Genomic DNA, 56,473 nt, shown 5'->3' with positions numbered 1-56,473 from the left:
GAGTAAATTTTCCAGTCGGCTTCGGGGATAAATTCCGGCACCACCATCGACACGCCCATGGCGGTCAGGATCATTACGCTGTAGGTCCGCGCCGAATCATCATTGTAGGACTGTTCTCCATGCTTGATGCCACCCATCAACGCTGCCAGGCCGAGGATGCCGTTGATATCGAGCATCACCGCCGAATAGATGGTGTCCCGCACCAAGGTGGGTGATGGCTCGTTGCTCATCATGATCGCCAGGATCACCACCTCCACCAGCACTGCGGCGAGAGTCAGGATCATAGTGCCGTAGGGATCGCCGACCTTTTCCGCCAGTTGCTCGGCATGGTGGGCCACGCGCATCGACGCCACGACGATAAAACCGATCAACACTACGCCGGCCAACAGTGCCACGATTTGCCCGCTGTGCAGCATCCAGTGCTCCAGCGGGTAGGCGGCGATGGCGGCAATCAGCGCCAGCAGCATGAATTTTTCTTGCTTGAGGGATGTGAGCATTCCGGGCCTTTTAGTACGGCAAATCAGTCATTGATGGGGTACAGACTGCGCCAAGCCGCTAACGTTTCGTTACACCTTAGTTCACACAGCCCTTGCGTGAATAAATCGAATACTCTCCTGCTGGTCAGGTTTTGCCGATTATTTCAGCCATGGCCTGTAGAATGCCGCCATTGCACCTGATGAGAATTTAGAAAATGTACGATTGGCTCAACGCCCTGCCCAAGGCTGAATTGCACCTGCACCTGGAGGGCTCGCTGGAACCTGAGCTGCTGTTCGCCCTGGCCGAGCGCAACAAGATCGCGCTGCCGTGGAACGACGTGGAAACCCTGCGCAAGGCCTATGCCTTCAACAACCTGCAAGAGTTTCTCGACCTCTATTACAAGGGCGCCGATGTGCTGCGCACCTCCCAGGATTTCTACGACCTGACCTGGGCCTACCTGCTGCGCTGCAAAGCCCAGAACGTGATCCACACCGAGCCCTTCTTCGACCCGCAAACCCACACCGACCGTGGCATACCGTTCGAAGTGGTGCTCAACGGCATCGCCGCGGCGCTCAAAGATGGCGAACAGCAGCTGGGCATCACCAGCGGCTTGATCCTCAGTTTCCTGCGCCACCTGAGCGAAGCCGAAGCCGAGAAAACCCTCGACCAGGCGCTGCCGTTCCGCGATGCGTTTGTGGCCGTGGGCCTGGACAGTTCGGAAATGGGTCATCCGCCGAGCAAGTTCCAGCGAGTGTTCGACCGTGCCCGCCACGAAGGCTTCCTCACCGTCGCCCACGCCGGTGAGGAAGGCCCGCCCGAGTACATCTGGGAAGCGATCGACCTGCTGAAAATCCAGCGTATCGACCATGGCGTACGCGCCATCGAAGACGAGCGCCTGATGCAGCGCATCATCGATGAGCAGATCCCGTTGACCGTCTGCCCGCTGTCCAACACCAAACTTTGCGTGTTCGACGACATGGCCCAGCACAACATCCTCGACATGCTCGAGCGTGGCGTGAAGGTCACGGTGAACTCGGATGACCCGGCGTACTTCGGCGGCTATGTCACCGAAAACTTCCACGCGCTGTACACCTCGCTGGGCATGACCCAGGACCAGGCCAAACGCCTGGCGCAGAACAGCCTGGATGCGCGCCTGGTAAAACCCTGACTGCACGCAAAGTCATCATCGCCAGGTCCATGGAATCAAAAAGGCCAGGGCGATGATGGCAAACCCTCAAGGCTAAGGTTGTTCGGACATGGCCAATCGGGCGATTTCTGCCAGCCCGTTGTCGTTGAGCTGCACCGCCTGGGACTCATTGACCAGGCTGATCCAGTTCGATTGCAGGAACAACTGCAACAGCCCCGCACCCAGCGCGCCGCCCAGATGCGGTTGCCGCTGGCTCCAATCGAAGCAGTCGCATACCAGTGGCGACGCCAGCGCCTGGGTATAAATACCCAGGCCCGCCAGGTGCTGTGCGCCCTTGATCGTCACCTCAATGCGTTGCTCATGACGCTCGATCCACCCCGCCGCCAACATCCGCTCATGCAACTGCGCCGCCACTTCGCCGCCGAGGTGGCCCTGGCACAGCCGCGCATGTCGCAACAATGGCGGCGCCACCAACACCGGCGGTGAAGCATGCGGCGCACTACGTGCGGCGCTGGCCAGGGTCGTACTGGCCAAGGCATCGATGGCGACGCTGACATCGGCAGCCGCCACGCGGAACAGTCGCTTGCCACGCCGGCCCTCGGTACGCAGCAAACCACTCCCCGTCAGCCGTGCCAGATGGGCATTGGCCGAGGCGGGTGACAGCCCGGCAAGCGTTGCCAATTCCTCCGAGGACTTGGCCGAGCCGTCCATCAGGGACCAGAGCATGGCGGTGCGTTTGGGTTCGGCGAGCAAGCTGGCGATCTGACTGATGCATGGTGCCTCTTCCATCGATTCACTCCCTGTCGAATTATTTTTCTGCTGCGGTGGGCGCCAAAGTATAGGTGCGTAAACCAGCGGTTCCGCGGCGTCTGACAGCATGAATAGGGACAGGAGCTGAGTGAAATTTCCTTGTGTGATGGAGGCTGTTACGGCGTACCCAATCGCTCCGGCAATTGAGCGGTCAATGTCGCACAGCGCGACACGAGCATTTCCCGCAACAGGTTGATGGGTTTGCTCAACTGGGCCCGATGGGCGCACAGCAAATTGAGCGGTGTGCGCTCGCCACGCAACTCAGGCAAGACCAGGCGCAAGCGCCCGGCCAGCACATCGGTGCTCACATCCAGCCAGGATTTGTAGGCAATGCCCACGCCCGCCACCGCCCAGCGGCGCACCACATCGGCATCGTCGCTGAAGCGATCACCACCGACCGTGAGGCTGACTTCGCGTTTGCCATCGTGAAAGCTCCAGTGGTCATGCACTCGGCTGCCAAGCATGTAAAGCAAGCAATTGTGCTGGGCCAATTGCTCCAGCTGTCGCGGCTCGCCATAACGCGCGAGATAGCTGGGGGCTGCGCACAACACGCGAACGTTGTGCGGCGCGACGGGCAGGGCGACCAGGCTGGAGTCTTCGGGCTCGCCATAGCGCAGGGCAATGTCCACCGGCTGGCGGAACAGGTCGGCAATCCGATCGCCCAGCAGCAGGCGCACGGTGAGTTGCGGGTACTCGTGCTGAAATTCGTCCAGCCAGGGCAGTAATTGGTTGCGGCCGAAATCCGAAGGGGCCGAGAGTTGCAACACCCCGCTGACATGGTCCTGGCCACTGGCCAACAATCGCCGTCCTTCGTCCAGGGCGCTCAACGCAGTCCGGGCATATTCCAGGAAGCCTTCACCTTCGGCGGTCAGGCGCAGGCTGCGGGTGGAGCGCGCCAGCAAACGCGTGCCCAGCTGCTGTTCGATACGCTTGAGCGCCGCGCTGGCCACGGCGGGCGACAGGTCCATCACCCGCGCCGCCGCCGACAAACTGCCCAGGTCCGCGGCGCGTACAAACAACTGCAAATCATCAAAACGCAGCATTCAACCACCCATTATCAAAATATTATTGAAACAGAGTGCTGTTTTAGCCGCTTTTATCTTGCAGGGAAATGGCCAATCATCTGCCCATCCCGTTATCACGTGTCTGGAGTTGAATATGCCCACAGCCTTTAACGTCATCGCCACGCTGATCGCCAAACCTGGCCAACAGGCCACCTTGGAGCCGCTGCTGCGCGACCTGCTGGAACCTACCCGTCTTGAAGCCGGCTGCGAGCAATACGACCTGCACCAGGACCTGCAACACCCTGAGACCTTCTACATGCTCGAACGCTGGAGCGATGACGCCGCACTGGCCGACCACGACCAGAGCGCGCATATCCAATATTTTCGCGCTAAAGCCGCTGATGTCATCGAACACTTCGAACTCAAGCGCCTGAAGTTTCTCGCCTGATCACCGCCTTTTTCCGGAGCCCCCATGAAAGCCATTGCCTACTACGCATCACTGCCGATCAACGATGAAAAATCCCTGCAAGACATCCAGCTGCCGGAGCCCGTCGCCGGCCCCCGCGACCTGCTGGTAGAAGTCAAAGCCATCTCGGTCAACCCGGTGGACACCAAGGTGCGCCAGAACGTCGCCCCTGAGAACGGCGCGGCCAAAGTGCTGGGCTGGGACGTGGCCGGTGTGGTCAAGGCCGTCGGCAGTGAAGTGAGCCTGTTCAAAGTCGGCGACAAGGTGTTCTACGCCGGTTCCCTGGTCCGCCCGGGCGCTAACAGCGAACTGCATACCGTGGATGAACGCATCGTCGGCCATATGCCCAAGAGCCTGGGCTTTGCCGAAGCCGCCGCGCTGCCGCTGACCGCCATCACCGCCTGGGAGCTGCTGTTCGAACGCCTGCAAGTGCGTGAAGGTAAAGAGGCTGAAGGCCAGAGCCTGCTCATCGTCGGTGCCGCCGGTGGCGTGGGTTCGATCCTGACCCAACTGGCCAGCCAGCTCACCGCCTTGACGGTGATCGGCACCGCGTCGCGCCCGGAAACCCAGGAATGGACCAAGGCACTCGGCGCCGACCTGGTGATCGACCACAGCCAACCGCTGAGCGAAGCGCTGAAACAAGCCGGCCACCCGCAGGTGACCCACGTCGCCAGCCTGACCCAGACCGAGCATCACCTGGACCAACTGGTCGAAGCGCTGCAACCCCAAGGCAAGCTGGCGCTGATCGACGACCCCAAGGCGCTGGACGTGAGCAAACTCAAGCGCAAGAGCCTGTCGCTGCATTGGGAGTTCATGTACACGCGCTCGATGTTCGAGACTCCGGACATGATCGAGCAGCACAACCTGCTCAATCGCGTGGCCGAACTGATCGACGCCGGCATCTTGAAAACGACGGTGGGCGAACACTTCGGTGTAATCAATGCGGCGAACCTGCGCCGTGCCCATGCACTGCTGGAAAGCGGCAAGGCCAAGGGCAAGATCGTGCTGGAAGGGTTCTGAAGATAACGTCTGTCAGTGTCGTCCGTTATTCGTGTGAGTGATGGACGACACCGCTAGTCAGAGAGTTGATCTTTGTCATATTTGTGAGCGTATTCGGGTTTATATTGGCCGCCTTTGCCACGATTCTTTTACGTGAGGAAGTCAGCAATGAAAATCCTGATAAAAGCGTTAGCAAAATCCCCCGGCAATAAATGGCAGGTTCGCCTCGACGGCGATGCGTTCACCTTCCGCAGCGAGGCCGAGGCCCGCGCCTTCGCCGATACCCTGCAAGCCCGTATCCAGGCTCCTCACCGTTTTCCACTCAGCCAGCAACGCTCCGCCGCTGGCTGACCTGCATTTCAGCCCTGCGCCTGCGTGGCCCTTGCCCGTTGCAGGCGCTGGGTCGACATCGCAATCGTCACCGCCAACACCCCGCACAAGCTGATGACCATCGCCATCGGCATCGCCGTGCCGTCGTGCAGCACGCCCACCAACGAAGCCGCCCCTGCCGCCACGCCAAACTGAATGCAACCAAGCAAGGCCGACGCGCTGCCGGCCCGGGCGCCCTGCCCGCTCATGGCGCAGGCCGAGGTGTTGGGCAGAATGCAGCCCAGGCTGGCGATACAGATGAACAGCGGTACCAGCAACGGCCATAACGCTTCGGTGCGCAAGGCCGCGATGCCCAACAGCGACAGCGCCGCCAGCAGATAGACCCACACCGTGCGCGACAGCAGAAACGCCGGGCCACGCTTGGCCAGCAGCCGCGCGTTAACCTGTGCAACCAGGATGAACCCGGCGGCGTTGGAGCCGAACAGCCAGCCGTAATGCTCGGCGGGCACGCCATAGAGTTTGATAAATACGAACGGGGAGCCGGCGATGTAGGCAAACATCCCGGCAATCGAAATGCCCCCGGTCAGGGCGTAACCGAGGTAGACCCGGTCTGACAACAGCGCGCCGTAGCGGCGCAGCGACCCGGACAAGGGTTGACGCGGCTGATGGGCCGGAAAGGTTTCCGGCAAACCGACCGCCACGGCAATCGCCGCCATCACGCTGAAGATCGACAGTGCCAGGAAAATCGACTGCCAGCCCCACAACCCGACCATCACACCACCCGCCAATGGCGCAAGGATCGGCGCCAGGCCGGTCACCAGCATCAGTTGCGAATACACCTTGGCCGAGCCCACCGCATCACATTTGTCACTGACCACGGCGCGGGAAATCACCATGCCCGCGCAACCGCCGAGGGCCTGCACGAAACGTGCGCCAATCAGCCATTCCAGGGACGGCGCATACGCGCAGGCAAAGGACGCCAGGGTAAACAGGGTTACGCCGCTGAGCAGCGGGCCGCGTCGACCAAAGCGGTCTGCCAGTGGGCCGTAGATCAGTTGGCCGATGGCCAGGCCGGCGAAATACACCGCCAAGGTCAACTGGATATGTTTTTCGTCGGTCCCGAAGGCCGTCGCCATGGCAGGAAAGCCCGGCAGGTAGAAATCGATCGCCAGCGGCGCGAAGGCGCTCAAGGCGCCCAGAATCAGGATTATGCGAAGGTTCATCAGGCACCCAAGTGTGTCGGCAGCCCGACAGTTTAGCCGCGCTTGGGTGCATTGAATACGATAGCTCGCTAACTATTTGAATGGGTCAGGCGAGCTTGGCGCTGTAGCCCTCTTCGCTGATCAGGCTGATCACTTCCTCGGCAGACAGGCGGCTTTCGACGCCCACCTCTTTAGCCGCCAGGTCGACCTTCACGCTGGCCGCCGGATCCTGGCTCTGCACCGCCTGGGTCACGGCCCGAACGCAATGGCCACAGGTCATTCCTTCAACGCTGAATATTTGCATGACATGACTCCTTTGATGAGGTTGAACCCAGTCTTGACCTTGCCACGATGGCAAGGTCAAGTTCTGAAACTTTCGGCCGGGCTGGTATTACACCGCGGCGTCGGCCAAGCTTCACCCATCTTCGATTCAAACCACGGAGCATTCGCCATGCGCTGGTCGTTTTTTGGCCTTGTCGGCCTGATGAGCTTGTCCGCCGCTGCGCCCCAGGCTCTCGCCGCAGAAGACTATGCGGTGCTGATCATTTCCCGCGAACGCCTGGAAGTACCGACCAATTGCGAGATCGGCCTGTACATCCAGGACCAGTTGGCCGGGCGCCTGTTCCAGGAACAGTCCACCTCGTTCAACCTGCCCGCCGGCAATGTGTCGCTGCGCCTGAAACTGCTGCCGGGCCAATCACCAGGTTGCTTGCCGGGCCTGCTCGCGCCGCCGGCGCAGAACATCACGCTCAAGGCCGGTGACGTACGCAAGTTGCGCATTGCCCAGGGCCCGGAAGGCATGTACCTCAAACCCGCCGCACTGGAATACTGAAGACGCTTGACCTTCCCCACAGGTCAAGGTTGATCCTGGGGGCAACTTCTCTGGAGGACTGCCCCATGAATGGATCCACCACCTTTGACCTGCCCATCGGCGGCATGACCTGCGCCAGTTGCGCCGGGCGTGTCGAGCGCGCGCTGGGCAAAGTGCCGGGGGTGCAAAGCGTCAGCGTCAACCTGGCCAACGAGCGCGCCCACGTCGAAGTGCAGGGCCAGATCGACCCGGCCGTGCTGATCGCCGCCGTCGACAAAGCCGGCTACACCGCCAGCCTGCCGCAAAGCGAAACCAGGACAGAGGCCGATCAGGCCCAACGCCTGCACCGCGAGCGCTGGTCGCTGCTGCTGGCGATTGTGCTGGCATTGCCCCTGGTTCTGCCGATGCTGGTGCAGCCCTTCGGCCTGCACTGGATGCTGCCGGCCTGGGTGCAGTTCCTCCTGGCGACCCCGGTGCAATTCATCTTCGGTGCACGCTTCTATATCGCAGCCTGGAAGGCCGTACGGGCCGGCGCCGGCAATATGGACCTGCTGGTGGCCATCGGCACCAGCGCCGGTTACGGCCTGAGCCTCTATGAATGGCTGACCGCGCCCTCGGGCACCATGCCCCATCTGTACTTCGAAGCGTCGGCCGTGGTGATCGCCCTGGTGCTGCTCGGTAAATACCTGGAGAGCCGCGCCAAACGCCAGACCGCCAGCGCCATCCGCGCCCTGGAAGCCCTGCGCCCTGAACGCGCGATACGTGTACAGGCTGGCCGCGAGGAGGATGTGGCCATCAGTGCGCTCAAGCTTAATGACCTGGTGCTGGTCAAACCCGGCGAGCGCTTCCCGGTGGACGGTGAAGTGGTAGAAGGCCAGAGCCATGCCGATGAGGCATTGATCAGCGGCGAAAGCCTGCCGGTGCCGAAGCAACCTGGCGACGCCGTCACCGGCGGTGCCATCAATGGCGAAGGCCGCCTGCTGGTGCGCACCACCGCGCTTGGTGCCGAAAGCGCACTGGCGCGCATCATCCGCCTGGTGGAAGACGCCCAGGCCGCCAAGGCACCGATCCAGAAGCTGGTGGATAAGGTCAGCCAGGTATTCGTGCCGACCGTGCTGGTCCTGGCGTTGATCACGCTGGTGGGCTGGTGGCTGTACGGTGCGCCGCTGGAGACCGCGATCATCAACGCCGTGGCGGTGCTGGTGATCGCCTGCCCGTGCGCACTCGGGCTGGCCACACCGACCGCCATCATGGCCGGCACCGGCGTCGCCGCACGCTACGGCATCCTGATCAAGGACGCCGAAGCGCTGGAACGCGCCCATGAAGTGAGCACCGTGGTGTTCGACAAAACCGGCACCTTAACTTCCGGCACCCCGAAAATTGCCCATTTGGCGGCAGTGGATGGCGATGAAGCCACATTGCTGCAACAGGCCGGTGCGCTGCAACGCGGCAGCGAACACCCGTTGGCCAAGGCGGTGCTGGATGCGTGCAGCGAGCAAGGCCTGACGGTGGCGGACGTAAGCACCAGCCAATCCCTGACCGGACGTGGCATTGCCGGCACCCTCGACGGGCGCCAACTGGCATTGGGGAATCGGCGCCTGCTGGAAGAGAGCGGCCTGGACGCGGGTGGGCTGGCCGACTATGCCACGGCCTGGGAGGCCGAGGGCCGCACCTTGTCCTGGCTGATCGAGCAAGGCGCACAACCCCGTGTGCTCGGGCTGTTTGCCTTTGGTGACACGCTCAAGCCTGGCGCGCTGGAAGCGGTGGCACAACTCAAGGCCCGACACATCAGCAGCCATTTGCTCACCGGCGACAATCGCGGCAGCGCCCGCGTCGTTGCCGAAGCGCTGGGCATCGATGACGTACACGCCGAAGTCCTGCCCGCCGATAAAGCCGCCACCGTCGCCGAACTGAAAAAAACCGGCGTGGTGGCCATGGTCGGCGACGGCATCAACGACGCCCCGGCCCTGGCTGCCGCCGACATCGGTATCGCCATGGGCGGTGGCACGGACGTGGCCATGCATGCCGCCGGTATCACCCTGATGCGCGGCGACCCACGTCTGGTCCCGGCCGCCCTGGAGATCAGCCGCAAGACCTACGCCAAAATCCGCCAGAACCTGTTCTGGGCCTTTGTGTATAACTTGATCGGCATTCCCCTGGCCGCATTCGGCCTGCTCAATCCGGTGCTTGCAGGTGCGGCCATGGCCTTGTCCAGCGTCAGTGTCGTGAGCAATGCCTTGCTGTTGAAAACCTGGAAACCAAGCACTTGGAAACAGTCGCACTTGGAGGATCAACGCCCATGAACATCGGCCAAGCCGCCCGGCAAAGCGGGCTGAGCGCGAAGATGATTCGCTACTACGAATCCATCGGCCTGCTCAAGGCGGCCCATCGCACCGACAGCGGCTACCGCATCTACGGCACCGACGACCTGCACACCCTGGCGTTTATCAAACGCTCGCGGGACCTGGGGTTTTCATTGGAAGAGGTGGGCAAACTGCTGACCCTGTGGCAGGACCGGCAACGGGCCAGCGCCGATGTGAAAGCCCTGGCGCGCCAACATATCGATGAGCTGAACCAGAAGATCCTGGAGTTGGGGCAACTGCGCGATACGTTGCAGGACCTGGTGGAACACTGCCACGGGGATGACCGGCCGGATTGTCCGATTCTCAAGGAGTTGGCGTCGGGAAGCTGCTGCGCGTGAGGCTCTAACTGACTAACTACAAAACCAATGTGGGAGGGGGCTTGCCCCCTCCCACATTTTGATCCTCATCCAGCCACGGATCACTGCATCCAGGGCGGCGGCGGCGGTTCTTCCGACGCTTTGCTCGGTGGCGCATCATCCGCCGCCCGAATGGCCTGGCGCCGTTCTTCATCCAGCCGCGCCGCTTCGATCTCGCGGATCACACCGCCCACGTCCGCCAGCTCTTCCGGCTCGTCGAACTCGCCGGTCAATACGCTGGCCGGGTGCAAGGTGCCGGCTTCATAGAGCGCCCACATTTCCTTGGCGTACTTGGTCTTCTTCAACTCCGGGGCAAAACGCCCGAAGTAGGAAGCCATGTTGCCCACATCCCGCTCCAGCATGTTGAACGCGTGGTTGTTGCCCGCCGCATCCACTGCCTGGGGCAGGTCGATAATGACCGGGCCGGTCGGCGTGAGCAGTACGTTGAACTCGGACAGGTCACCGTGCACCAGGCCGGTACACAGCATCAGCACGATCTGGGAAATCAGGAAGGCGTGGTATTCACGCGCCTGGTCCGGCTCCAAGGTCACGTCATTCAGGCGTGGCGCGGCATCGCCGTACTCGTCGGCCACCAGTTCCATCAACAGCACGCCTTCGAGGAAGTCGTATGGCTTGGGCACGCGAACGCCCGCACCGGCCAGGCGGAACAACGCCGCTACTTCGGCGTTCTGCCAGGCATCTTCGGTTTCTTTCTTGCCGAATTTCGAGCCCTTGGCCATGGCCCGGGCCTGCCGGCTGTTACGGACCTTACGGCCTTCCTGGTATTCGGACGCTTGACGAAAACTTCGTTTGTTCGCCTCCTTGTAAACCTTGGCGCAACGCAATTCATTGCCGCAGCGCACCACATAAACAGCTGCTTCTTTACCACTCATGAGTGGGCGCAGCACTTCGTCGACCAGACCGTCTTCGATCAGGGGTTCAATGCGTTTAGGAGTCTTCATCAGCTTTTATTGTGGGTCCTTTATTACCAAATACGCGTATGGCACTCGTTATACGGCAATCGGCTCGCCGGTGGGAGGGGCTACCGACCTCTGACCACTCAAGAATGCATCCAATATGCCAATTTCGGCGAATTCACCGTTCGATGATCGCCGTCACGCCCTGGCCGCCGGCGGCGCAGATCGAAATCAGCCCGCGCCCCTTGCCCGCCGCGTCGAGCAACTTGGCTAGGTTGGCGACAATGCGCCCACCGGTGGCGGCAAACGGATGCCCGGCGGCCAGAGAACTGCCCTTGACGTTCAGGCGGCTGCGATCGATGGCCCCTAACGGTGCGTCCAGCCCGAGGCGCGTCTTGCAATAATCCGCATCCTCCCAGGCCTTGAGCGTGCACAACACCTGGGCCGCGAAGGCTTCGTGGATCTCGTAGTAATCAAAGTCCTGCAGCGTCAGGCCGTTGCGCGCCAGCAAGCGGGGCACCGCATACACCGGCGCCATCAGCAGGCCTTCGGCGCCGTTGACGAAATCCACCGCCGCCGCTTCGCCATCGCGCAGGTACGCCAGGATCGGCAAACCACGCGCCTGGGCCCACGCCTCGCTGCCCAACAGCACCAGGGATGCACCGTCGGTGAGCGGTGTGGAATTGCCGGCCGTGAGCGTGCCTTTTTCGCTGCGTTCGAACGCGGGCTTGAGCGCGGCGAGTTTCTCCAGGCTCAGGTCGGGACGCAGGTTGTTGTCGCGGGTCAGGCCCAGAAACGGCGTGAGCAGATCGTTATGCCAGCCTTCGGCATAGGCAGCGGCCATTTTCTGGTGACTCTCGAGGGCGAGTTGGTCCTGCTCGGCACGGGGAATCTGCCAGGTCTGTGCCATCAATTCGCAATGCTGGCCCATGGACAAACCGGTGCGCGGCTCGCCGTTACGCGGCAGCTCAGGCCTGAGGTGCTGGGGACGAAGTTGTAACAGGACTTTTAATTTATCCGCCATGGACTTGCTGCGATTGGCTTGCAGCAGGATCTTGCGCAGCCCTTCATTCACGCCGATAGGCGCGTCGGAGGTGGTATCCACCCCCCCGGCAATCCCGCATTCGATCTGGCCCAGGGCGATCTTGTTGGCCACCAGCAACGCCGCCTCGAGCCCCGTGCCGCACGCCTGCTGAATGTCATAGGCCGGGGTTTGCGGCGACAGGCGTGAACCCAGCACGCATTCACGGGTGAGGTTGAAGTCGCGGGAATGCTTGAGCACCGCGCCGGCGGCCACCTCACCCATGCGCAGGCCGTGCAGGTTGTAGCGTTCGATCAGGCCCTCCAGGGCCGCGGTCAGCATCGCCTGGTTGCTCGCCGTGGCGTAAGGGCCATTGGAGCGGGCGAAAGGAATGCGGTTACCGCCAATGATCGCTACACGGCGCAATTGAGTCATGGAAAGCTCCCTGTCGGTTGTGGTCTGGATAACTGAGCCTAGTCGAACGACTGCTACCCTGGGATGGTCAACCCTTTGAACCCCAGCCTTCGGAGAGCGTTCCATGTCTGACCGTTATATCGACTTCGCCAACTCAAGCCTCGGCCATCGCCTGGTCGCCGCCCTTGGCCTGCCGTCACCGGTACGCCTGGAACGCTGGCAAGCCGGGCGCCTGCGCCCGGTGGAAGGTGCGCTGTTACTGGGTGGTGGCGCGCTGGCAACGAACGTGAAAGCATTTGCCAACCGGCTCACCGACGCCATTTACACGTACGGCGCCGACACTTCGACCTGGATTCCCGGCCACGGCCCCAAGCTCAAGGCCGTGGTGTTCGATGCCAGCGACCTGCAACACACCGACCAGCTCAAGCAACTGCGTGAGTTTTTCCAACCGTTGCTGAAAAACCTGGATCACAGTGCACACCTGGTGATCCTCGGCCGCGCGCCGGAAAGCCTCAGCGACCCGTTCGCCGCCAGCGCCCAGCGCGCCCTCGAAGGTTTCAGCCGTTCTCTGGCCAAGGAACTGCGCAACGGCGGCGTGCTGCAATTGCTCTACGTCGGCGACGGTGCCGAAGACCAACTGGAAGGCGCGCTGCGCTTCTTCCTCTCACCGAAAAGCGCCTATATCTCCGGCCAGGTGATTCGCCTGAAGGCCTGTGCCACGCCCGTCGAAGACTGGACTCGCCCCCTCGCCGGGCGCAAGGCATTGGTCACCGGCGCAGCCCGTGGCATTGGCGCGTCCATCGCCGAAACCCTGGCCCGCGACGGCGCCGAAGTCATCCTGCTCGACGTGCCCCAGGCCAAGGCCGACCTCGAGGCCCTGGCCGCACGCCTGGGTGCGCGCACCGTGGTGCTGGATATCTGCGCCGAAGACGCCGCCGGCCAGTTGATCGAACACCTGCCCGACGGCCTCGACATCCTGGTGCACAACGCCGGGATCACCCGTGACAAGACCCTGGCCAACATGACCCCGGAATACTGGGACGCGGTGCTGGCGGTCAACCTCAATGCCCCGCAAGTGCTGACCAAGGCACTGCTGGACAGCGGTACCCTGCGCGACAATGCCCGTGTGGTGGTGCTGGCCTCCATCAGCGGCATCGCCGGCAACCGTGGGCAGACCAACTATGCCGCGAGCAAGGCCGGCTTGATCGGCCTGGTACAGGCATGGGCGCCGTTATTGGAAGAACGCGGGATCAGTATCAACGCCGTAGCCCCAGGCTTTATCGAAACCCAGATGACCGCGCATATTCCCTTTGCCCTGCGTGAAGCCGGGCGGCGCATGAGTTCCCTGGGCCAGGGCGGTTTGCCGCAGGACGTCGCCGAAGCCGTGGCCTGGCTGAGCCAGCCGGGTTCCGGTGCGGTCAGCGGGCAAGCGCTGCGGGTGTGTGGACAAAGTCTATTGGGAGCGTAAGCATGGATTGGCAAACCTTAGGCAGTACGCCGTTTCTGCCACCGTTGTATTGGCGGGCAGCGCTCAAGCGCAAGATCACCGGCAACACGCTGCCCGAACAAGGCCTGCGCTGTCGGGTAAGCGTCGACCCCAAGCAGGTGGCGGCGTACCGCCAGGTCTGCGGGTTTACCGAGAGCCCCATGCTGCCGGCGACCTATCCGCACATCCTGGCATTCGGTCTTCAGATGCAGTTGCTCACCGATAAGAAGTTTCCCTTCCCTCTGCTGGGATTGATTCACCTGAGTAACCGTATCCGCATCCATCGCCCACTGGGCGGAGTCAGCGAATTGTCCATCGGCGTGCACACGCAGAACCTCAGGCCCCACCCCAAGGGCGCAACCTTTGAAGTAGTCACCACGGTCGAAGATTCCCTCGGCCTGCTCTGGGAAGCCGAGAGCCGCATGCTGTGCCGGGGTGTAAAACTGCAAGGCGAAACGACGGACAATGCGCCACAGAGTCCCACCCAGGTCAACGACCTGACCCGCTGGAAAGCCCCCGCCGACATCGGTCGCCGCTACGCACGGGTGTCAGGAGACTACAACCCGATCCACCTCAGTGCGCTGACCGCCAAACTGTTCGGTTTCCCCCAGGCCATCGCCCACGGGCTATGGAACAAGGCGCACACCCTCGCCGCCTTGGGCGAGCACCTGCCTGCCGCCAATATCGAAATAGACGTGGAGTTCAGGAAGCCCGTGCGCCTGCCCAGTGACGTCAGGCTACTGGCCAGCGCCGCCGGTTCCAGCGGCGAATTCTTATTGAAAGGCGCGGGTGACATCGAGCATATGCTGGGCAAATGGCAGCCCATTGCATAAAAGCGACTGATAAATTGTATATATACACCCTAAGTGATAGCGGGCCTTTTCAGGCTCGCTTTTTATATGCAGGTTTTTGATTTTAAACATATATACAGCCAGAAACATCATGTCCTATACCTTTGGCATTAGTCGCTTAAACGGTACAACCCAGCCGTATATAAATCATTAATACCAAGTTGAGCATTGAGAGAAAGAGCGCCCGGGCCTGTTATAGCCACACGGACAAACGCATCGCTATCCGCAGAAATAGCCAGCGTTTGAGACAACTCAGGTTGTACAGGTGCAAGGAACTCAATCATGAAGACTCAAGTCATGTTCTGGAAAGCAAGTACCACACTGGCACTGGCAATCGCACTCACACTCGGCGGTTGCAGCAGCGGTGGCGGCGGACATCACAGTGGGGGCTCTGCTTCCTCGGATACTGCCGCTGGCGGTGGCGGCAGCGGTGGTGGCGGTACAGACGGTGGCGGTACCGGCACAACCAGCACCCTGGTAACGGCCAGCGTGGCCGACACCCTCGGCGATACCGTGACCGACCTCGGCGGCACCGTCAGCAGCCTGGGCACAACCCTCGGCAGCCTGCCTATCGTGGGTGCAACTACGCGCAGCCTGGTGCGTGCCACCGGCAACGCCGTCAGCAGCATCGGCGACGGCCTGTCGGATGGCCTCGGTTCACTGGGTACCGACAGCAATGCACTGGGCAACACCGTCGCGGGCGTGGCCGACGGCGTCTCCGACCTCGGTGCAGGCGTGACCGCCACCGGCCAGAACGTCGCCACCTTGCTGGGGCACGTGCCGGTGGTCAGCGGCGCGGCACCGGTGGCAGGCAACGTCGTCGGCAAGCTCGGCAATGCCGTGACCATGCTCGGCGACACCCTCAGCACCGCCAGCACCACCGGCCCGCTGGGTTCGGCCACCCATACGCTTGGCGCAAACGTATTGGTCCCTGTGGTGTCGCTGGTGGAAAGCACCACCGGTAAAATCGGCAGCACGACCGGCCTGGACAGCCCCGTGGGCGGCCTGCTGCAAAAGCTCGGCGATACCGTCGATAGCCTGGGCAATCAAGTCGCCGACACCGGTGGCAGCGGCAACCCGGCGACCGGCGCCGTGGGCGGCGTGCTCAATGGCGTGGGTACCGTGGTCGGCAAGGCCAGCGGCTATGTCGACGCCACGGGTAACAGTGGCGGCAGCAACCGCAGACCGGGCCTGGCGGAACTCATCGGCGGCGTGATAGCGGGTGCCGGCAGCGGCCTCAATGCCGGCAGTAGCAGCGGCCTGGTCAGCGCCACCGGCGTCACCGGCGTGAAGGCGGGCACTACCGTGGCATCCCTGGGCACCCTTCTGGGCGGCAGTGGCGTCCCCAACACCGCCGCAGGTGCCCCCATTGCCACGTTGACCAGCCAGGTCGGCGGCGCGTTGAACCCCGTCACCAGTGGCGTCACCCGCCTCACTCAAAACGTCGGCAATGCCACCGCCCTGGGCACTCCAATCAACGGCCTGGCCACCAACGCCGGCGGCGCCGTCAGCAGGCTGGGCAGCCAAATCACCGGCACCAACGCCAACCCGGTCATCAACGCCTTGGGTGGTACCGTCAACGCAGTGGGTGGCACCGTGGCCTCGGTCGGAGGATTGGTCAGCGGCGGCCCCAACACCGGTGGTGGTTTGCTCGGCGGCGGCCTGGCGGTGACGAGCTCCGCGGGTGCCAGCACCAGCACGAATGGCGGTGCCCTGGGCGGGCTGCTGGGTGGCCTGACCGGCAGAAAATGATTGCACCTGGCCGATTAGACGGCCTCACCTACAGCGCCTACGCTTGGTTGAGACGAGAGACCAGCTAAGTCTCTCGTCTTTTTTTCATGGGTCAATGATCGCCCCCTGAAAACACCCAGACCGCGCTCCTCGAGCCCGACGGGAACCTGCAAAACGCTGCAGCAGTTTTGACCATGGAGTGTCCTATGCGCGCTTTGACACCATTGTTACTGCTCACCCTCAGTGCTTCCGTCCACGCCGGCCCCCTGCCCAGTTTCCTGAATAGCAACGACACCGTCCGCAACCTGCCCGTGCCTAACCTGCCCGCCGACGCCTATCGACCGGCGCTCCCGCAGACCCGACTGCCCGCCCCTGCTGCCAGCGCGGAGCAGCCGTTGCTGATGGACACCAAGGTGACCATTCGAAAGCTGCAGATCGACGGCGGCACGGTCTACCCGCTCAAGGACGTCGCCCAGGCATTCGAACCGCTGATCGGCCATGAGACCAACCTGGCGCAATTGATCGAAGCCACCCGCAGCATCACCCGCCGCTACCAGGAAGATGGCTACCTGCTGTCCTACGCGTTCCTGCCGGAACAGCGCTTCGACGGCGGTCTGGTGCATGTGGTGCTGGTCGAAGGCTATATCCGCGATTACCAGCTGCAAGGCGACATCGGCCCGGTTTCGTCCTACGTCGACAAACTCGCCGAAAAACTCAAGGCCGAACGTCCACTCACCCGTAAGACGTTCGAGCGTTACACGACACTGATGAGCGCCATCCCGGGCGTAACCTTGCAGGCCCAGGTACCGCCGCCCGCCACCACCGACGGCGGCACGCCGATGCACATCACCGCCAGCCGCAAACCCTTCACCACCAGCATGAGCCTCAACGAGGCCAGCCGAGGCGGTACGCAGGCGCTGCTCACCGGCACCGGCAACTCCTGGACCTCCATGGGCGAACAACTGAGCCTCAGCGGCCTTTTCCCGCCCGGCGACGACAAAGAACATTACTACCGCGCAGCCTACAGCCAATTCATCAATGCCGAGGGCACCCAGCTCACGCTGGCGGGTGAACGCTACCGCGCCGACCCACGCACCAGCCTGCAACTGGGCGAAGGCCTGGAGCTCAAGCCACACCAGGAAATCGACCGCTACGCCATCGGCTTCAGCCACCCGCTGATCGCGTCGCCCAACGAGTCATTGAACCTGGGCGCGCGCTACTATGCCGTCGACCAGACTACGCGCTACAAGCTCGAAGGTTTCCCGCAACGCCTGGCGCTGCAAACAGACCTGCGCGCACTGGCGTTCGAAGGCGATTGGCGCAAGGCCGACACGACCCAGTTGCGCATCCTCAGCGCCGGTGTGTACCAAGGCATCAACGGCATGGGCGCCAAGACCCGCACAGACTTCGGCGGGCTCAAGCCGGACCTCGACTTCTTCCGCCTGCGCCTCTCCGGCGTGCAGAGCAACAGGCTCTTCGATAACTGGCAAGGTGTACTCTCCGGCGCACTCTACTGGAGCCACCACGACCTGCCCGACAGCGAGCGTGCCACCTTCGGCGGGCAGAATTTCGGCCGTGGCTACCCCGATGACCAGGGCTCCGGCGACAAAGGCTGGGGCGTGGCGTATGAGATCAACTACAGCTACAACCGTGCTGGCGAGTGGGTGCGGATCCTGCAGCCCTATATGGTGCTCGACCGCGCCAGGGCCTGGTTCAACGACCTGCCGGTCAAGGGCAGCGATATGTCATCGGCGGCCCTGGGCCTGCGTTTTGGCGACGCCAGGTACTACAACATTTCCGTGGAAGCGGCCAAGCCGATGGCAGATGTGGCGCGGGATAACTTCGACCGACGGCCGCGGTATACGCTGAGCTTCACTTATCAGCTGTGAATGAGCGCTTAATACCTGGAGTGAGAGAGAGGAAACAGGTTGTTGAGCGTATCGATCAGGCGCACCAGATAGATCGGCTTGCGGAACAGGTCCAGCACCTGCAGGCGCAGCATGTCGCTGACGTCATCCATCTCGGCATGGCCGGACATCACGATCACCGGCAGGTGCGAGCGCGAGGTGTGTTCGCGCAGGCGCTTGATCAAGGAAATGCCGCTTTCCTCAGGCATGCGCAGGTCGGTAATGACCAGGGCGATATCCGGATGCAGTGTCAATTCTTGCAAGGCGAAGGTCACGGAGGTGGCGGTAAAACAGACAAAGCCCTCGTGTTCGAGGGATTCGGCCAGCTCAACCAGAGCATCCTCTTCGTCGTCCACCAATAGTATTTGTTGGCGAGACAAAGAAGATGTGCTCATGGCCGTACCTGGAAGAATGGGGTAATTGAAGAATAGCTGCTGCAACTTGGCAGTCAGGTCGCCGTTGGCAGCTTGGTAGCGATCGAAGTGAAAATTCCACTTATCTTGGTGCCCAGGCCGGTTCCGGCACCCACAATGACAAGGGCCACCAGCGCCACGATAATGGCGTATTCAATACCTGAAGCAGCCTCTTTGCGTTTGAAGAACAGTTGTGTTTGAACATATAACTTCAACATCAGGTCAAGGAACATACGACTTCTCCCTAATACGCCACTAAAAGCCAGTACGGCTCTAGCACGATGTTTGCGACGTGCAATTAGAGCATTGCCAACAAACCTCAGCCTCACAACTGTAAGAACTCATTAATCACAAAGTATTAGTCGTCGGCCCATGCCTGACTACCCGGCTGCAAATAGCGTTCAAATAAAATTTTATCCGTGACAAATGGCGTTTCGTCCTGGCTGAGCTACCTTCAAATAGCCAAATCGTTAGATGTTCATCACAGCCAGGTTGCGAATTAGTTCGTTTGGATTGACGAACAGGTAGTGCAACGGGAAAGGGAGAGCCGTCATGAACAGTCGCATCAGCATGGCCCTGGCCGCTGTGCTGCTAATCGGGGCATTGATTGCAGGGTACTGGGGGCTGGTGTTGAGCCGCCAACCGGAGCCCGTCGCAACACCTGTCATTTCTGCCGAAAAGCCCACTGCTGTCGTCGAAGACCAGACCCGCCAACCAGTGGTCGTACTGGCGCATGACGTCCCTGCCTTCGTTGCACTTACCGCTGCCGACCTGGTCGTGGAAAAACTCCGCACGGTGCCGGCCGGCAGCCTGACGCGGCTGGACCAGGCTATCGGCCGCCAACCACTGCGCGCACTGGGAGCAGGTACCTGGCTCAGCGAAGAAAGCTTCAGCGCCGGCGGCCCGCTTGCCCGCATGATTCGTCCCGATGAGCGCGCATTGGCCGTGGCCGTCGACGAGGTGATCGGCGCGGCAGGCCAACTGAGCCCCGGCGACTATGTGGATGTGCTGCTGTTCCTGCGCCAGGATGCTGGCAACGCGGAGCAGTCGGCACAAATCGTCCTTCCGGCCCTGCGCCTGCTCAGCGTCGGTGACCAATTGGGCCTGGCCAACGATGGCTTGCCGGCCGTGCCGCCCGCCACCACGCCCGAGGAGCGCGCCCAGGCTGCCCAGCGTCGCGCTGCTGCACGCACCGTGGTGCTAGCCGTGCCGGAGCCTCTATTGAGCCGCCTGATGCTGGCGTCGCAAGCCGGTACCTTGCGCCTGGCCGTGCGCAGTGCCGAGGAGCAACTGCTCAGCCAGTACTGGGCCGGGGAAAACGACGCTTCGGACAAACTGGCCAATGCCAATCGTGACCTCTACCAATTCACCCAGCTTGCCCTTGTGGGACCGCCCAAAAGCGTCGCGCAAATCAGCGGCGCACCTGCTGTACGCCGGGGCGTCGAGGTGATTCGCGGCGCGCAGGCCACTGAACAAACCCCGTGATTGAGCAAGGATGCCTTGAATGAGCCATCGCTACGCCCTCATGTTCACGCCAATTGCCTGGGCCTTGATGCTGACAAGCCTGCCAGCCGCCATGACCATGGCGGCACCCGGCAATTGCAGCGCCATGGGCCAGTTACCTGCAGTGGTCGAGGTAGGCGAAGGCTTACAACAGGAGCTGCAATCGCCGGTGCCAATCACCCGCCTGGCGATTGGCGACCCGAAGATCGCGGATGTGCGCGTCAATGGCGACCGTCAATTCCTGCTGACCGGCGTCGCCAGCGGCGCTACCAGCCTGATGGTGTGGACTGCCTGTACCAAGGCGCCGCGCCAGAGCATGGTGTTCGTCAGGGGCAAGGCCACGTCGGCACTGAGCAGTTTGTCGCGGCCACCCTCCGAAGACCCATTGCTGCCCAGCCAGGTGCAGACGGATATACGCTTTGTAGAAGTCAGCCGCACCAAGCTCAAGGAAGCCAGCACCCAGTTCCTGGGGCTGGGCAACAATTTTTTCCTCGGCAGCCCCAACCTTCTCTCCCCGGCAGAAGGCGTGTTCAAACTGCCGGTGAGTGCCGAGTCTTTCAATGTCGGTTTTGGCGGCGGTCGGGTCAAAGCGATGATCAACGCCCTCGAGAGCAGCGGTTTTGCCTACACCCTGGCGCGTCCCAGCCTGGTAGCGCTGAGCGGCCAGAGCGCGACCTTCCTGGCCGGCGGTGAAGTACCTATACCCGTACCCAGCGCCGGCAGTGACACCATCTCCATCGAATACAAGGAATTCGGCATTCGCCTGACCCTCACGCCGACGGTGATTGATCGCAACCGCATCACCCTCAAGGTAGCGCCGGAGGTCAGCGAGCTGGACTACAGCAACGCCGTACAGATCCAGGGCATCCAGGTGCCGGCCCTGACCGTACGCCGCACCGACACCAGCGTGTCCCTGGCCGATGGCGAAAGCTTTGTGATCAGCGGCCTGATCAGCACCAACAACCGCTCCAGCATCAGCAAGTTTCCGGGGTTGGGCGATATCCCGGTCCTGGGTGCGTTTTTCCGCGACACCAATATCCGCCGCGAAGAAAAGGAGCTGCTGATGATCGTCACGCCGCACCTGGTGCAACCGCTGGCGGCCAACGCTCAGCTGCCTTCCTTGCCCGGCGAAAAACTGCGCAACTATGACCCCAACTGGTACCGCCTGTTTTTCCTCGAAAACGGTAATTTCGACCGCCGCAGTGGACTTTCCCAATGAGCGATAGCTTGAGCCAGACGTTCCTCGCCATCACTCGCAACACCATCGACCTGGAGTGGCTGCAGGGTGCCCTGGCACCCCTTGGCCAAGTCGTGAGCGCTGGCACCGGCAGCCTGGACGAGCTGCTGGCGCTGGTCGACGTGACCTTTGCCAACCTGGTGTTCATCGGCCTGGACCGTGAAAACCTGGTGGCCCAGAGTGCGCTGATCGAAGGCGCCCTGGAGGCCAAGCCGATGCTCGCCGTGGTCGCCCTGGGCGACGGCATGGACAACCAGTTGGTACTCAACGCCATGCGGGCCGGCGCCCGGGATTTCGTCGCCTACGGCTCACGCTCCAGCGAAGTGGCCGGCCTGGTGCGCCGCTTGAGCAAGCGCCTGCCGACCGTCATCCCCAGTGCGCATTTGGGTGGCCTGACCGTTCTGTTTGGCACCCAAAGCAACGCCGACGGCGCGATGCTGGCGACCCACCTGGCCCTGGTGGTGCAAAAAAGCGGCCAGCAGACCCTGCTGCTGGATCTGGGCCTGCCACGCAGCGACAGCCTGGCGCTGCTGGGGCTGGAGAGCACCTTCAACTTCGGTGACGCGTTGCGGCATTTGCGCCGCCTCGATACCACGCTGATCAACAGCGCCTTTACCACAACCGTGGATGGCCTGCGCATCCTGGCGTATGCCACCGGCGACGAACCGCTGAAACTGACCAGCGCCGCCGAGCTGTACATGCTGCTCAGTGCATTGCGCCAGCACTTCCAGCACATCGTCGTGAACCTTACCGGGCAACCGGACAGCGACGCACTGCGCACCTTTGTCGGCCACTGCGACAAACTGCTGTGGTGCACCGACCAGAACGTACTGGACTGTCGCCGCAACCTCGCGGTGCTCAATCGCTGGCGCGACAAAGGCATGAAACTCGACCACGCCAGGCTGGTGGTCGACCGTTACATCAAGTCCTGCGTACCAGACACCGACACCCTGGAAAAAAGCTACGGCCTTGAGTGCATCGCCGTGCTGCCGCTGAGCGCCGAACTGCGCCTGAACGTAAAGAACCAGGGCCAGACCCTGTTTGCCCTGGCCCCACGTGAAGCGTTGAGCCAGGCCGTGCGCACCTTGGGCGAACGCCTGGCGAAACGCTCCGAGGGCTTGGAAAAACCATCAATGCGTTGGTTCGAACGCATCCTGGGGACAGTGCGATGAACGGCGAGAAACTCTTCGGCGGCCCGGCCCGCAGCGGCGGCAACACGGATCACGATGGCTTGAAGCTGGTGTTGCATCGCTACATCATCGACGCTATCGAGGAGTCGGGTAAGAACCTGCTTGAAGACACGCGCCAATCCCTGGCGCAATTTGTCGTCGACAAGGTGTCCGAGTACATCACGCGCATGCGCCTGGCGATCTCGCGCTATGAGATGGAACGCCTGGCCGAAGAGATCGTCGATGAACTTACCGGTTTCGGCCCGCTGGAGGTGCTGCTACGCGACCCATCGGTCACCGAAATCCTGGTCAATGGGCCGCACCGGGTGTTTATCGAACGTGAGGGCCTGCTGCATCAGAGTGACCTGCGTTTTATCGACGACCACCACGTGGAGCGCGTGATGCAACGCATCCTCGCGCCATTGGGCCGGCGCCTGGACGAGTCCTCGCCGATGGTCGATGCACGCTTGCCTGACGGTAGCCGGGTCAACGCGATCATCCCGCCGATTGCCCTGGATGGGCCATGCCTGTCAATCCGCAAGTTCCGCAAGGACATGCTCAAGAGCAGCGACCTGGTTGCCATGCAGACCATCGACCAGAGTATCTTCGAGTTTTTCCAGGAAGCCGTCGGCAGGCGCTGCAATATCCTCATCAGCGGCGGCACCGGCACCGGCAAGACCACGTTGCTCAATATCCTCAGCCAGTTGATCAATCCCCACGAGCGTCTGGTGACCATCGAAGACGTTGCCGAATTGCAACTGGGGCATCCCCATGTGGTGCGCCTGGAAACCCGCCCGCCCAATGCCGAGGGCCACGGTGAGGTCAGGTCCAGCGACCTGATTCGCAACGCCCTGCGGATGCGCCCGGACCGTATCATCCTGGGGGAAATCCGTGGCGTGGAAGTGCTCGACGTAATGACGGCCATGAACACCGGCCACGACGGTTCCATGAGCACCGTGCACGCCAACAATGCCCAGGATGCGTTGCTGCGCCTGGAAACCCTGGTGGGCCTGACCGGCCGCGTGATCGCGGAAAAAACCCTGCGCCAGATGATCTGCGCCGCGCTGGATGTGGTGATCCAGCTGACGCGCATGCCCGATGGCCGTCGTTGCGTGAGCGAGGTGGTGGAAGTGGTCGGTGTGCGCGATGACGTGTATGTCACCAATACCCTGTTCCGGCTGGACCGGCGCACCGGTGTCGGTTTCCTGCGCGAAGCCATCAACCCGGCCGGCGATAAGTTGCGCCGCGAATCGGCCTTGCCGCTATAGGGAGCGCCTGATGACCGGACCTGTATTGCTGCTGGTTTGCCTGTTGCTGATCGGTCTGTCGTTCTGGCTGTTTCAGCATGGCCTGCGCAAGGCCCGGACCATTCGCGTGCTGGAGCGCCTCGGCGATGGCCAACCCGAGGCCCAGGAGCAGCCCGGCACCTGGACCGGCCTTGAGCGCATGTTTCTGCGCGCCGGGCTGGGCAAACCCAAGGAGCGCCTCGGCCTGTGGCTGAGCGCGTGGGTGGTCGGCGCCCTGCTGGGCTACTTGGTCGCCGACTGGCTGGGCCTGGTGTTGATGGCCCTGGGCCCGCCCCTGGCATTGCGTGCGTATATCGCCTGGCGTTACCAGCAGCGGGTGCAACGCATGGTCGAGCAACTGCCGCAGCTGTTGGACCATAGCGTACGCAGCCTCAAATCCGGCCGCACCCTGGCCGACGCGGTATTGGGCGGTATCGAGAGCGTGGAAAACCCGCTCAAGCACGCCATGGGCCGCATGCAGCGCAACGTGCGCCTGGGGGTGAGCCTGCCGGATTCGGCCAGCGACTTCGCTGAATTCTACGAACAGGACGAGTTCCGCCTGTTCGCCCTTGGCCTGAAGGTCAACCACCGCTACGGCGGCAACGCCAGCGAACTGCTGGAAAACCTGATCAAGATGATCCGCGAGCGGGACCAGGGCGCCCGGCAACTCAAGGCGATGACGGGCGAGACCCGCATGACGGCCTACGTGCTGGGCGGTTTGCCGATCCTGATCGTGGGCTACTTCATCCTGGTCAACCCTGGCTACTTGATGACCATGTGGAACGACGACACGGGGCGCTCCCTGCTGTTCGGCGCACTGGCGATGGACCTGGCGGGCACCTTTGCCATGTGGCGCATGCTGAGGAGTGTGTGAGATGGCCCTGATGGTCAGCCTGTTGCTGGCGCTCGCCGCCATGGTACTGGTGGGCGGGCAATGGCTCGAACATCGCCGTCGTGATCGCCGGGTCGTTGAGCGCTTGCAAGGGCGCAGCGCCAGCGATGACAAACTTGGCACGTTCATGCGCCAACTGGGCGCAAGCACGCTGGCCCAGCGCTCAGTCAGCCTGGACAACGAGACCCAGGTCCTGCTCAACCGGGTCGGTTGGCGCAAGGCCAGCCAGCGCTCGCTGTTTGCCGCTTTCCAGATCGGCGTGCCTGTCGCGGCGATGGGCCTGACCCTGCTCGGCCAGCAACTACTTTTCCCTCACGCCAGTCCCGCCTGGATTGCCCCGGCGGTCGCCCTGGGCATCGGCTACCTGCTGCCAAAACGCGTGCTCGCCGCTGCCGCCAAATTCCGCCAGCAGCGCATCGCCAAGGAAATCTCAACCTTCATTCCGCTGCTGCGCATCCTGTTCGAGTCGGGCATGGCGATTGAACAATCCTTGCGCGTGATGGCCAACGAAGCCCAGCGCTTGCTTCCAGACCTGACCCACGAATTGCGCCTGATCCTGGCGCGAGTCGACTCCGGCCTGGAACTGAGCGAAGAACTGGGCAAGACCGCGCGCATATTGGAGGTGGATGAGTTCACCGACACCTGCATCATCCTCCAGCAATTGATCCAGCAGGGGGGTGGCGCGATGAAATCCCTGCTGACGCTCAAGCAATTGCTCGACGACCGGCGCCTGACCCGCATGCAGGAATACATCTCGAAAATGTCGGCCAAAATGTCGGTGGTGATGATGGTGTTCCTGTTTCCCGCCTTGCTGATCGTGCTCGGCGGCCCCGCCTTTATCGGCATCGCCCGCGCCTTGAGCCAATTCTGAGGACCACCTTGATGAAACCACTGATTGCCGGCCTGACCCTGCTGATGCTCGGCGGATGCGCCACCGACGGCCACACCCCATGGGCCGCTCTGACCTCGCCGGGCAGTTGCGCCAAACCCAGTGCGGAGCAGGAACTGACGCTGAACCTGTCCGATGACCTGGCCAACGAGGGCAAGCTGCACGCCAGCCTGGCCAACCTGCAGAACCTGCCCGACAGCTTGCCCCAGGTGCGCCAGCGCCAGGCCCGTAACTTTCGCTTGCTGGGCCGCAGTGAGGCCGAACCCTTGTATCGCAGCCTGCTGGGTACTTGCATGACCGCCGAAGGCGAACATGGGCTGGGGCAACTGGCAGCGGCCAAGGGCGACCACCCACAGGCGATGGCTCACCTGCAAAGGGCCGCGCGCCTGGCGCCCACCGATGAAAAAATCCGCAATGACCTGGGCGTGGTGTACCTCAACCAATTGCGCCTGGAAGACGCACGCTTTGAGTTCATGACGGCTATCGAGCTCAAACAGGGCGACACGTTGGCTGCGGTCAACCTGGTGACCTTGCTGATTTATCAGGATGACTGGGGGCAAGCGGCCAGAGTGGTCAGCCAGCTGGGTTTGAACCCCGGCCAGGTCACCGAGGCACAGGCCCGCGCGGCCCGGCTCAAGCACTCAGCGAGGACCGCGCGCAACGTCGCGACGGCCGCCGATGCCCTGCCGGTGAGTATCAAGTAAGGAGTCGATGATGAAAGCCCATTACGTTGTGTGTCTGGCGCTGCTGCCATTGAGCGCCTCGGCTATTCCACCGGGGCCTTCGTCCCCGCAGCAGGCCGAAACGGAAAACTGGATGGCGTTGCAGGTCGATGGGCGGGCAGCCTCGCCGACACCGCAGAGCACCACCCCGGCGGAAAAGGAGCAGGCCTTGCAGCGTTGGCTGGACAGTCACAAGCACCCGATTCCGGAGTTCTTTGAAACCAAGTCGGAGGCGGGCGGCAAGAGCCAATGAACCCCGTGCGTCAGTGCGCACTCATCTGCTGGCGCATCGGCGAGTGGCTTGGCGACAACGCCAGCGCCAGCTGGGTGCGGTTGTGCATATGGGTCAGGCGCAACACCTGGGACACATACAGCTTGACGGTGTTTTCGGTGATGCCCAATTCGCAGGCGATCTGGTAATTGGTCTGGCCCTTGCCTACCAGCCACGCAACCTCCATCTGACGCGGTGACAACTGGTTGAAGATGGATGGAATCTGCGCCGGCCTGGCGTCTTGCCCGCCCTCGGCGTCAGCGTCCTGCGGCGGGCCGCGCCGTACCTTGTCGAGGTCCTGGTACAAGTCATTGATGGATTCGGAAAGGTACTGCAGTTTCTGGTTCAAGTGCCCCAGTTGCAGCTCCTTTTGCCGCTCTTCCAGCGCCGCTTCCTGGCGCTGCAGGCCCTCGAGCAATTCATCGAGGTTGATCGGCTTCTGGTAGTAATCCGAGATGCCCGCGCGCAGGGCCTTGATCACGTCCTGTTTGTCGGCACGCCCGGTGAGCATGATGGCCTCGAACGCACGCTGCTTGCCGGCGATCTTCTGCATCGACTGCACCAGCTCGATTCCATCCATGTCCGGCATGTGCAGGTCACACAGCACCAGGCCGACCTCGACGTCCTCGCTGAAACGCTGCAAGGCCTGGCGGCTGGATTCGCACGGGACGCAGTGGTAGCCACTGCTTTCGAGAAATTCGCAGAGTTCCTCCACGATCAGCGGTTGGTCATCGACCACCAGCACTTTTACAGCCGATTTCAGCTTGTTCACACGCGACTCCATGCCTGGCAAGCCAAAAGACTGACCTATCCGTTTGGACGAAGAATCCTATACATCCGTTCCATAAACGTAGACCTACTTTCCGACTCTGTACATAGCAATAGAGGCATTGTGCGACTAAAGGGTCCACACCCCATACAGCACAAAACCCGCGAATAAAAACGCGGCGAAAGGCTGCTTGGCAGGCGGGCCTTGTACCCGATCAGCAGCGCGCGGACCGAGCTGTTGACGAACGACCAACCAGCCGACCAGGGTGATGGCGGCACCGATCAGCGACCACAACACATGATCCACCGTGGTGGCCAGGCCCAGCGCCGCGAGCAGCTTCACGTCGCCCGCACCGAAGCGGTCCAGCGCATAGCCCGGCAGGGTCAACAGCAGTGCCAGGGCAAACGCCAAGAGACCGGCGCTCGCTGGCGCGCCCAGCCAGGTGGCGCCTGTGCACAACAGGTATAACAGCGCCAGCAACGCCACGCCCAGGGTCAAGCCATTGGCGATCTGTCGCCGGCGAATATCCTGCACCGCACAGACTCCCAGCCAGATCACTATCACTACGCCATGAATCACGTAAAAAACGTTCCTTTTCGCTGAATGATTCTATGCTGATATCGAGTCGTAGACGTCAGGGTAGACGCAGTCATGAAAACAGGCCTGCCGGCAAAGCAAAAAGGGGCTGCGGCGATCGAATTCGCCTTGGTCTTCGGGATCTTTTTTGCGGTGTTCTATGGCTTGATCAGCTTCAGCCTGCCGCTGCTGTTGATGCAGTCGTTCAACCAGGCAGCGGCCGAGGCCGTGCGCCAGGCCATGGCGGTAGACCCGGTTGCGGCAGGATCGGCCTACCCCAACCTTGTCACCCAGCGTGCGAAAGATGCGGTAGCGGCGCAATTGAGCTGGATCCCCGCCAACTTCCAGTTCCAGCCGTCCTTCATCAGCGCCACCTACACCGGCACCACGCTGACTGTCACGATCAAATACCCCTCCTCCAACCTCTACTCCGTATTCCCGGCGCTGGTGGTGCCAGGCATTGGCACTGTGCCGAACCTGCCGACCAACCTGTCGGCCAGCTCGAGTCTTCAGTTTTGACTGCGGGGAATAATTTCTTCGAGCGCCTGCGGGGCCGTGTCGGCACCCAGGCCTTCGAGGCACCCACTGTCCCTGCAGCAGGGCTGCGCGTGTTATTGGATCATCAAGGCCATGTGGTGGACATCCGCGGCACACTGCGTTCGCAACTCGCCATGCCCGTCGGGGGTGAAGCACGGCCGCTGCTGCGGGAGTTGCTGTGCGCCAGCAGCGCCTTGAGTATCGAAGGCAGCCCTGCCGACTGGCAACGCCATACCCTGGACCTGGACTTCAAGGGCTCTGCCGGCCAGGTCCTGCCCACCCGCGGCTGGGTCGAGCCGGAGGGCGACCGCTGGGTGCTGCACCTGCTGGACATCAGCGACTTGCTCGCCGGCCGCCACCTGGCTGAACAGCGCGAGCAGAACCACCAACTCGCCTGCAGGATGAGCGAACAGTTGCGAGTGTGCAGCCTGAGTCGCCTGCCCGAGACGTTCAACGAGCAACTGCGCAGCCTGGCCCAACGCTGGCGTATCCCCTGTGTGGCCCTGGCATTGCTCGATGAAACCAACCAGGGTTGGCGGATCTACAGCCAATACACCGCTCACGACGCCCCGGGCTTGTGGCAAACCGGCCAACATCTGGGGGCCAGCCTGGACAGTGTCAACGGCAACGCGCTCCTGAGCCTGGCCCACGGGCGCATTGACAACCCCCGCCTGCAGAGCATTTTCGGCGATATCGACGGTTTTCTGGTGCCCTACCGTGACAGCCAGGGCGTGGCGGCCTGGCTGCTCTGCGGTTTCTACGGCGGCGAACCGCACACCCGCGAACGTGACTGGCTGGACCTCACCGCCGCACTCGCCGCCCCGCTGCTGAGCCGCCTGCGCGAACAACGCAGCCATCAGCAACTGGAGCGCATGGAGGCCCTGCAAGAACTGCTCGGCACCGGCTGGTGGGAACTGCTGCCCGCCACCCAGGAGATCCAGCTCGCTCCCCAGTTGTTGCATAGCCTGGGCCAGGAACACGGCGCCACGCGCCAGGCACTGGCCCTGTGGCTGGAGCTGATCCACCCCGCTGATCGCCAGGAACTGCTCAGCCACCTGCAAGACCTGCAGGCACTGGACAAACCCCTGCTGACCAACGTGCGCCTGCCAGGCAGTGACGCGGACCACACGCCCCTCTGGTATCGCGTGCAGGGCCAGGTACTGGGCGTGGGCGACAACCGGCGCTGGGTCGGTTTCATGCTCAACATCAGCGACATCAAGAACCAGCAACTGCAAGCCGCCGCCGCCCATGCACGCCTGGATAACCTGATCGCCAGTTCACCGGCGGTGATCTACGTGCAGCGCTACGTCGGCGGCGCGCTGCACCCGGCGTTTTTCAGCGACAGCCTGTTGCCGCTGCTGGGCTGGAGCCTGGCCGATTGCAGCCACGACGGCCTGGCCTCGTTGATCCATCCCGAAGACCGTGAGTTGTACTTCCAACGCACCCGTCAATTACTACGCGAAGGGAATGTACGCAGCCGCTACCGGGTGCGCGACACCCGCGGCGACTACCATTGGCTGCTCGACGAGGCCAAGCTGCTGCGCGATGACCTGGGCCTGCCGGTGGAGGCCGTGGGGCTATGGCTCGATGTGACCGACGCGACCCTGGCCGCCGAACAGGTCAGGCAGAGCGAAGAGCGCTACCGCATCCTGGTGGAAGACTCGCCGGCAATGATCTGCCGTTATCGCCCGGACCTGACCCTGACGTTTGGCAACAAGCCGCTGGCCAACTACCTGGAGTGCTTGCCCGCGCAACTGCCGGGGCGGCAATTGGACGCGTGGTTGTCGGATGAACAGCGCCAGGCATTTATCCAACGCATCCGCCGACTGACCCCCGAGTTTCCGGTGAGCACCGCCGAAATCAACCTGCAGCTGCCCGGGCGCGAACATGCCTGGTGGGTATGGTCCGACCGTGGTGTGTTTGATGAACAAGGTCAACTGGTGGAAGTGCAGGCCGTGGGCCGCGACAACACCGAAGTGCGTCGCTCCCAGCAGCAACTGACCCAGAGCGCCAAGATGGCGACCCTCGGCGAAATGGCCACGGGCCTGGCCCATGAGATCAACCAGCCGCTGAACGTGATGCGCATGGCGATCGTCAATGTGCTCAAGCGCCTGGCCAACGGCGACGCGCAGATCGACTACCTCACCGAAAAACTCAAGCGCATCGACACCCAAGTGCAACGCGCGGCGAGGGTGGTGGACCATATGCGCGTGTTTGGCCGCCGTTCGGAAATCGAACAGCAACCGTTCGACCCAGTGCAAGCCGTGGAAGGGACCTTGTCGCTGCTGGGTGAAGGCCTGCGCGGCAAAGGCGTGGACCTGCGCATCACACCTGCGGACTTCAGGGTGCAGGTCAAAGGTCATGTCGACCAGCTTGAGCAGGTGTTGATCAACCTGATGGTCAACGCCCGCGATGCGCTATTGAGCCAGCGCGAAACAGCCGCGCAATCGCGCCCCTGGATTGCGCTGCACTGCGAGCACGACAGCCGGCATGTGCGCATCTGGGTCGAGGACAACGGGGGCGGCATCGACCCACGATTATTGGAGAGGATTTTCGAGCCGTTTTTTACCACCAAGCCGATTGGGGTGGGGACCGGCCTGGGGCTGTCGGTGAGCTACGGGATCGTGGAAAACATGGGTGGGCGCTTGAGCGTGATCAATGGCGAGGACGGCGCACGGTTTTGTGTGGAACTGCCGGTGGTTCAGATCACCAGGTAAGCGCGGCCCATCTGACACGTCAGGTTGGCGCCGACTTCGGCGTTGCCCAGGTTGATGCCCAGGGCCGAGAGCAGCGTGTTGACAATGGGGTCGAGCAGCGGTGACAGGACGTCCTGGACAAGGGTGACCACCGCGCTGGTGATGGTAGCCAGGGCCGTCGTAACCGTGCCGTTCGCCGCACCGGGTGTGCTGCCGCTGGGCGGTACGTAGGTAGCCTGCAGGCCGCTCAGGGTTGCTCCCAGGCTATTGACGATATTGGCGGTGCCGGGTGGACTTTTGTAGGTCGGCACGGCATTCATATCGGCGACCGGTAAGAACAGCAACGAGCTGGTCTGCGCCGCCACGGTAGACAACGCCTTCACATTCAAACCACCGCCTACACCCGCTGTACGCGTGCCACATATCAGCGACAGCACAATGCAGTAGCGCTGGCCAAAATCGATCAGCCTGACCGGCTGCACGGTGACTGGCGCCGATGACGAAAACGCGGTGGCAGGGTCGACATAGCCCACGCCCAGGGTGGCCATGGCGGTGGTGGCCTGCACCGTTAGCGACTTTGTGGCCGGCGTGGCACAGCTGTAGTCCGTGACTTGACTCTGCGCACTGGCCGCTTCGATGTAGATGGACAGTGATTGTGTGATATCCACGTCAGTGACGTTACACGCCACCAGGCACAACACGCCGCCCACCACTGCCGGGATATTCAGGTTCAACAGGCCACCGACCACCTTCGACACCGGTGTCGCCAACCCGGTCAGGATTGATGAAACCCCCGACACCAGCTTGATAATCGGCGCATCCACCGTAACCAATGTGCGCACTTGCGCGGTTCGGACAACAATCTGATCCGTCTGCGGGTTATTCAGAAGCCCCGCCTTGGCCTTCGCCGGATTACCGATCGCCGACAATTGCGGCGGCTCGATGACTTTGGTCTGGATCGAGACATTGCCCACCAGGGGAATATTCACCTGAGCGGCCGCACTCACCGCACCCTTGCTATTGGACAGCTGCGCCACGGCCTCCAGCAATTGAAACAACTGCACGTTGGTATTCAGCGCCGCGGCCGGTGTTCCGCTGGCAACCTTCAGCAGGTCTGCGACTTTCAGCAGCTGGGTATTGGGCGCGATGGCTTTCAATGAAATCACATCGTTGATGACCGCCGTCGCCACCGCTCCGTTTTTTTGCAGCACCTTTACCGCGGCATCGATCAGCTGGTTGGCGGATACGGCGGTGTTGAGCAGCGCATCGTAGTCACCCGCCGTCACGTTCAGCTCAATCGCCAACTGGTCCAGGTAGCCGAGCAGGTTGAGGTTCGTCGCCAGCAAGCCATTCCAGCCCGCCGCCGTCAGCGACAGGCTGCCGCCCAACAGGTTGCCAATGACCATGTTCAATAGCGGGGACTTCGCCGAATCCACCGTCGCCAGGCTGCTGCGAATCGTCAGTTGCGCCACTGGCGGCGCGTACGCGGCCACGGCGCTGGCAGCCAGGGTCATCTGGGTGGACGCCGGCGTACCGCTGAACATATTCCAGATACCCGTGGCGACGCTGGTTACTACGCTGCGCGTCGCCACTACCCGAATGGCCTCGTTTTTGCTGGCGTCGGCGCTGAATACGCGGATGTTGCCGGCATTGGTCGTCAATGTGCCGCAGGTCACGGCCAGGCCACGACTGCTGTCGCCGGCAACCACGGTGAAGCCATTGCGCGCGGCGTTCTGCACGGCATAGTCGTTGGCGCTGGTGGTCGGGCTGCACAGGCCACCACGCCCGGCGGCCTCCAGGGCGGCGGTGTCGGCAATGGACTGCAGCTTGCGCTTTTCCAGGTAGAGGCGGCCGCTGTCCACCGCCAGCAGCAGGAACACCAGCGCTAACGCCAGGGTGCCCGCTGCCATCAAGCCAATCGCACCACGCTGCCTGCAACCGAGTCGGGGAGACATCAGGCACTCCTTAGCGCTTACTCTCCGTGTTGCGGTGGAGTGTAGACAAGGCTTGGCAGGTGCGCAGGCCGGTCGCTACAAACGGTCAGTGCGGTGGGTAGCTGGAGAGGATCCGGGTCACCGTCGTGCGAATCGCGTTATTACGATCCTGGGGGTTGGGCGTGCTGCTCATCATCTGTTCATCACTGCCGCGCCACACCAGCTTGCCGTCCTTGCCGTCGAGCAGGTCGATCTGGATGGTCGCCACCTTGTAGGTGATGTTGCGTGTTTCGTTGTACATCGGCCCGCCCCAATAGCCGTTCCACGGGCCACCCCAGGCGCCGCCATAGTTGGTGGTGACTTGTTGCTGGCGGTCTTCGACGATCAGGTAGGCCTGCACGTTCAGGTCAGCCCGGGTGCCTGCGGCTGCCGGGCGCAGGCCGCGCTGGTCAAGCTGTTCACCCACGGCCTGGCGGATGCGTTGTTCGGTGAGGTCGCTCTTGATCCGCGGATCATCGGGGCGGTATTGCAGCGCCGGGTCTTTCCAGGCCCAGTTGCGGTAGGCGCCGAAGTCGCGGCTGGCATCAAAATCGTGGTTGACCTGGCTGGTCTGGCAACCGCCCAGCAGCACAACAAAAGCTAGCGTAGCGATACGACGAAACATGGTTGATCTCCAACAAGGGACCGGGCTTTAGATGAGAATAGCGGTTAACTCGGAGGATAGGCGGTCATCGCCTTTTGCACGGCCTGGCGCAACGCATCCGCGCGCTCGCTGAGGCTGCCCTGGCTGCCGGTTTCCGCGCTGGCACTCCACACCGGCTGGCCGCTGCGGGCGTCGAACAGATTAACCCGCACCACCACCACTTGAACTTCATAGGTGCGCACGATCGGCACCGAGTTGTACATGCCGTAGCCCGGGCCGTAGCGGTTATAGCCGCCGTATCCGTAGCCGTAATCGTCCTGGACCTGCTTGAGACGCTTCTCCAGGCGTACATCGGCGCTTACCAGCAGGTCCGCCGGGCGGTTGTCGTGCAAGGGCCGCAGGCCGCGCTGGTCGAGGGCACCGCTGACCGCTTCGGCGACCTGCGCCGAGTCCGCCCAGGCCGTGCCGGCCGGGAGCTGGCCGTTGCGCCAGGCCCAATTGCGGTAGGCGCCATAGTCGCGCACCGGTGCCGGGTAGGCGCTGGCGTCGAAGGTAGTGGCCGCCTGCGCGGGCGCAGGCGGCATCGGCGCAGAAGCCGCCACATAAGGGTTGGGGCTGGAGCAGGCGCCCAGCCCGAGGGATAACAGGATCAAACAGAGACGACGCATTTCGACCTCCGCAGACTGGGCCGCTTATACCGGACGGCAGATCCAGTGCAAATAACGCCCAAGTCCGGCAAAGCTTGGGTGACGACGGTGAGCGAGCTCCATCTCTACAAGGTCCTTCAAGTCGGCGCGGGCCTGGAATTCCACCGGCATATAGTCGTGGAATACCCGCACGCCACTTTGGCTTTCGACCTGCCAAAGCCCTTCGAGTTGCGCCGCCAGCTCGCGCGGGTCGAGGGGCTGTTGCGGGGTCAGGCTCTGCTTTTCGCCGGCCATGTCATTCTTGCGCATCTTGCGGAAATGGCCTTTGAGCAGGTTGCGATAAATCAGCGCATCGCGGTTGTAGAACGCCAGCGACAGCCAGCCACCGGGCAGCGTCAGCTGATGCAGCACCGGCAGGATCCCGTGGGGTTCGGCCAGCCATTCCAGCACGGCGTGGCAAAGCACCAGGTCGTAGGGCTCGGTGAGCTGGCCGAGCAAGTCTTGCCACGGCGCGTGGATAAAGGTGGCGTCCTGCCCGGCCTCGGCGAAGCGTTGGCGCGCGCCCTCGAGCATCGGCTCGGCGGGTTCGGCCAGGGTCACCTGATGGCCGCGTTCGGCCAGCCACAGCGACATATGCCCCAGGCCCGCGCCGATATCCAGCACGCGTAACGGGCGCTCCGGCAGGGCCTCAGCCAGGTCGGCCTGGAGCACTGCCAGGCGAATCGCGCCTTTTGCGCCACCGTAGATTTTCTCGGCGAAGCGCGTGGCCAACTGGTCGAAATGCCGGTCACTCATGGGCAAACCGCCGCTCGCTGTCGGCCAGTTTGGCGCGCACCACCTCGTTCATGTCCAGGCCCAGCTCGCTGCACAGCAACAGCAGGTACAGCACGATATCGCCCACTTCCTGGCCGGCGTGGGCAAGTTTGTCGGCGGGTAACTGGCGGGACTGGTCTTCGCTGAGCCACTGGAAGATTTCCACCAGTTCGGCCATTTCCACGCTGGCGGCCATGGCCAGGTTCTTCGGGCTGTGGAATGGCTTCCAGTCGTTGGTGTCGCGAATGCGGTGCAGGCGTTCGGTGAGGTGTTCGAGGTTCATGGGGGGCTCCTGAATGGGTATAGCTTCAGGGGGATGGAGAGTGAAGGCAAGTGAATAGCGGTGGTGCGACGATTCGACTTGCCCCTGATGAGGCCCTAATCCACCACGCTGAATTCGAGCCGGGCGGTCTGGCCGGCTTCGTCGAGGACGCTGAGTTGGTAGCGGCCCAGGCGCTCGAAACTGGCATTGATGCTGTCCTGGTTGGCGCTGTCGCCCAGGGGGGCGCCGTTGAGAAACCACCAGCGCCGGCCGCTGCCGCCCAGGGCGGAAAGCTTGAGGCGCAGGGTTTGCTGGCTGGCGGCGGGCAGGCGCAGTTGGTCGCCTTCGCGCACGCCGACAATCGACAGCGGCGAAGACGCCGCCAGCGCCGGTGGCGGGCAATCGGGGTCGGCGGCGGGAATCCGCGCTTCACGGCGCTCGATCCTGGGCAACCATGGCTCCAGGGGCGCGGGCCACAAGGCGATATTTTTAGACACCGCGCCAGGGCAATGGGCATCCACCCTCAAGCCCTTGGCGTTGACCCAGACGCTTTCCATCAAGCCCACGCTCAACGGCTGATCCAGCGCCTGCAAGGTCGGCGGCGTGGTGTTGTCCAGGGTCCAGGCAAAGCGTTGGCGGCGGCAATTCGGATCGCTGCGGTTCATGGGCTGGCCCAGCGGCCAACAAATCGCCGCCACGCCGACATTGGTCGGCACCGCCACCACCTGCGCGCTGATGCCGCGCTGGCTGTCGCGATTGGTCAGCACGTCATGCACCTGCAACATCAGCGGCGCCGCCGAGGCCAAACCGAACTGCCCCGGCACCGGCGTGCCGTCCGGGCGACCGATCCACACACCGATCAAATAGCGCGGCCCCACGCCAATCGCCCAGGCATCGCGAAAACCGTAGCTGGTCCCGGTTTTCCAGGCCAGGACCGGGCGCTGCACCAGCTCGGCACGCGGGTCGCGATCAGGCCGCGCCTGGCCACTGAGGATGCGCCGAACAATCCAGGCGGACCCTGGCGACAGCAAGGGCCGTTCTCTCAGCGTATCGTCCGGCTGCAATCGAAGGGTGGCGCTCCTGCCGTTGCGGGCGAAGGCGCTGTAGCCGCTGACCAGATCCTCCAGGCGGCTGCCCGCGCCGCCGAGGATCAGCGCCAGGTTGGGCTCGGCCAACGCCGGCAGGGCCAATGGCACGCCGCCGATGCGCATCTGCGCGGCAAACCGCTTGGGCCCGTACGCTTCCAGCAACTGCACCGCCGGCAGGTTCAGCGAACTGGACAGCGCCGTGCTCGCCGGCACTGCGCCGGTAAAGCCCATGGAAAAGTTGCCCGGGCGATAATCGCCATAACGCCGGGGCACATCCTGCAGCAGCGATTCGGAGTGAATCAGGCCCTCGTCCAGGGCCATGCCATACAGGAACGGCTTCAAGGTAGAGCCCGGCGAACGCAGCGCGCTGATCATGTCCACATGGCCAAAGCGCTTGGCGTCGTTGATGTCCACTGACCCCAGGTAAGCGCGCACGGCCATGTTTTCTTCTTCCACCACCAGGATCGCGGCCGAGGTGTATTCCGGCAACCGCGCACGCCAGCCCAGCAACAGGTCTTCAAGACGGCGCTGCAGGGTGGCATCCAGCGTGGTGCGAATCAGCGGCGGGCTGTCCGGACGGTTCAGGCGGCGGGCAAGCAGCGGCGCCAGGCTCGGCTCCAGGCGCGGGGCGAGCAGCAACGGCTCTTCCAGCGCTTCGTCGACAGCCGCCTGTGGCCACACCTGGAACTCGGCGAGGCGGCGCAGCACTTTGTCGCGGGCCTCCTGGGCGCGCTGCGGGTGGCGATCCGGGCGCAGGCGGCTCGGCGCCTGGGGCAATACCGCGAGCAAAGCGGCTTCGGCGTGGGTCAGTTGCGCCGGGGATTTACCCAGGTACGCCCAACTGGCGGCCGCCACGCCCTGCAACGTGCCGCCGAACGGTGCGCGGTTCAGGTACAGGTTGAGAATCTGTTCCTTGGACAGGTGCCACTCCAACTGCGCCGTGCGCCACAGTTGGCGCAACTTGCCGTGGAAGGTCCGCGAGTGAGGATCCAGCAGGCGCGCCACCTGCATCGACAACGTACTGCCACCCGACACCACCCGCGCGCCCGTCAGGTTCTGCCACGTCGCCCGCACCAGCGCCAACGGGTTAACACCGGGATGCTGATAGAACCAGCGGTCTTCGTAGGTGAGCAGTGCATCGAGGTAATACGGCGACACTTCGCTGGTTTGCACCGGATAACGCCACACGCCGTTGGCATCGGCAAACCGCCATAACGGCGTGCCATCCTCGGCCAGCACCACCCGCGCCAGGTCGTCCCTGGGCAACGGCAACGGCCAGATACGATCGGCCAGCCACAGCAGGGCAATCATCAAGACCAGGCTCGCCAGGGTCCAGCGGACAAGTAAACGCAAATTCAAGCGGGCAAACCTCTATGCTTGTAGGGAACTAGCCTGTTGCAATAACAACCAAAGGCACAGATACGCCCACCTTCTTATCAGGACACACATATGCAGGTAGAAAGCTTTTTCGAATGGTTGGGCCAGGCGCTCGGTTCCGTCATCCGCTTTATCGTCGACGGGCTCAGCGGATTGTTCGGAGCCTTGACCCACGCCGGCGGCAACTTTGTCGAAGGCCTGTCACGCACATTGGGCATGGACACCTCGATCATCAGCATCCTCACCCTGATCGTCGGCCTGCTGTTTCTGTACTCAGCCGTACGCGCCTTCATGCGCGCTTCGATTATCTTCGGGGTGATCTGGCTGATACTTGGCCTGTGGCTGCTCAGTTGGGTCGTGCACTAAACCCAAGAACACCCAGCCACTGTAGGAGCGAGCTTGCTCGCGGGCAAGCCCGCTCCTACAGTGATCAACCGTCAAATTTCAGCGTCCCTTGATCACCAGGTCCGCCGGCGTCTCCCCCACTGCCTGCCAGTTCGGCCGGTACATCGACTCCACCTGCGGCGGCGGCACGCGGTAAGTGCCCGGTGTCACGGCACGGGCCAGGTACAGCAAGTGCGTGGTGCCATCGCCGTCAAGGTTGATGGCCGCCACGTAACGGTCATCACGAAACTCCTGATGCTTGAGCGCCGCGTTCTGCATCGACCCGCGCCATTCCTTCACCTGGCTGCTGGCGTTTTCCAGGCTGGCGGCACTTTGGGCCAGGTTCTGGTTTTCCAGCTCCAGGCCCGCCGGCAACAGGTCGACCACCAAGGCATCCGGCACGCGCTGCCTGGCGCTCACCGCCAGGTGCACCAGCACCAGGTCGCCGCTATTGAGGTTGCGCAGGTTCAGCGGTTGGCCATTCATGCCCAGGTATTCCCGGCGGATGCTCAGGTTGTCGCCACCCGGTGCCGGTGGCACCTGGGGATAACCCGAGATCGTCAGTTGCTGGTAGACCGGCACATCGCCCTGATTGGTCAGGTTCAGATCGCCAGAAAGCAGCTTGCCTTCCAGGTCCAGCGTCGACTGTTGATTGTTCAGCTCATGTTCCCCACCGCTGCCATTGAGCAGGACCTTCCAGGCCGACTCGGGCTGGGCAAACCCCAGGCGCCCGGCCAGGAACAGCGAGTTGCGCTCCTGGGTCGACAGGTACGGGCTGGCCGCCAATTGGTCCGACAGGCTAAACAAACGCTCCTCACGCTTGCCCTTGGCCAAGTCGTTTTCTTCCAGCAACGCCAGGATCATCGCCTGATCGCGCAGCGGGCTGCCGTAGTCAGCCAGCCATTCCTTGGCGCTGCGTTGCGCCGCCAGGCCGGCCAGCAAGGCTTGATCCGCACGGGGCTGGTCACCCATCTTCTGTAATGCGATGGACAACTGCACCAACGGCAACCCGGAACGCGCGTCGCTGCGCCGCTCGAAAATACTGCGCAGCGCCCCCAACGGCGCCTGCTGACTGCGCGCCAGTACCATGCCGGCGTAGGCCTGCACGGCAAAGCGCGTGTGGTCAGCGTTGTCGCTGTAGTCGACTTCGATCAGGTTGCGCTCCTGCACATAGCGCAGCAGGCGCTCGCTGGCTTTTTTCAGCGCTTCAGGCGGTACCGCGAAGCCCTGGTCACGGGCACGCAACAGGAAGTCGGTGACATAAGCCGTCAGCCAATATTCCTCTTCGCCATCGGCGCCCCACAAACCGAAGCTGCCGTTGTAGCGCTGCATGCCCAGCAGGCGTTCGATGCCCAGCTCGATCTTGCGTTTGCGCTCGGCATCCGGCTCGCCCTTGATGCTCAAGCGCTTGAGCAGCGCGTCGTCGGCGTACAGCGACGGGTACAGACCACTGGCGGTCTGCTCCAGGCAACCATAAGGGTAGGCCTTGAGCGCCGAGATCTGCGCACCCAGGTTCAGCGGCGGCCGGCTCGACAGGCTCAGCAGCGCCTCACGCCCAGAGGCATCGAATTGATCCAATGCGCCGGCGGGCAGGCTCCACGGCTCGCCCTTGAGCACCGCGCGGTAATGCCTGAGCAACGCCGGGTAGGCCGGGCGCACACCCAGGGTCCATTCGCGGCTGAACGGCGGCAGGTTCTCACCGGGCAGGTCCAGGCCATTGACCGTGACCTTCACCTTGCCTTGACCCAAGCCACCCCAGGCTTTCACCGGGATACGCAGGGTAGTGCGCTGGCCTTGCTTGAGCTCGACGGCTTGAGCGCCCGTGTTGACCAGCTCCAACTGCCCTTCGGCACTCAGTTGCACATCGAGTTTCTGCGCCTTGCCCGACAGGTTGGACAGGTCCAGGGCCAACGTCGTCTGGTCACCGCCGGCGAGGAAGCGCGGGGCCGACAGCTCGGCGATCAGCGGCGCGGCGATCACGGTCTTGCCTTCGGCCATGCCGTAGCGGTCGTCGCTCCAGGCCTGGGCCATCAGGCGCAGTTCGCCGTTGAAGTCGGGGATGTTGACGCTGACTTCACCCTCGCCCTGCTCATTCAAGGTCACCGGCGCGCTTTGCAGGGCGACGATGGTCACACTGGTGTCCGGACGCTTGCCGCCCTTGGCCAGCGCGGCGTCGCCGCCAAAGGCCAGGCTGGCCAGGCGGCCCTGCCCGGCTTCGATCAACTGGCCGTAGATATCGAACTGGTCCACGCCATAGGCCTTGCGGCCGAACAGGCTGGAGTACGGGTCCGGCGTCGGGTATTCGGTGATATTGAGGATGCCCACGTCCACCGCCGCCACCAGCACGTGCACCTGTTTCGGCACGCTGCCATCGGCGTTTTTGGCGGCGATGTTCACCGTCAGCGGTTGTTTGGGGCGCATTTTTTCCGGCGCGGTCAGGGTCACGCCAAGCTTGCGCTGGGTGCGATCCAGCGGCAGATGCAGCAGGCCTACCGCGCGTTTGGGGGTGATATTGGCTTTGCGCTCGCCGGGACGAATCACCAGGGCGCTGACGTACAGGTCATGGCGCGACCATTTCGGATCAAGCTTCACGGCAAAGCTTTTACCTTCGGCCGGCACGTCGATTTCCTGCCACCACAGCGGCCCTTCGGCGGACTCCACCAACAGGTAGCCTTTACCGGCCGCCGGCGGCGTGACCGTGACGTTGGCGGTATCGCCGTCGCCATAGGCGGGTTTATCCAGCGCCAGCTTGACCTGATCGGGGCGTACGGCGCCGCCTTCGGTGTTGTCCTGGGCCTGGTAGCCGGCCCAGAAGCGCAGGCTGCTGACCAGGCCGGTCTGCGGGTCTTCGACCTCGACGCGGTACGGGCCCCACTCCACCTGGAAGCTGACCTTGGCGGTATCGCCGGCCTTGATGTTCAGGGTCTGTTCGTCGAGGTTGAGGAATTTTTCGTTGTAGTGATAGCTCCAGCCATCGCTGTCGGAGTAGTTCCAGTAGTAGTCACGACGCTCGCGTACCAGGCGGACCTTGAGGTCTTGCGCGGCGAGTTTCTGCCCGTCCTGGTTGGCCAGCAGCACTTCGAATTCCGCCGGGCCGTCGCCATTGGTTTCCTTGCCGTCAAACAGGCCACGCAGGCCCGGCAGTTGCTCGGCGGGCCAGATCGGCTGCACCAGGCGCCGGGTGATCGGCCGCCCGCCCGACTCGTGCAGGCTGGCCTGCACGATCAGTTGCAGGGGGGATTTGGCCTCGGCCCATTTGCTTTCCAGGGTCAGTTCTTCCTGGCCCTTGGCGTCGAGCACGCTTTCGTCCAGCTCGAAGTCCTGGCTCAGTTCCTCTTCGGTGACGGATCCGAATTGATAGCCCGGCAGCGACTTGACCGCTTCGCGCAACGGTCGCACATAGACTTGCCCGCTGACGCGGTTGCCCGACGCCGGCGCACCATAGAGGTAGCGACCGTTGACCTTGATCACCGGGTTATCCGCCGGGCTCAATGCCGTGTCGCTGCCCTTGAGTTCCAGCGCCAGGCGCTCGGGCAGGAAGTCTTCGACGAGGAATTCATACAGCTGCGGCTTGCCATCACCCAGGTCGAACACCAACTGCCAGCGCCCGGTCGGCGCTTCGCCGGCCAGCTGCAGTTGATATTGATAGAGGCCAGAGGCATCGGCATCCCAGACGAACTTGCGGCTCACCTGTTCATCCGGGCGACGCACTTCGACGCTCACCGGCTGCGGCTTGACCGCGTTGCCGTCCTTGTCCCGCAGCAGGGCGTTGAGCAGCACGGTTTCGCCGGGGCGATACAGGTCGCGCGGGCCGAACACAAAGAACTGCAACGGATGGGAAGGTTGGCCGCCGATATCGAACTCGGCCAGATCCAGCGCGGCACTGTCCAGGCGCAGCAGACTGGTCTGCTCGCCCTGTTTGGCCAGCAGCACCTGGGCCTTTTTCGGCAACGGCAACTCAGCGTGGCCGCCCTTTTCGGTCTTGCCCTGGCCCAGCACACGGCCGTCGGCATCGAGCACTTCAAGGTCGACGCCATCCAACGCCTTGCCACCTTCCAGCGCCTGGGTAAACACATCCAGGCGATTGGCGTAGCGGTGCACCGACAGGCCGATATCGCTCAAGGTAAACAGCGTGGCCGGTTGCGAATAGTTGTAGGTGCCCGAAGCGCGCATCACCGCCAGGTACACGCCCGGTTGCTGCAATTGCTTGAGGCCGGCGATCGGCAGCAGCAGGGTTTCACGGGTATTGCGCGCCGGGTTCAGGTCGAAACGGCCGCCGTAGACCAGGTCGGCCAGCGGCAGCAGTTCGCGGGATTCATAACTTTGCAGGCTGGTATTGCGCCCCCACTGCGCCAGGAACGACGGCAGGGATTCGGGTTTGATACGGAAGAATTCAACGTCGATCTTGTCGACGTTCAATGCGATCACCGGCAGGCCTTCGGCCAGGCGCGTCGGCAACAATGTGCCACGGCTGGCGAAGCCGACGGTGGCTTGCAGGTCACGGGTTTCCAGGCGCGCGATGTACTCGGCGGCGAGCGTGTTGGCGTTGACCGCCTTCACCCCGGCATCCACCGTCAGCACCAGTTTGCGCTGGGGTTCCAGGTGACGCAGGCGCAGCTCCATGAGGTTATCGGACAGCTCCCAGGCGCCATCGACCTTGCCGGACTTGCTGTCGACCAGATGGAGTTTGTCGGCAAACTTCTGCTCCGGATCCAACGGAATGGAAAAACTCACCGACAAGGTGCTGGCGCCGTCCAACTGCACCTCGGATACGTCCACCACACTCAACTCACGCCCGGCATAACGCTGCTTGAGCGCCGCCACATCCACCGCGGCCTTGGCCGGTTTCGGCGCCGTCGCCACGGTGGGCGCAGGCGGTGCTGCCGGTTTATCGGAAGAATCGCAGGCGCTCAGCAGGGCCAGCGCGCAGGCCAGGAACAATCCTTTGTTAAGCATGGGGCACTCGTAGTCAGAGGGAACCGAGGGGTGAACTATATATCAGCGCCGGCCAAGCCGATGTGGCGCTGGTCACATTGACCGACGGAGGGTGAGTTGGTTCTCAACGGTCTCAAGTCCCAGCCAAATCCCACAGGCATAGGGCTCCATTCCACATTGGCCCTGTTGCGCTGCCAATGGACGGTTACAATGCCGCTCCCCCAAGGAGCCTGCATGTCCACCTTACTGACCGACTGGCGCGACCGCCCTACCCATCGCCGCGTATGGGCTTTGGCCGCGCCGATGATTCTTTCGAACATCTCCGTGCCGATGGTGGCACTGGTCGACAGCATGGTCATCGGCCACCTGCCCCACGCTCACCAGCTGGGCGCCGTGGCCGTCGGTGCCAGCTTGTATACCTTCCTCGCCTGGGCCATGGGTTTTCTGCGCATGGGTTCCACCGGTTTCGCCGCCCAGGCCGCCGGGCGCAAGGATGGTGCGGCACTGCGACAGATCCTGCTGCAAGGTTTGCTGCTGGCGCTGGGGTTGGCGATGTTGCTGGGGACCGTCGGCATTCCGCTGAGCCATCTGGCCCTGGAATGGATGCAACCGTCCCCCGAACTCAACCAATTGACCCGCGAGTTCTTCCACACCCGCCTGTTCGGCCTGCCCGCCGCCCTGGCCAGCTACGCGCTGGTGGGTTGGTTTCTCGGCACGCAAAACGCCCGGGCGCCATTGGCAATCCTGTTGACCACCAACCTGGTGAACATCGCCCTGAACCTGTGGTTCGTATTGGGCCTGGACTGGGGCGTGGTCGGCTCGGCCCGCGCATCGGTGATCGCCGAATGGACCGGCGCCCTCCTCGGCCTTGCTCTCACGCAAAAAGCCCTGCGCGCCTACCCCGGGCATATCGCCTGGGCTGCGTTGAAACGGTGGCAAAGCTGGCGCCCGTTGCTGGCGGTGAACCGCGACATCTTTATCCGCAGCCTGGCGCTGCAGTCGGTGTTTTTCATGATCACGGTACAAGGCGCACGCCTGGGCGATGCCACCGTGGCGGCCAACGCGCTGTTGCTCAACGGCCTGCTGCTGACCGCTCATGCGCTGGACGGCTTGGCCCACGCCGTCGAGGCGCTGTGCGGACACGCCATTGGCGCCCGTGACCGCCCGGCCCTGCGCCGTTCGCTGGTGGTTGCCGGCGGTTGGTCGCTGATCGCCAGTCTGGGGTTTGCCCTACTGTTCACCCTCGCCGGCCACCTGTTTATTGCCATGCAGACCGATATCCCCAGCGTGCGCGAAACCGCCGATCTCTACCTGCCGTACCTGGCGGTACTGCCGTTGATTGCGGTGTGGAGTTATCTGTTGGATGGGTTGTTTATCGGCGCTACGCGCGCCAAGGAAATGCGCAATGGCATGTTGCTGACGGTGCTGATGGTGTTGCCCTTTGCCTGGGCACTGCAAGGCCTGGGCAACCACGGGCTGTGGATGACATTCCTGCTGTTCATGGCCTTGCGCAGCCTGACCCTGGGGGTCATTGCCTGGCGGCTCAAGCAGCGGGGAGAGTGGTTCGGTGCCCGTGCCGACTGAACCTACCTGTTAGTTCTGACAGGTTACAGACCGACATTCCGGGCGTTGAATGGCCATGGGTAAAACCCATCCCATAGATTCAAGGAGAGTCGGATATGAACATCACGAAAGCACTGTGGATCGCTACGGCTTGCACACTGGCGAGCATCGCGGGATGCAGCAATGGGCAAGGGCCGAACACTACCGAGGACAGACTGCGAGTTACAAACAGTAGCCAGTCCAATCTGACACTCATCCAGGGAACCGAGCGACACGCCCTCGCTCCAGGTGCAAATATTGAACTGCCCTTTAACAGCCAAAATGTCACGGTGGCGCCCACCACCACCGGTGCCGACAAACTTGACCGGGTTGTCTTTCAGTTCAACCCAGGCCAATGCTCGGTCAAGCTCTGCCTGGTCACGTACTGAACCACCCACCGATACGACGCGCGGGTATCCCCGCGCATCGTTCAACCCAGCATCAGGACGACAGGTAGGACGAACGCGTCAGGCCCAGACGCAAGGCGTCGAGGAACTGCGTACGCTCACTGGCACTGATCTTCGCGCTGGCGCACTTGTCACGGTAGTGAGTCATCAACTCCTCCGGCGACAAGTGCACGTAGCGCAGCATGTCTTCGATGGTGTCGTGGGTCTCGATGCCGGCGCTGTACACCGAACCGTCTTCACGCTGGTAGATGTTCACCGAGTCGGTGTCACCGAACAGGTTGTGCATGTCGCCAAGGATTTCCTGGTAGGCGCCCACCAGAAAGATGCCCAGCAGGTAGTCTTCGCCTTCATTCAAGGCGTGCACCGGCAGGCTGGTCTCGATGCTCTGCTCGTCGACGTACTGCTTGATCTTGCCGTCGGAGTCGCAGGTCAGGTCTTGCAGCACAGCACGGCGCAGCGGCTCTTCGTCGAGACGGTGCAGCGGCAGGATCGGCAGGACCTGGCCGATGGCCCAGGTGTCCGGCAGGCTCTGGAACACCGAGAAGTTGCAGATGTACTTGTCGGCCAGCTTGTCGTTGAGTTCGTCCAGCACCTGGCGATGCGAGCGCTGGCGGGCTTTGAGCGAGTTGTGCAGGCGGCGGCACACGGCGAAATAGCACTGTTCGGCAAGGGCTTTCTCGGCCAGGGTCAGTTTGCCGTCGGCGTACTGGGTGGCCACATCGCTCATGTAGTGGGTGGCGCGCCAGTAGGTTTCGGTGACCATTTCGATATCGGTCGGGCCGAGCAGGTCCACCAGCCATTGCACGGTCTCGGGCAGGCTTTCCTTGTTTTCGATGACCGGGATTTCGTCGTTATGCTTCTCGACGTCGGTGACCTGCACCACCAGCATGGCGTGGTGGGCGGTCAGGGAGCGGCCGCTTTCGGAGAAGATATTCGGGTGCGGCAGGCTCTGGGCGTCGCAGAATTCCTTGAGCATGCCCACGACCACACCGGCGTAGTCGTCCATGTCGTAGTTGATCGAGCTGGCGTTACGCGAGTGGGTACCGTCGTAGTCCACGCCCAGGCCGCCGCCCACGTCGATGTGGTCCACCGGCAGGCCGAGGTTGCGCAGTTCGCCGTAGTAACGAATGGCTTCCTTGAACCCATGCTGGTAGTCGGCCAGGTTGGCGATCTGCGAACCCATGTGGAAGTGCAGCAGGCGGATGCCCTGGTCCAGGCCCGCCGCGCGGAAGCGCTCGACCACCGACAGCAGCTGCGCCGCCGACAACCCGAACTTGGACTTCTCGCCACCGGTGTCCGCCCACTTGCTTGACGCCAGGGACGACAGGCGCACGCGCAGGCCCACCTGTGGCTTGACCTTGAGGCTGGCGGCCTCTTCGATCACCAGTTCAACCTCGGATTCTTTCTCGATCACGATAAATACGTTGTGGCCGAGCTTCTGGCCCATCAGTGCCAGGCGGATGAACTCGCGGTCCTTGTAACCGTTGCAGACGATGGTGCCGCCCTTCGGCGCCAGGGCCAGCACGGCCAGCAGCTCAGGCTTGGAGCCGGCTTCGAGGCCGATGGAAACGTTCTGGGTGGCGATGATGTTCTCGATCACCGCCTCCTGCTGGTTCACCTTGATCGGGTACAGCGCGGTGTACTTGCTCTGGTACTCCAGGCGCTCGATGTTGGCATCGAAAGCGCCGGTCAGCTGGCGTACACGGTCTTGCAGGATGTCGGGAAAACGCACCAGCAGCGGCAGGGAAAGGCCGCTCTTGCGCAGCTCGTCCACTTGCTCGTAGAGGTCGACGGGTGTGCTGTTCGGGCCGTTCGGACGGACTTCAACGCGACCGGCATCATTGATCGCGAAATACCCGGCCCCCCAATGGCGAATCCCGTAAACACTGCGGCTGTCCGCAACTGTCCATTGGCTGCCATCGTCTTTGCGTGTGCGTCGTACGGACATCGAAGTCCCCTATAAATGAAGGCGAAGGCGCCGCCTCGCGTTCGAGGCTGGCGCAGTCTAAAGAATGAAAATGACGATTTGCCTGTAAGCAAGGTAGACCCCACTCGCAGGACAGAGTTTAGACACAGGTTGGGAAGAGGCTCTCAGCCGCCGGACTTCTTGGCCTTGTAACCCAGCCTGATCAGCTCGGCCAACAGCAGTTCGACGTGATCGCCCTGGATCTCGATGACACCGTCTTTCAACGCGCCACCGGTGCCACAGCGCTTTTTCAGCGTGGTGGCCAGTGCCTTGAGCGGCTCTTCGGCCAACGGCACGCCGGTGATGGTGGTCACCGTCTTGCCGCCACGGCCTTTGCTTTCGCGGCGCACGCGGGCAATACCGTCGCCTTCGGGGATCAGGGTCTGTTTGCAGGTACACGAATCCACGGGCTGACGACAGTCCGGGCAGTGTCGACCTGCGTCGGTGGAAAATACCAGGCCGCCGAGGGCGGCGAAGGATGCGGCTTTTTTGGCCACCGGCAATCCTCTCGGGAGGACAAAGACTGATCGGCCTCCGCTAATGGACGACCGACCGCGAAGCCCCACTCAGGCAGGGGCAGCGCTACCGACCCGCCAAGGCGGTTCGGGTGAAAAGTCGCGCAGTGTAACGGCAAAAAGCCCACTTGCTAAGAGCCAAATGGCGCCAATTTATGCAGCTTTAGCGACGTGAGGCCAGATAGCGCCGCAAGCCCTCCTGGGCGTCCGGGCAGTAAGGCTTGTGCTCGGCTTCCTGCAGGACCGTTTCCACGGGCAAAAAGCGCGCTTCCATGACTTCTTCAGGCTGCAGGCGCAATGGCCCATCCCAGGTCGCCGAGTAGGATTTGCACCAGAGCCGGCTGTTGCCATCCTCAAAGTAGAAATGGTCATGCTCGGTCAGTTCCACCCCGCCGACACCCAGTTCCTCTTCCAGCTCGCGGGCCGCCGATAACGCGTAGGACTCGCCCGCCGCGACCATCCCGCCCGCCGCCGTGTCCCAGAAACCCGGGTACAGGGCCTTGCTCAGGGTGCGCCGATGCACGCACAGCTCACCCTTGGAATTGAACAGGAAGATAAAGGTGCAACGGCCGATCAGGCCGCGCTGGCGCAAATCGGACCTGACGAGGTGGCCGAGCAGGTTGTCCCGCTCGTCGACCCAGCAGATCAGTTCGGCATCAGAGGCCGCACGGTGCGCGGCCTCGTTTTGAGCTGTGTCCATCATCAACCCTGGTTGAGCAGTTGACGCAAATCGATCACCGCCGCGTTGGCCCGGGAAATGTAGTTGGCCATGACCAGCGAATGGTTAGCCAACACGCCGAAACCGCTGCCGTTGAGGATCATCGGGCTCCAGACCGGCTCTTGCGAAGCCTCCAGCTCACGAATGATCTGGCGCACGCTGACGGTGGCGTTTTTCTTGGCCAGCACGTCGGCAAAGTCGACTTCGATGGCACGCAACAGGTGGGACAGCGCCCAGGCCTGGCCACGGGCCTCGTAGAACACGTTATCGATCTGCATCCATGGGGTTTCCACCACTTCTTCGTCGACCTGCGGCACTTCACCTGGCGCCAGGGCCTCGGTTTTCAGTGCGGTGTTCAATTTGACCCGTCCCACGCTGGCCGACAGGCGTTGCGACAGCGAGCCCAGGCGGGTGGCCACATCGCCCAGCCAGTTGTTCAGGTTGTCGGCACGGGCATAGAACAAGGCGCCACGCTGGTTCGGGTCGGACAGGCGCGCTTCATAGCGGTTCAGGGAGTTGATGCCTTCCTGGTACTCCGACTCACTGGACGGCAGCACCCAGCTCTTGTTGTCGAAGTTGAAACGCGGCTCGGCCTTGGCCAGATCGGCGTCTTCGGCCGACTGCGACTGGGAGCGGGCGAAGTCTTTACGCAAGGCGCGGGTCAGGTCGCGCACCTGCACCAGCACGCCGTATTCCCAGCTGGGCATGTTGTCCATCCACAGGCCCGGCGGGAAACGGTCGTTGGAAATATAGCCACCGGGCTTGTTCAGCAACGTGCCGACTACGGTCTTGAGGGTTTCGACGGTGGTATAGCCCACCACCATCTGCTTGCCTTCCTTCTCGGCGGCAAGCTGCGCATTCTGCTGGACCGGGAACAGCGCCGGCTCTTCGCTCCAGTACCAGCCCAGGGCGCCGGTGACCAACAGATACAGGCCGAGCACGCTGAGCACGGCTCGGCTCATCAGCAGGGTATGAAAATAGCTGCGGTTGGCCGACTTGGGCTCAGGGGCAGGGCCTTTGGCACTGCCCGCACGGTTTTTCCAGTCCAGCATGGCGATATCCTTTCAATCACTTGAGTTCATGCACTTGAATTGAGGGCGTGCGTTCAAACACTCCGACCACAACCCTACCCCATCGTGCCCGCCCATGCGGGGCTTTTCACCAAACGTGCATACGGCAGGCATTCGACTATAAAGGATGCACGCTTTTTAAGCTGCGCGACCGTCAGGTCACCAACTGAATATCAGGGACACGCAGTTAATTGACATATGACACTCATCCCATTGGAAAGAGGTGCTAGCATAGAGCCATCAGTTCGACCTCAGCATGCACCCTCACTAGTAGTCAGGATATGACCGAGCCAGAAGACCCCAGCCGTGAGCGTCTCAAGCAGCATTTTGCCCAGCGGGTAATTCATCAGGCACGTCAAATTCTTGAGATCTGGCAGCGCCTGCAACGCAGCGAATGGTCAGGCGCCGACCTCTCCGAACTCAGCGAGGCCAACCTGCGCCTGCAGCGCTTTGCCGAGCGCTTCGAACAACCCGAACACGGCCAACTGGCCCGGCACATCGGCGAATCGCTCAAGGCCGTCGACGAAAACCGCGGGCGCCTGAGCAGCCACCTGATCACCGAACTCAACCGCTTGATGCAGCGCCTGTCCCGCACCGGCCTGCGCCAGGGCGACCAGCTGGAACAAACCTTCCTGCCGCCGATGCGCAAGCCGATCTACGTGATGCTGGCCGATCACGACCGCGCCGAGCGCCTGGCCAAGCAGCTGGAATTCTTTGGCATGAGCGCCCAATCCCTGGACAGCGTCGCGGCGTTTCGCGCGTCCCTGGCCGAGCGCCTGCCGTCAGCGATCGTGATGGACGTGGATTTCTGCGGCACCGGCCTGGGCCTCAAGCTCGCCGCCGAAGCCCAGGAAGGCCTGGAGCATAAGCTGCCGCTGTTGTTTTTCAGCCTGCACGAAACCGACACCCCCACTCGCCTCGCCGCCGTGCGCGCCGGCGGCCAGGAATTCCTCACCGGCACGCTGGAAGCCTCCAGCCTGCTGGAAAAGATCGAAGTGCTGACCTGCGTCGCCCAGTACGAACCGTACAAAGTGCTGATCATCGATGACTCGCGGGCCCAGGCGCTGCACACCGAGCGTCTGCTCAACAGTGCCGGCATCGTCACCCGTACCTTGATCGAACCGATCCAGGCCATGGCCGAACTGGCAGACTTCCAGCCCGACCTGATCATCCTCGACATGTACATGCCGGCCTGTACCGGCACCGAACTGGCCAAGGTCATTCGCCACAATGACCGTTACGTCAGTGTGCCGATCATCTACCTGTCGGCCGAAGACGACCTGGACAAGCAGCTGGACGCCATGAGCGAAGGCGGCGACGACTTCCTCACCAAACCGATCAAGCCGCGCCACCTGATCACCACGGTGCGCAACCGCGCCGCCCGTGCGCGCAACCTCAAGGCGCGGATGGTGCGCGACAGCCTGACCGGGTTGTACAACCACACCCATATCCTGCAATTGCTTGAAGACTGCAGTTTCCGCGCGCGCCGCGAGAACAAACCGTTGAGCTTTGCCATGCTCGACATCGATCACTTCAAGCGGGTCAATGACAGCCATGGCCACCCCATGGGCGACCGCGTGATCAAGAGCCTGGCGCTGTTTCTCAAGCAACGCCTGCGCAAGACCGATTACATCGGCCGCTACGGCGGTGAAGAATTCGCCATCGTGATGCCCGACACCGACCTGGACTCGGCCTGCAAGGTACTGGATGAAATTCGTGGGCGCTTTGCCGAGATTCACTACCCGGCGCAGCCGCAGGATTTGTGGTGCACCTTCAGCGCCGGGGTGGTGGAGCTGTGTGACGGCTCCGACAGCCTGATGATGGCCGCCCAGGCCGACGAGGCGCTGTACCGCGCCAAGGACGCCGGGCGTAACCGCGTGCAAGCGGCACGCACGTCAAAGCAAAGTGCCACCTTTTCACCAGAATCCACTGATTCCGTCATAACCCTGTAATGAAAACGCAATAACTTCAGGCACTTACCTTTTGCTGTCGGTTGATACCCCGCATGCGCCTGAAGCTGCTGACCAATCTCAATACCCTCCTGCTGGTGGCCGTGTGCCTGGCACTTGGAGCGACGCTGTGGTGGTCGCAACGAGCGCTGGAACGGCCTTATTTGCTGATGGAACGCTACCTCGGTCTGTCACAGGCCTTCCAGAACCAGGCCGCGCGCAATATCGACGACTACCTGGGCAGCGGTGATGCATTGCGCTTGAGCAGCGCCAGCCAGAGCCTGGAAAGCCTGTTGCAGCACCTGGATGAACTGCCCGCCGACCTCGCACAGAACCTGCGCCCCAGCCTTGTGGACCTGGACACCTTCAGCAAGACCGACCTGCTGGCGGCCGGTAAGTTGGCCGGCGACCCGCAAGCCTTGTTGCTGCAAGCCGAGCGGGAGCTGGGCGCCAACCTGGAGCAGTTGAGCCAATACGCCATGGGCGTCAACAGCGCCGAAGCCGCGCGCTACCTGCCACCGCTGCTGGCGGCCTCACTGCACCTGGACAAGCTGTCCCTGGCCCGCGACAAACTGGTGAGCAGCGGCCGCGCGGAACTGGCGGACGATGTGGAACGCGAAGTCGGCAATATGCGCAGCCAGGCCGACCTGCTGGAGCAACTGCCATTACTCGGGGTAAAGGCCAGCGCAGAATCCAACACCGATGACTTTTCGGCCTTGATGGGCCTGGAAAACAGCGCAAAAGCCGAAGCCCAGGACACCGGCGTCGACCTCAAGCGCGAACTCAACGGCCTGCTGGCCCGCTACCCCGCCGAACTCCAGCGCACCCGCACGCAGATCCAGCAGCGTGCCGACCTGGCCGCCGCCACCCACTTGAAAATCGCCGCCGTTCAGCAGGCCATCGCCGGCCTCGAGCCGGTGGTACGTGCGCAACATGGCAAGATCCAGGGCGAAGTGCGCCTGATGCAAGGCGTGATGATCGGCCTGATTCTGCTGATCGCCCTGCTGATCGACACCCTGCAGCGGCGCCTGGCGCGGGTGCTGACCAACCTGGCCCCGGCCTTGTCGATCTGGGGCGAGGGCAACTTCAGCCAACCGATCACCTTGGGCAAGACCAACCGCGAACTGCGCGACATCGAAGCGTCCCTCAACCGTTTACGCGCCTACCTGGTGGATCTGGTGGGTACCATCCGTGGCAATGCCGAAGAAGTGGCCGGCAGCAGCCGCGCCCTGGCCGAGCTGAGCAGTGGCCTGCACGACGGCGCCGAACGCCAGGCCGGGGATACTGCGCAGATTCGTGATTCCCTGGGCGAACTGGAAGCCACCATCCAGCAAGTCGCCGGTGATGCCAGCCAGGCGGCCGGCGCCAGTCGCAGCGCGGGCCAGGCGGTCGAGCAAGGCCAGCGCGTGATCGGCCTGAGCCTGACCGGCCTGCACGCGCTGGTGGGTGAAGTGCAGCAAAATGCGCAGATGATCGAGAAACTTGCCGAGGAGTCCGCCACCATTGGCGGCGTATTGACCGTGATTCGCTCGATTGCCGACCAGACCAACCTGCTGGCGCTCAACGCCGCCATCGAAGCCGCACGCGCCGGTGAAGCCGGACGCGGTTTTGCCGTGGTCGCCGACGAAGTGCGCACCCTGGCCCAACGCACCGCTGGCGCCACCGCCGAAATCCAGGGCCTGATCACCGGCCTGCAAACCGCTGCGCACCAATCGGTGCAGGGCATGCGCGCCCAGGTTGAACACGCCGAGGCTACCGCCCAGCAAGCCCAGGCGGCGGATGGCGCGCTGGATGAAATCGTCGGCGCGATCCAGACCATTTCCGACACCGCCGTGCGGATTGCCGATGTAACGGCGCAGCAAAGTGGCGCCGTGAGTGAGATTCGCGACAACAGCGAGCGGATTCATCAGTTGGGTGAGGATAATTTGCTGCGCATCGGCCAGGGCCGCAGCCAGGGTGAGCATTTGCTGGTGCTGGGTGGGCAGCTCAATACGGCTGTGCAGGCGTTCCGTGTCTGACCCGCCCCATGAAGATCCAAAATCAAATGAAGATCAAAATGTGGGAGGGGGCTTGCCCCCGATAGCGGTGGATCAGTTACAGATGTCGATACTGACACACTGCAATCGGGAGCAAGCCCCCTCCCACATTTGATCTCCACAGTATTCAAGGGCGTATTACCAATGACCGGATCCCAGCCACCAGTCACAAATTTTGCGCAATCCTCGCTAATCGTGCCGCCTACTGCATAGAACTGGACAGTCACAAAGGCTTTGCGGCATAGTCGCCGGGTTCTGCCTTGCCCACATCAATAACAAGGAACAGCCGATGGCGACCTTACTGGTTCTTCACGGACCCAACCTGAACCTGCTCGGCACCCGTGAACCGGGCGTCTACGGGGCAGTGACCCTCGATCAGATCAACCTTGACCTGGAACGACGGGCACGTGAAGCCGGCCACCATTTGCTCTACCTGCAAAGCAATGCCGAGTATGAATTGATTGATCGCATCCATGCTGCCCGTGGCGAAGGCGTGGACTTTATCCTGATCAATCCCGCCGCTTTTACGCACACAAGTGTTGCATTACGTGACGCGCTGCTGGCGGTGAGCATCCCATTCATCGAAGTGCATTTATCGAACGTGCACAAACGCGAACCTTTCCGCCATCACTCCTACTTCTCCGACGTTGCGGTAGGAGTGATCTGCGGCCTTGGCGCCAGCGGTTACCGACTGGCCCTGGAGGCCGCCCTGGAACAGCTTGAAGAACAGGCCAAGCGCCCCTGACCGACCCTTGGGAGTTGATGATTCATGGATATCCGTAAAGTTAAGAAACTGATCGAACTGCTGGAAGAATCCGGTATCGACGAGCTGGAAATCAAGGAAGGCGAAGAGTCCGTACGGATCAGCCGCCACAGCAAGACCCCGGCCCAACAGTTCTACGCACCACAGATGCAGGCACCGGCACCGGCTGCTGCTCCGGCCGCCGCGCCTGCTGCTGCCGCCGCACCTGCCGCACCGGCAGCCCCTGCGCTGAACGGTTTCGTGGTCAAGTCGCCAATGGTCGGTACGTTCTACCGCACCCCGGCACCGACCTCGCCAGCCTTCGTTGAAGTGGGCAAGACCGTGAAAGTGGGCGACACCATCTGCATCGTTGAAGCGATGAAGATGATGAACCACATCACGGCCGAAAAAGCCGGCGTCATCGAATCCATCCTGGTAGAAAACGGTCAGCCGGTTGAGTACGACCAGCCGCTGTTCACCATCGTTTGAACCGCGGAGCGCCTTCGATGTTGAAACCTGCGAAGAAACTGCAAAAAGTCCTGATCGCCAACCGCGGCGAGATCGCGCTGCGTATCCTGCGCGCCTGTAAGGAAGAGGGCATCAAGACCGTCGCTGTTTACTCGACGGCCGATACCGAATTGATGCACGTGAAACTGGCGGACGAGAGCATCTGCATCGGCCCGCCACTGGCCACGAACTCGTACCTGAAAGTCTCGAACATCATCGCCGCCGCTGAAGTGACCGGCGCTGATGGCATCCACCCGGGCTACGGCTTCCTCGCGGAAAACGCCGATTTCGCCGAACAGGTGGAAAAATCCGGGTTTGCCTTCATCGGCCCGAAAGCCGAAACCATTCGCCTGATGGGCGACAAGGTCTCGGCCAAGGACGCCATGATCGCGGCCGGCGTGCCAACCGTTCCGGGCTCCGACGGCCCACTGCCTGAAGACGAGGAAACCGCACTGCGCATTGGTCGCGAAGTCGGCTACCCGGTGATCATCAAGGCCGCCGGTGGCGGTGGTGGTCGCGGCATGCGCGTGGTGCACAAGGAAGAAGAACTGATCGAAGCGGCCAAGCAGACTCGCTCCGAAGCGGCTGCCTGGTTCGGCAACCCGATGGTCTACCTGGAGAAGTACCTGACCAACCCACGTCACGTGGAAGTGCAGGTACTGTCCGACGGCCAGGGCCACGCCATCCACCTGGGCGACCGCGATTGCTCGCTGCAACGTCGTCACCAGAAGGTGTTGGAAGAAGCCCCGGCACCGGGCCTGGATGAAAAAGCGCGTCAGGAAGTCCTGGCTCGCTGCGTCAAGGCGTGCATCGACATCAACTACCGTGGCGCCGGTACCTTTGAGTTCCTCTACGAGAACGGCCGTTTCTACTTCATCGAGATGAACACTCGTGTGCAGGTAGAGCACCCGGTGTCGGAGATGGTCACCGGTATCGACATCGTCAAGGAGATGCTCAGCATCGCCGCCGGCAACGTGCTGTCCTTCACCCAGGACGACGTGAAGATCCACGGTCACTCCCTGGAGTGCCGGATCAACGCCGAAGACCCGAAGACCTTTATCCCAAGCCCTGGCCTGGTCAAGCATTTCCACGCGCCCGGCGGCAACGGCGTACGTGTGGATTCGCACCTGTACAGCGGTTACAAGGTTCCGTCCAACTACGACTCGCTGATCGGCAAGCTGATCACCTGGGGCGCGACCCGCGACGAGGCCATGGCCCGTATGCGCAATGCCCTGGACGAAATCGTGGTCGACGGCATCAAGACCAACATCCCGCTGCACCGGGACCTGGTTCGCGATGAAGGCTTCTGCGAGGGTGGTGTGAACATTCACTACCTGGAACACAAGCTGGCCAACCAGTAAGTGCTCCACCCAACAAAGCCGCCTTCGGGCGGCTTTGTTGTTTGTGGGCCCTCTACTTTTTTGAAGATGTACACCGTCAAAATGTGGGAGGGGGCTTGCCCCGGTACAAACCGGGGACATCGTTTACATTTCTAACCGGGGACATGGTTTACAGGCTAATACGCATGATCAGGAGGTAACTGATCATGCCCTGGAACCAAGAGTCCCCCATGAATCAAAGAATCAAGCTGGTAGCTGATTGGCTTTCTGGCAACTTCACTAAAAG

52 protein-coding genes (1 of these 52 cut by a window edge) are annotated in these 56,473 nt (G+C 62.6%); 29 read left to right on the top strand and 23 right to left on the bottom strand.

Features of this window, described 5'->3' with window-relative positions; all coding sequences use genetic code 11:
* Positions 1-497, bottom strand: the start of a protein-coding gene (locus tag B9N88_RS31470; protein ID WP_027607949.1) for a calcium:cation antiporter. The gene continues 595 nt to the left of window position 1, outside the view; 497 of the gene's 1,092 nt are visible here — the first part of the coding sequence; it begins with the start codon at positions 495-497; the stop codon falls past the left edge of the window.
* A gap of 194 nt (positions 498-691) precedes the next feature.
* On the opposite strand from B9N88_RS31470, the gene B9N88_RS31465 reads away from it, so the two are divergent.
* Entirely contained in the window at positions 692-1,645 is a 954-nt protein-coding gene (locus B9N88_RS31465; protein WP_027607950.1) for an adenosine deaminase, read from the top strand.
* 72 nt (positions 1,646-1,717) lie between these two features.
* Here B9N88_RS31465 and B9N88_RS31460 read toward each other — a convergent pair whose 3' ends face one another.
* The gene (locus B9N88_RS31460; RefSeq protein ID WP_027607951.1) at positions 1,718-2,413 is read right to left on the bottom strand and encodes an ArsR/SmtB family transcription factor; all 696 of its coding nucleotides are present in this window, start codon (positions 2,411-2,413) and stop codon (positions 1,718-1,720) included.
* A 137-nt stretch (positions 2,414-2,550) separates the two neighbouring features.
* The gene (locus B9N88_RS31455; RefSeq protein WP_027607952.1) at positions 2,551-3,477 is read right to left on the bottom strand and encodes a LysR family transcriptional regulator; all 927 of its coding nucleotides are present in this window, start codon (positions 3,475-3,477) and stop codon (positions 2,551-2,553) included.
* Positions 3,478-3,592: 115 nt separating this feature from the next.
* On the opposite strand from B9N88_RS31455, the gene B9N88_RS31450 reads away from it, so the two are divergent.
* The 3 genes from B9N88_RS31450 to B9N88_RS31440 all read left to right on the top strand — a co-directional run bounded on the left by B9N88_RS31450 (position 3,593) and on the right by B9N88_RS31440 (position 5,254).
* On the top strand, positions 3,593-3,886 hold the full coding sequence (locus B9N88_RS31450) for a putative quinol monooxygenase (protein WP_027607953.1): 294 nt from the start codon (positions 3,593-3,595) through the stop codon (positions 3,884-3,886).
* A 24-nt stretch (positions 3,887-3,910) separates the two neighbouring features.
* Positions 3,911-4,924, top strand: coding sequence for a zinc-binding alcohol dehydrogenase family protein (locus tag B9N88_RS31445; protein ID WP_027607954.1), 1,014 nt, complete (start codon positions 3,911-3,913; stop codon positions 4,922-4,924).
* Between the two features lie 147 nt (positions 4,925-5,071).
* On the top strand, positions 5,072-5,254 hold the full coding sequence (locus tag B9N88_RS31440) for a hypothetical protein (protein WP_027607955.1): 183 nt from the start codon (positions 5,072-5,074) through the stop codon (positions 5,252-5,254).
* A gap of 8 nt (positions 5,255-5,262) precedes the next feature.
* Here the strand turns inward: B9N88_RS31440 and B9N88_RS31435 are convergent, their stop codons facing one another.
* Together B9N88_RS31435 and B9N88_RS31430 are read right to left on the bottom strand one after the other, a co-directional pair.
* Positions 5,263-6,456: a multidrug effflux MFS transporter gene (locus B9N88_RS31435; protein ID WP_027607956.1), complete on the bottom strand. Its 1,194-nt coding sequence runs from the start codon at positions 6,454-6,456 to the stop codon at positions 5,263-5,265.
* Between the two features lie 85 nt (positions 6,457-6,541).
* Positions 6,542-6,739: a heavy-metal-associated domain-containing protein gene (locus B9N88_RS31430; protein ID WP_027607957.1), complete on the bottom strand. Its 198-nt coding sequence runs from the start codon at positions 6,737-6,739 to the stop codon at positions 6,542-6,544.
* Positions 6,740-6,886: 147 nt separating this feature from the next.
* Between B9N88_RS31430 and B9N88_RS31425 the strand changes: the two genes are divergently transcribed.
* From B9N88_RS31425 to cueR, 3 genes are all read left to right on the top strand, one after another.
* Positions 6,887-7,267 carry a hypothetical protein gene (locus tag B9N88_RS31425; RefSeq protein ID WP_027607958.1) on the top strand — a complete coding sequence of 127 codons (381 nt, stop codon included), beginning with the start codon at positions 6,887-6,889 and terminating at the stop codon, positions 7,265-7,267.
* Between the two features lie 65 nt (positions 7,268-7,332).
* Positions 7,333-9,549, top strand: a complete 2,217-nt coding sequence (locus tag B9N88_RS31420) for a heavy metal translocating P-type ATPase (RefSeq protein ID WP_027607959.1) — start codon at positions 7,333-7,335, stop codon at positions 9,547-9,549.
* Complete coding sequence (cueR, locus tag B9N88_RS31415; protein WP_027607960.1) at positions 9,546-9,947, top strand: Cu(I)-responsive transcriptional regulator; 402 nt, start codon at positions 9,546-9,548, stop codon at positions 9,945-9,947. Before B9N88_RS31420 ends, cueR begins: the two co-directional genes overlap by 4 nt.
* A gap of 80 nt (positions 9,948-10,027) precedes the next feature.
* Here the strand turns inward: cueR and B9N88_RS31410 are convergent, their stop codons facing one another.
* Both B9N88_RS31410 and B9N88_RS31405 read right to left on the bottom strand, forming a co-directional pair.
* Complete coding sequence (locus B9N88_RS31410) at positions 10,028-10,927, bottom strand: PA4780 family RIO1-like protein kinase (protein WP_027607961.1); 900 nt, start codon at positions 10,925-10,927, stop codon at positions 10,028-10,030.
* 133 nt (positions 10,928-11,060) lie between these two features.
* Positions 11,061-12,338, bottom strand: a complete 1,278-nt coding sequence (locus B9N88_RS31405; protein WP_027607962.1) for an acetyl-CoA C-acetyltransferase — start codon at positions 12,336-12,338, stop codon at positions 11,061-11,063.
* 103 nt (positions 12,339-12,441) lie between these two features.
* On the opposite strand from B9N88_RS31405, the gene B9N88_RS31400 reads away from it, so the two are divergent.
* Entirely contained in the window at positions 12,442-13,785 is a 1,344-nt protein-coding gene (locus B9N88_RS31400; protein WP_027607963.1) for a 3-oxoacyl-ACP reductase, read from the top strand.
* A gap of 2 nt (positions 13,786-13,787) precedes the next feature.
* Complete coding sequence (locus tag B9N88_RS31395; protein WP_027607964.1) at positions 13,788-14,636, top strand: MaoC family dehydratase; 849 nt, start codon at positions 13,788-13,790, stop codon at positions 14,634-14,636.
* A 128-nt stretch (positions 14,637-14,764) separates the two neighbouring features.
* Here the strand turns inward: B9N88_RS31395 and B9N88_RS32615 are convergent, their stop codons facing one another.
* Entirely contained in the window at positions 14,765-14,938 is a 174-nt protein-coding gene (locus B9N88_RS32615) for a hypothetical protein (protein ID WP_155954386.1), read from the bottom strand.
* Between B9N88_RS32615 and B9N88_RS31390 the strand changes: the two genes are divergently transcribed.
* Both B9N88_RS31390 and B9N88_RS31385 read left to right on the top strand, forming a co-directional pair.
* Positions 14,937-16,406, top strand: a complete 1,470-nt coding sequence (locus B9N88_RS31390) for a collagen-like triple helix repeat-containing protein (RefSeq protein WP_027607965.1) — start codon at positions 14,937-14,939, stop codon at positions 16,404-16,406. The genes B9N88_RS32615 and B9N88_RS31390 overlap by 2 nt on opposite strands.
* 185 nt (positions 16,407-16,591) lie before the next feature.
* Positions 16,592-18,274 carry a ShlB/FhaC/HecB family hemolysin secretion/activation protein gene (locus tag B9N88_RS31385; RefSeq protein WP_027607966.1) on the top strand — a complete coding sequence of 561 codons (1,683 nt, stop codon included), beginning with the start codon at positions 16,592-16,594 and terminating at the stop codon, positions 18,272-18,274.
* A gap of 8 nt (positions 18,275-18,282) precedes the next feature.
* On the opposite strand, the gene B9N88_RS31380 is transcribed toward B9N88_RS31385, so the two are convergent.
* Both B9N88_RS31380 and B9N88_RS31375 read right to left on the bottom strand, forming a co-directional pair.
* Entirely contained in the window at positions 18,283-18,687 is a 405-nt protein-coding gene (locus B9N88_RS31380; RefSeq protein WP_027607967.1) for a response regulator, read from the bottom strand.
* Positions 18,688-18,740: 53 nt separating this feature from the next.
* Complete coding sequence (locus tag B9N88_RS31375; protein WP_027607968.1) at positions 18,741-18,938, bottom strand: Flp family type IVb pilin; 198 nt, start codon at positions 18,936-18,938, stop codon at positions 18,741-18,743.
* Positions 18,939-19,257: 319 nt separating this feature from the next.
* On the opposite strand from B9N88_RS31375, the gene cpaB reads away from it, so the two are divergent.
* From cpaB to B9N88_RS31335, 8 genes are read left to right on the top strand one after another with little or no spacing between them, the layout of a single operon-like run.
* Positions 19,258-20,190, top strand: a complete 933-nt coding sequence (cpaB, locus tag B9N88_RS31370; RefSeq protein ID WP_027607969.1) for a Flp pilus assembly protein CpaB — start codon at positions 19,258-19,260, stop codon at positions 20,188-20,190.
* 19 nt (positions 20,191-20,209) lie between these two features.
* Positions 20,210-21,427 (top strand): type II and III secretion system protein family protein, encoded by a 1,218-nt coding sequence (locus tag B9N88_RS31365; RefSeq protein WP_027607970.1) that lies wholly within the window; start codon positions 20,210-20,212, stop codon positions 21,425-21,427.
* Complete coding sequence (locus B9N88_RS31360; protein ID WP_027607971.1) at positions 21,424-22,617, top strand: pilus assembly protein; 1,194 nt, start codon at positions 21,424-21,426, stop codon at positions 22,615-22,617. The genes B9N88_RS31365 and B9N88_RS31360 overlap by 4 nt, the downstream gene beginning before the upstream one ends.
* Positions 22,614-23,882, top strand: a complete 1,269-nt coding sequence (locus B9N88_RS31355) for a CpaF family protein (protein WP_027607972.1) — start codon at positions 22,614-22,616, stop codon at positions 23,880-23,882. Before B9N88_RS31360 ends, B9N88_RS31355 begins: the two co-directional genes overlap by 4 nt.
* 10 nt (positions 23,883-23,892) lie before the next feature.
* The gene (locus tag B9N88_RS31350) at positions 23,893-24,774 is read left to right on the top strand and encodes a type II secretion system F family protein (RefSeq protein WP_027607973.1); all 882 of its coding nucleotides are present in this window, start codon (positions 23,893-23,895) and stop codon (positions 24,772-24,774) included.
* 1 nt (position 24,775) lies between these two features.
* Positions 24,776-25,663, top strand: coding sequence for a type II secretion system F family protein (locus B9N88_RS31345; RefSeq protein WP_027607974.1), 888 nt, complete (start codon positions 24,776-24,778; stop codon positions 25,661-25,663).
* 11 nt (positions 25,664-25,674) lie between these two features.
* Positions 25,675-26,385: a tetratricopeptide repeat protein gene (locus B9N88_RS31340; RefSeq protein ID WP_027607975.1), complete on the top strand. Its 711-nt coding sequence runs from the start codon at positions 25,675-25,677 to the stop codon at positions 26,383-26,385.
* A 10-nt stretch (positions 26,386-26,395) separates the two neighbouring features.
* On the top strand, positions 26,396-26,656 hold the full coding sequence (locus B9N88_RS31335; protein ID WP_027607976.1) for a DUF3613 domain-containing protein: 261 nt from the start codon (positions 26,396-26,398) through the stop codon (positions 26,654-26,656).
* A gap of 10 nt (positions 26,657-26,666) precedes the next feature.
* Here B9N88_RS31335 and B9N88_RS31330 read toward each other — a convergent pair whose 3' ends face one another.
* Positions 26,667-27,446 (bottom strand): response regulator transcription factor, encoded by a 780-nt coding sequence (locus B9N88_RS31330; RefSeq protein WP_027607977.1) that lies wholly within the window; start codon positions 27,444-27,446, stop codon positions 26,667-26,669.
* A 126-nt stretch (positions 27,447-27,572) separates the two neighbouring features.
* Positions 27,573-28,022 (bottom strand): prepilin peptidase, encoded by a 450-nt coding sequence (locus B9N88_RS31325; protein ID WP_027607978.1) that lies wholly within the window; start codon positions 28,020-28,022, stop codon positions 27,573-27,575.
* A 72-nt stretch (positions 28,023-28,094) separates the two neighbouring features.
* Between B9N88_RS31325 and B9N88_RS31320 the strand changes: the two genes are divergently transcribed.
* Both B9N88_RS31320 and B9N88_RS31315 read left to right on the top strand, forming a co-directional pair.
* A complete protein-coding gene (locus tag B9N88_RS31320) occupies positions 28,095-28,538 on the top strand; it encodes a TadE/TadG family type IV pilus assembly protein (RefSeq protein ID WP_027607979.1) in 444 nt (147 codons plus the stop codon).
* Positions 28,535-31,273: a PAS domain-containing sensor histidine kinase gene (locus tag B9N88_RS31315; protein WP_027607980.1), complete on the top strand. Its 2,739-nt coding sequence runs from the start codon at positions 28,535-28,537 to the stop codon at positions 31,271-31,273. The genes B9N88_RS31320 and B9N88_RS31315 overlap by 4 nt, the downstream gene beginning before the upstream one ends.
* On the opposite strand, the gene B9N88_RS31310 is transcribed toward B9N88_RS31315, so the two are convergent.
* The 6 genes from B9N88_RS31310 to pbpC all read right to left on the bottom strand — a co-directional run bounded on the left by B9N88_RS31310 (position 31,258) and on the right by pbpC (position 37,998).
* The gene (locus B9N88_RS31310; RefSeq protein WP_027607981.1) at positions 31,258-33,207 is read right to left on the bottom strand and encodes a pilus assembly protein TadG-related protein; all 1,950 of its coding nucleotides are present in this window, start codon (positions 33,205-33,207) and stop codon (positions 31,258-31,260) included. The genes B9N88_RS31315 and B9N88_RS31310 overlap by 16 nt on opposite strands.
* 85 nt (positions 33,208-33,292) lie before the next feature.
* Positions 33,293-33,850 carry a DUF4136 domain-containing protein gene (locus B9N88_RS31305; RefSeq protein ID WP_027607982.1) on the bottom strand — a complete coding sequence of 186 codons (558 nt, stop codon included), beginning with the start codon at positions 33,848-33,850 and terminating at the stop codon, positions 33,293-33,295.
* Between the two features lie 44 nt (positions 33,851-33,894).
* Complete coding sequence (locus tag B9N88_RS31300; RefSeq protein WP_027607983.1) at positions 33,895-34,497, bottom strand: DUF4136 domain-containing protein; 603 nt, start codon at positions 34,495-34,497, stop codon at positions 33,895-33,897.
* A gap of 24 nt (positions 34,498-34,521) precedes the next feature.
* Positions 34,522-35,271 (bottom strand): methyltransferase, encoded by a 750-nt coding sequence (locus B9N88_RS31295; protein ID WP_027607984.1) that lies wholly within the window; start codon positions 35,269-35,271, stop codon positions 34,522-34,524.
* Positions 35,264-35,572, bottom strand: coding sequence for a MazG-like family protein (locus B9N88_RS31290; RefSeq protein WP_027607985.1), 309 nt, complete (start codon positions 35,570-35,572; stop codon positions 35,264-35,266). Before B9N88_RS31290 ends, B9N88_RS31295 begins: the two co-directional genes overlap by 8 nt.
* A gap of 95 nt (positions 35,573-35,667) precedes the next feature.
* Positions 35,668-37,998: a peptidoglycan glycosyltransferase PbpC gene (pbpC, locus tag B9N88_RS31285; RefSeq protein WP_081744491.1), complete on the bottom strand. Its 2,331-nt coding sequence runs from the start codon at positions 37,996-37,998 to the stop codon at positions 35,668-35,670.
* A 90-nt stretch (positions 37,999-38,088) separates the two neighbouring features.
* On the opposite strand from pbpC, the gene B9N88_RS31280 reads away from it, so the two are divergent.
* A complete protein-coding gene (locus tag B9N88_RS31280) occupies positions 38,089-38,382 on the top strand; it encodes a hypothetical protein (protein ID WP_027607987.1) in 294 nt (97 codons plus the stop codon).
* A gap of 78 nt (positions 38,383-38,460) precedes the next feature.
* On the opposite strand, the gene B9N88_RS31275 is transcribed toward B9N88_RS31280, so the two are convergent.
* Complete coding sequence (locus B9N88_RS31275) at positions 38,461-43,356, bottom strand: alpha-2-macroglobulin (protein ID WP_027607988.1); 4,896 nt, start codon at positions 43,354-43,356, stop codon at positions 38,461-38,463.
* 213 nt (positions 43,357-43,569) lie between these two features.
* Here B9N88_RS31275 and B9N88_RS31270 point away from each other — a divergent pair, with 213 nt between their 5' ends.
* Both B9N88_RS31270 and B9N88_RS31265 read left to right on the top strand, forming a co-directional pair.
* Positions 43,570-44,919, top strand: a complete 1,350-nt coding sequence (locus tag B9N88_RS31270; RefSeq protein ID WP_027607989.1) for an MATE family efflux transporter — start codon at positions 43,570-43,572, stop codon at positions 44,917-44,919.
* Between the two features lie 95 nt (positions 44,920-45,014).
* Positions 45,015-45,326, top strand: coding sequence for a hypothetical protein (locus B9N88_RS31265; RefSeq protein ID WP_027607990.1), 312 nt, complete (start codon positions 45,015-45,017; stop codon positions 45,324-45,326).
* A 52-nt stretch (positions 45,327-45,378) separates the two neighbouring features.
* Here the strand turns inward: B9N88_RS31265 and speA are convergent, their stop codons facing one another.
* From speA to B9N88_RS31245, 4 genes are all read right to left on the bottom strand, one after another.
* Positions 45,379-47,292 (bottom strand): arginine decarboxylase, encoded by a 1,914-nt coding sequence (speA, locus tag B9N88_RS31260; RefSeq protein WP_027607991.1) that lies wholly within the window; start codon positions 47,290-47,292, stop codon positions 45,379-45,381.
* Positions 47,293-47,435: 143 nt separating this feature from the next.
* Positions 47,436-47,807 carry a translation initiation factor Sui1 gene (locus B9N88_RS31255; protein WP_027607992.1) on the bottom strand — a complete coding sequence of 124 codons (372 nt, stop codon included), beginning with the start codon at positions 47,805-47,807 and terminating at the stop codon, positions 47,436-47,438.
* 181 nt (positions 47,808-47,988) lie between these two features.
* Positions 47,989-48,525: an NUDIX hydrolase gene (locus B9N88_RS31250; protein ID WP_027607993.1), complete on the bottom strand. Its 537-nt coding sequence runs from the start codon at positions 48,523-48,525 to the stop codon at positions 47,989-47,991.
* A 2-nt stretch (positions 48,526-48,527) separates the two neighbouring features.
* Entirely contained in the window at positions 48,528-49,505 is a 978-nt protein-coding gene (locus B9N88_RS31245) for a DUF2333 family protein (RefSeq protein ID WP_370671257.1), read from the bottom strand.
* Between the two features lie 389 nt (positions 49,506-49,894).
* Between B9N88_RS31245 and B9N88_RS31240 the strand changes: the two genes are divergently transcribed.
* The 5 genes from B9N88_RS31240 (at position 49,895) to accC (ending at position 56,208) form a co-directional block, all read left to right on the top strand.
* Positions 49,895-51,565, top strand: coding sequence for a response regulator (locus tag B9N88_RS31240; RefSeq protein WP_027607995.1), 1,671 nt, complete (start codon positions 49,895-49,897; stop codon positions 51,563-51,565).
* A gap of 53 nt (positions 51,566-51,618) precedes the next feature.
* Positions 51,619-53,580: a methyl-accepting chemotaxis protein gene (locus B9N88_RS31235; RefSeq protein WP_027607996.1), complete on the top strand. Its 1,962-nt coding sequence runs from the start codon at positions 51,619-51,621 to the stop codon at positions 53,578-53,580.
* Positions 53,581-53,887: 307 nt separating this feature from the next.
* Positions 53,888-54,343 carry a type II 3-dehydroquinate dehydratase gene (gene aroQ / locus B9N88_RS31230; protein WP_003171482.1) on the top strand — a complete coding sequence of 152 codons (456 nt, stop codon included), beginning with the start codon at positions 53,888-53,890 and terminating at the stop codon, positions 54,341-54,343.
* A 24-nt stretch (positions 54,344-54,367) separates the two neighbouring features.
* Positions 54,368-54,829 (top strand): acetyl-CoA carboxylase biotin carboxyl carrier protein, encoded by a 462-nt coding sequence (accB, locus tag B9N88_RS31225; RefSeq protein ID WP_027607997.1) that lies wholly within the window; start codon positions 54,368-54,370, stop codon positions 54,827-54,829.
* A gap of 17 nt (positions 54,830-54,846) precedes the next feature.
* The gene (gene accC, locus B9N88_RS31220; RefSeq protein ID WP_027607998.1) at positions 54,847-56,208 is read left to right on the top strand and encodes an acetyl-CoA carboxylase biotin carboxylase subunit; all 1,362 of its coding nucleotides are present in this window, start codon (positions 54,847-54,849) and stop codon (positions 56,206-56,208) included.
* Positions 56,209-56,473 lie beyond the last annotated feature (265 nt).

The organism is Pseudomonas sp. LAMO17WK12:I1, from assembly GCF_900177315.1.
GTDB classification, from domain to species: Bacteria; Pseudomonadota; Gammaproteobacteria; order Pseudomonadales; family Pseudomonadaceae; genus Aquipseudomonas; species Aquipseudomonas marginalis.
The sequence above is the reverse complement of the archived record's forward strand: the minus strand, read 5'-3'. Positions and strand labels throughout refer to the sequence as shown.

What these genes read in the sequence shown, in the direction of transcription:
- cpaB (WP_027607969.1), top strand. Translation starts at nt 19,258, where the DNA reads ATGAACAGTCGCATCAGCATGGCCCTGGCCGCTGTGCTGCTAATCGGG.
- B9N88_RS31335 (WP_027607976.1), top strand. Translation starts at nt 26,396, where the DNA reads ATGAAAGCCCATTACGTTGTGTGTCTGGCGCTGCTGCCATTGAGCGCC.
- B9N88_RS31300 (WP_027607983.1), bottom strand. Translation starts at nt 34,497, where the DNA reads ATGCGTCGTCTCTGTTTGATCCTGTTATCCCTCGGGCTGGGCGCCTGC.
- cueR (WP_027607960.1), top strand. Translation starts at nt 9,546, where the DNA reads ATGAACATCGGCCAAGCCGCCCGGCAAAGCGGGCTGAGCGCGAAGATG.
- B9N88_RS31385 (WP_027607966.1), top strand. Translation starts at nt 16,592, where the DNA reads ATGCGCGCTTTGACACCATTGTTACTGCTCACCCTCAGTGCTTCCGTC.
- B9N88_RS31365 (WP_027607970.1), top strand. Translation starts at nt 20,210, where the DNA reads ATGAGCCATCGCTACGCCCTCATGTTCACGCCAATTGCCTGGGCCTTG.
- aroQ (WP_003171482.1), top strand. Translation starts at nt 53,888, where the DNA reads ATGGCGACCTTACTGGTTCTTCACGGACCCAACCTGAACCTGCTCGGC.
- accC (WP_027607998.1), top strand. Translation starts at nt 54,847, where the DNA reads ATGTTGAAACCTGCGAAGAAACTGCAAAAAGTCCTGATCGCCAACCGC.
- B9N88_RS31295 (WP_027607984.1), bottom strand. Translation starts at nt 35,271, where the DNA reads ATGAGTGACCGGCATTTCGACCAGTTGGCCACGCGCTTCGCCGAGAAA.
- B9N88_RS31235 (WP_027607996.1), top strand. Translation starts at nt 51,619, where the DNA reads ATGCGCCTGAAGCTGCTGACCAATCTCAATACCCTCCTGCTGGTGGCC.
- B9N88_RS31290 (WP_027607985.1), bottom strand. Translation starts at nt 35,572, where the DNA reads ATGAACCTCGAACACCTCACCGAACGCCTGCACCGCATTCGCGACACC.
- B9N88_RS31420 (WP_027607959.1), top strand. Translation starts at nt 7,333, where the DNA reads ATGAATGGATCCACCACCTTTGACCTGCCCATCGGCGGCATGACCTGC.
- B9N88_RS31240 (WP_027607995.1), top strand. Translation starts at nt 49,895, where the DNA reads ATGACCGAGCCAGAAGACCCCAGCCGTGAGCGTCTCAAGCAGCATTTT.
- B9N88_RS31450 (WP_027607953.1), top strand. Translation starts at nt 3,593, where the DNA reads ATGCCCACAGCCTTTAACGTCATCGCCACGCTGATCGCCAAACCTGGC.
- B9N88_RS31245 (WP_370671257.1), bottom strand. Translation starts at nt 49,505, where the DNA reads ATGAGCCGAGCCGTGCTCAGCGTGCTCGGCCTGTATCTGTTGGTCACC.
- B9N88_RS31455 (WP_027607952.1), bottom strand. Translation starts at nt 3,477, where the DNA reads ATGCTGCGTTTTGATGATTTGCAGTTGTTTGTACGCGCCGCGGACCTG.
- B9N88_RS31435 (WP_027607956.1), bottom strand. Translation starts at nt 6,456, where the DNA reads ATGAACCTTCGCATAATCCTGATTCTGGGCGCCTTGAGCGCCTTCGCG.
- B9N88_RS31345 (WP_027607974.1), top strand. Translation starts at nt 24,776, where the DNA reads ATGGCCCTGATGGTCAGCCTGTTGCTGGCGCTCGCCGCCATGGTACTG.
- B9N88_RS31280 (WP_027607987.1), top strand. Translation starts at nt 38,089, where the DNA reads ATGCAGGTAGAAAGCTTTTTCGAATGGTTGGGCCAGGCGCTCGGTTCC.
- B9N88_RS31430 (WP_027607957.1), bottom strand. Translation starts at nt 6,739, where the DNA reads ATGCAAATATTCAGCGTTGAAGGAATGACCTGTGGCCATTGCGTTCGG.
- B9N88_RS31250 (WP_027607993.1), bottom strand. Translation starts at nt 48,525, where the DNA reads ATGGACACAGCTCAAAACGAGGCCGCGCACCGTGCGGCCTCTGATGCC.
- B9N88_RS31395 (WP_027607964.1), top strand. Translation starts at nt 13,788, where the DNA reads ATGGATTGGCAAACCTTAGGCAGTACGCCGTTTCTGCCACCGTTGTAT.
- B9N88_RS31320 (WP_027607979.1), top strand. Translation starts at nt 28,095, where the DNA reads ATGAAAACAGGCCTGCCGGCAAAGCAAAAAGGGGCTGCGGCGATCGAA.
- B9N88_RS31275 (WP_027607988.1), bottom strand. Translation starts at nt 43,356, where the DNA reads ATGCTTAACAAAGGATTGTTCCTGGCCTGCGCGCTGGCCCTGCTGAGC.
- B9N88_RS31270 (WP_027607989.1), top strand. Translation starts at nt 43,570, where the DNA reads ATGTCCACCTTACTGACCGACTGGCGCGACCGCCCTACCCATCGCCGC.
- B9N88_RS31445 (WP_027607954.1), top strand. Translation starts at nt 3,911, where the DNA reads ATGAAAGCCATTGCCTACTACGCATCACTGCCGATCAACGATGAAAAA.
- B9N88_RS31460 (WP_027607951.1), bottom strand. Translation starts at nt 2,413, where the DNA reads ATGGAAGAGGCACCATGCATCAGTCAGATCGCCAGCTTGCTCGCCGAA.
- B9N88_RS31340 (WP_027607975.1), top strand. Translation starts at nt 25,675, where the DNA reads ATGAAACCACTGATTGCCGGCCTGACCCTGCTGATGCTCGGCGGATGC.
- B9N88_RS31465 (WP_027607950.1), top strand. Translation starts at nt 692, where the DNA reads ATGTACGATTGGCTCAACGCCCTGCCCAAGGCTGAATTGCACCTGCAC.
- B9N88_RS31425 (WP_027607958.1), top strand. Translation starts at nt 6,887, where the DNA reads ATGCGCTGGTCGTTTTTTGGCCTTGTCGGCCTGATGAGCTTGTCCGCC.
- B9N88_RS31405 (WP_027607962.1), bottom strand. Translation starts at nt 12,338, where the DNA reads ATGACTCAATTGCGCCGTGTAGCGATCATTGGCGGTAACCGCATTCCT.
- B9N88_RS31305 (WP_027607982.1), bottom strand. Translation starts at nt 33,850, where the DNA reads ATGTTTCGTCGTATCGCTACGCTAGCTTTTGTTGTGCTGCTGGGCGGT.
- B9N88_RS31380 (WP_027607967.1), bottom strand. Translation starts at nt 18,687, where the DNA reads ATGAGCACATCTTCTTTGTCTCGCCAACAAATACTATTGGTGGACGAC.
- B9N88_RS31400 (WP_027607963.1), top strand. Translation starts at nt 12,442, where the DNA reads ATGTCTGACCGTTATATCGACTTCGCCAACTCAAGCCTCGGCCATCGC.
- accB (WP_027607997.1), top strand. Translation starts at nt 54,368, where the DNA reads ATGGATATCCGTAAAGTTAAGAAACTGATCGAACTGCTGGAAGAATCC.
- B9N88_RS31375 (WP_027607968.1), bottom strand. Translation starts at nt 18,938, where the DNA reads ATGTTCCTTGACCTGATGTTGAAGTTATATGTTCAAACACAACTGTTC.
- B9N88_RS31410 (WP_027607961.1), bottom strand. Translation starts at nt 10,927, where the DNA reads ATGAAGACTCCTAAACGCATTGAACCCCTGATCGAAGACGGTCTGGTC.
- B9N88_RS31350 (WP_027607973.1), top strand. Translation starts at nt 23,893, where the DNA reads ATGACCGGACCTGTATTGCTGCTGGTTTGCCTGTTGCTGATCGGTCTG.
- B9N88_RS32615 (WP_155954386.1), bottom strand. Translation starts at nt 14,938, where the DNA reads ATGATTGAGTTCCTTGCACCTGTACAACCTGAGTTGTCTCAAACGCTG.
- B9N88_RS31360 (WP_027607971.1), top strand. Translation starts at nt 21,424, where the DNA reads ATGAGCGATAGCTTGAGCCAGACGTTCCTCGCCATCACTCGCAACACC.
- B9N88_RS31440 (WP_027607955.1), top strand. Translation starts at nt 5,072, where the DNA reads ATGAAAATCCTGATAAAAGCGTTAGCAAAATCCCCCGGCAATAAATGG.
- B9N88_RS31355 (WP_027607972.1), top strand. Translation starts at nt 22,614, where the DNA reads ATGAACGGCGAGAAACTCTTCGGCGGCCCGGCCCGCAGCGGCGGCAAC.
- B9N88_RS31265 (WP_027607990.1), top strand. Translation starts at nt 45,015, where the DNA reads ATGAACATCACGAAAGCACTGTGGATCGCTACGGCTTGCACACTGGCG.
- B9N88_RS31310 (WP_027607981.1), bottom strand. Translation starts at nt 33,207, where the DNA reads ATGTCTCCCCGACTCGGTTGCAGGCAGCGTGGTGCGATTGGCTTGATG.
- speA (WP_027607991.1), bottom strand. Translation starts at nt 47,292, where the DNA reads ATGTCCGTACGACGCACACGCAAAGACGATGGCAGCCAATGGACAGTT.
- B9N88_RS31390 (WP_027607965.1), top strand. Translation starts at nt 14,937, where the DNA reads ATGAAGACTCAAGTCATGTTCTGGAAAGCAAGTACCACACTGGCACTG.